Source organism: Providencia sp., from assembly GCF_040396775.1.
In the GTDB taxonomy this organism is placed as follows: domain Bacteria; phylum Pseudomonadota; class Gammaproteobacteria; order Enterobacterales; family Enterobacteriaceae; genus Providencia.
In genome coordinates, this window is record NZ_JBEBNT010000013.1 from 1 (window position 1) to 57,671 (window position 57,671).

General features: G+C 44.0%; 57 protein-coding genes, 1 tRNA gene and 1 pseudogene (1 of these 59 running past the window's edge). 29 read left to right on the forward strand and 30 right to left on the reverse strand.

What is annotated here, in order from left to right:
- The 9 genes and pseudogenes from ABWP91_RS13785 to ABWP91_RS13825 form a co-directional block, all read right to left on the reverse strand.
- Nucleotides 1–424 (reverse strand): annotated as a pseudogene (locus ABWP91_RS13785) (ImcF-related family protein); the annotation flags it as partial.
- 1 nt (nt 425) lies between these two features.
- On the reverse strand, nt 426–1,508 hold the full coding sequence (locus ABWP91_RS13790; RefSeq protein WP_353243718.1) for a KPHS_23130 family T6SS system protein: 1,083 nt from the start codon (nt 1,506–1,508) through the stop codon (nt 426–428).
- 21 nt (nt 1,509–1,529) lie between these two features.
- Nucleotides 1,530–1,787 carry a PAAR domain-containing protein gene (locus tag ABWP91_RS13795; RefSeq protein WP_219248521.1) on the reverse strand — a complete coding sequence of 86 codons (258 nt, stop codon included), beginning with the start codon at nt 1,785–1,787 and terminating at the stop codon, nt 1,530–1,532.
- A gap of 87 nt (nt 1,788–1,874) precedes the next feature.
- Nucleotides 1,875–2,171, reverse strand: coding sequence for a hypothetical protein (locus ABWP91_RS13800; protein ID WP_353243719.1), 297 nt, complete (start codon nt 2,169–2,171; stop codon nt 1,875–1,877).
- A gap of 194 nt (nt 2,172–2,365) precedes the next feature.
- Nucleotides 2,366–3,433, reverse strand: coding sequence for a Tli4 family immunity protein (locus ABWP91_RS13805; RefSeq protein WP_502935814.1), 1,068 nt, complete (start codon nt 3,431–3,433; stop codon nt 2,366–2,368).
- 40 nt (nt 3,434–3,473) lie between these two features.
- Nucleotides 3,474–4,985: a lipase family alpha/beta hydrolase gene (locus tag ABWP91_RS13810; RefSeq protein ID WP_353243720.1), complete on the reverse strand. Its 1,512-nt coding sequence runs from the start codon at nt 4,983–4,985 to the stop codon at nt 3,474–3,476.
- Nucleotides 4,907–5,215 (reverse strand): hypothetical protein, encoded by a 309-nt coding sequence (locus ABWP91_RS13815; RefSeq protein ID WP_353243721.1) that lies wholly within the window; start codon nt 5,213–5,215, stop codon nt 4,907–4,909. The genes ABWP91_RS13810 and ABWP91_RS13815 overlap by 79 nt, the downstream gene beginning before the upstream one ends.
- Before the next feature lie 49 nt (nt 5,216–5,264).
- Nucleotides 5,265–7,778, reverse strand: a complete 2,514-nt coding sequence (locus tag ABWP91_RS13820) for a type VI secretion system Vgr family protein (RefSeq protein ID WP_353243722.1) — start codon at nt 7,776–7,778, stop codon at nt 5,265–5,267.
- A 622-nt stretch (nt 7,779–8,400) separates the two neighbouring features.
- Nucleotides 8,401–9,471: an NAD(P)H-dependent amine dehydrogenase family protein gene (locus ABWP91_RS13825; RefSeq protein ID WP_353243723.1), complete on the reverse strand. Its 1,071-nt coding sequence runs from the start codon at nt 9,469–9,471 to the stop codon at nt 8,401–8,403.
- Nucleotides 9,472–9,832: 361 nt separating this feature from the next.
- Here ABWP91_RS13825 and ABWP91_RS13830 point away from each other — a divergent pair.
- From ABWP91_RS13830 to ABWP91_RS13915, 17 genes are all read left to right on the forward strand, one after another.
- Nucleotides 9,833–9,909: transfer RNA gene (locus ABWP91_RS13830), tRNA-Ile, on the forward strand.
- A 1,311-nt stretch (nt 9,910–11,220) separates the two neighbouring features.
- Nucleotides 11,221–11,562, forward strand: coding sequence for a helix-turn-helix domain-containing protein (locus ABWP91_RS13840; RefSeq protein WP_353243724.1), 342 nt, complete (start codon nt 11,221–11,223; stop codon nt 11,560–11,562).
- A 67-nt stretch (nt 11,563–11,629) separates the two neighbouring features.
- Nucleotides 11,630–12,160 (forward strand): fimbrial protein, encoded by a 531-nt coding sequence (locus tag ABWP91_RS13845; protein WP_353243725.1) that lies wholly within the window; start codon nt 11,630–11,632, stop codon nt 12,158–12,160.
- 74 nt (nt 12,161–12,234) lie between these two features.
- Nucleotides 12,235–12,771 (forward strand): fimbrial protein, encoded by a 537-nt coding sequence (locus tag ABWP91_RS13850; protein WP_353243726.1) that lies wholly within the window; start codon nt 12,235–12,237, stop codon nt 12,769–12,771.
- Between the two features lie 46 nt (nt 12,772–12,817).
- Complete coding sequence (locus ABWP91_RS13855) at nt 12,818–15,487, forward strand: outer membrane usher protein (RefSeq protein ID WP_353243727.1); 2,670 nt, start codon at nt 12,818–12,820, stop codon at nt 15,485–15,487.
- 53 nt (nt 15,488–15,540) lie between these two features.
- Nucleotides 15,541–16,317: a fimbria/pilus periplasmic chaperone gene (locus ABWP91_RS13860; protein ID WP_353243728.1), complete on the forward strand. Its 777-nt coding sequence runs from the start codon at nt 15,541–15,543 to the stop codon at nt 16,315–16,317.
- A 47-nt stretch (nt 16,318–16,364) separates the two neighbouring features.
- Nucleotides 16,365–16,973 (forward strand): fimbrial protein, encoded by a 609-nt coding sequence (locus tag ABWP91_RS13865; protein ID WP_353243729.1) that lies wholly within the window; start codon nt 16,365–16,367, stop codon nt 16,971–16,973.
- 9 nt (nt 16,974–16,982) lie between these two features.
- Nucleotides 16,983–17,519, forward strand: coding sequence for a fimbrial protein (locus tag ABWP91_RS13870; RefSeq protein ID WP_353243730.1), 537 nt, complete (start codon nt 16,983–16,985; stop codon nt 17,517–17,519).
- 15 nt (nt 17,520–17,534) lie between these two features.
- A complete protein-coding gene (locus tag ABWP91_RS13875) occupies nt 17,535–18,032 on the forward strand; it encodes a fimbrial protein (RefSeq protein WP_353243731.1) in 498 nt (165 codons plus the stop codon).
- Nucleotides 18,033–18,042: 10 nt separating this feature from the next.
- Nucleotides 18,043–18,540, forward strand: a complete 498-nt coding sequence (locus tag ABWP91_RS13880; RefSeq protein WP_353243732.1) for a fimbrial protein — start codon at nt 18,043–18,045, stop codon at nt 18,538–18,540.
- Nucleotides 18,537–19,061, forward strand: coding sequence for a fimbrial protein (locus ABWP91_RS13885; RefSeq protein WP_353243733.1), 525 nt, complete (start codon nt 18,537–18,539; stop codon nt 19,059–19,061). The genes ABWP91_RS13880 and ABWP91_RS13885 overlap by 4 nt, the downstream gene beginning before the upstream one ends.
- A gap of 24 nt (nt 19,062–19,085) precedes the next feature.
- Nucleotides 19,086–19,622, forward strand: a complete 537-nt coding sequence (locus ABWP91_RS13890) for a fimbrial protein (protein ID WP_353243734.1) — start codon at nt 19,086–19,088, stop codon at nt 19,620–19,622.
- A 237-nt stretch (nt 19,623–19,859) separates the two neighbouring features.
- On the forward strand, nt 19,860–20,756 hold the full coding sequence (locus ABWP91_RS13895; protein ID WP_353243735.1) for a hypothetical protein: 897 nt from the start codon (nt 19,860–19,862) through the stop codon (nt 20,754–20,756).
- 257 nt (nt 20,757–21,013) lie between these two features.
- Nucleotides 21,014–21,778 (forward strand): DUF1120 domain-containing protein, encoded by a 765-nt coding sequence (locus tag ABWP91_RS13900; protein WP_353243736.1) that lies wholly within the window; start codon nt 21,014–21,016, stop codon nt 21,776–21,778.
- A gap of 101 nt (nt 21,779–21,879) precedes the next feature.
- Nucleotides 21,880–22,584, forward strand: coding sequence for a fimbria/pilus chaperone family protein (locus ABWP91_RS13905; RefSeq protein WP_353243737.1), 705 nt, complete (start codon nt 21,880–21,882; stop codon nt 22,582–22,584).
- Between the two features lie 49 nt (nt 22,585–22,633).
- Nucleotides 22,634–24,991 carry a fimbria/pilus outer membrane usher protein gene (locus ABWP91_RS13910; protein ID WP_353243738.1) on the forward strand — a complete coding sequence of 786 codons (2,358 nt, stop codon included), beginning with the start codon at nt 22,634–22,636 and terminating at the stop codon, nt 24,989–24,991.
- A complete protein-coding gene (locus ABWP91_RS13915; protein WP_353243739.1) occupies nt 24,982–26,238 on the forward strand; it encodes a DUF1120 domain-containing protein in 1,257 nt (418 codons plus the stop codon). Before ABWP91_RS13910 ends, ABWP91_RS13915 begins: the two co-directional genes overlap by 10 nt.
- 89 nt (nt 26,239–26,327) lie before the next feature.
- Here the strand turns inward: ABWP91_RS13915 and ABWP91_RS13920 are convergent, their stop codons facing one another.
- The 15 genes from ABWP91_RS13920 to ABWP91_RS13990 all read right to left on the reverse strand — a co-directional run bounded on the left by ABWP91_RS13920 (nt 26,328) and on the right by ABWP91_RS13990 (nt 40,520).
- Nucleotides 26,328–27,971 carry a thiamine pyrophosphate-binding protein gene (locus ABWP91_RS13920; RefSeq protein ID WP_353243740.1) on the reverse strand — a complete coding sequence of 548 codons (1,644 nt, stop codon included), beginning with the start codon at nt 27,969–27,971 and terminating at the stop codon, nt 26,328–26,330.
- A gap of 41 nt (nt 27,972–28,012) precedes the next feature.
- Complete coding sequence (locus tag ABWP91_RS13925; protein WP_353243741.1) at nt 28,013–29,482, reverse strand: aldehyde dehydrogenase; 1,470 nt, start codon at nt 29,480–29,482, stop codon at nt 28,013–28,015.
- A gap of 11 nt (nt 29,483–29,493) precedes the next feature.
- Nucleotides 29,494–30,285: an aspartate dehydrogenase gene (locus ABWP91_RS13930; protein WP_353243742.1), complete on the reverse strand. Its 792-nt coding sequence runs from the start codon at nt 30,283–30,285 to the stop codon at nt 29,494–29,496.
- Between the two features lie 11 nt (nt 30,286–30,296).
- Entirely contained in the window at nt 30,297–31,091 is a 795-nt protein-coding gene (locus ABWP91_RS13935) for an SDR family oxidoreductase (RefSeq protein ID WP_353243743.1), read from the reverse strand.
- Nucleotides 31,088–31,930, reverse strand: a complete 843-nt coding sequence (locus tag ABWP91_RS13940) for an alpha/beta fold hydrolase (protein ID WP_353243744.1) — start codon at nt 31,928–31,930, stop codon at nt 31,088–31,090. The genes ABWP91_RS13935 and ABWP91_RS13940 overlap by 4 nt, the downstream gene beginning before the upstream one ends.
- A 15-nt stretch (nt 31,931–31,945) precedes the next feature.
- Nucleotides 31,946–32,458 carry a cupin domain-containing protein gene (locus ABWP91_RS13945; protein ID WP_206083618.1) on the reverse strand — a complete coding sequence of 171 codons (513 nt, stop codon included), beginning with the start codon at nt 32,456–32,458 and terminating at the stop codon, nt 31,946–31,948.
- 26 nt (nt 32,459–32,484) lie between these two features.
- Entirely contained in the window at nt 32,485–33,765 is a 1,281-nt protein-coding gene (locus ABWP91_RS13950) for an MFS transporter (protein WP_353243745.1), read from the reverse strand.
- A gap of 18 nt (nt 33,766–33,783) precedes the next feature.
- The gene (locus tag ABWP91_RS13955) at nt 33,784–34,998 is read right to left on the reverse strand and encodes an NAD(P)/FAD-dependent oxidoreductase (protein WP_353243746.1); all 1,215 of its coding nucleotides are present in this window, start codon (nt 34,996–34,998) and stop codon (nt 33,784–33,786) included.
- Between the two features lies 1 nt (nt 34,999).
- Nucleotides 35,000–35,929: a VOC family protein gene (locus tag ABWP91_RS13960; protein WP_353243747.1), complete on the reverse strand. Its 930-nt coding sequence runs from the start codon at nt 35,927–35,929 to the stop codon at nt 35,000–35,002.
- Between the two features lie 107 nt (nt 35,930–36,036).
- A complete protein-coding gene (locus tag ABWP91_RS13965; RefSeq protein ID WP_353243748.1) occupies nt 36,037–36,813 on the reverse strand; it encodes an IclR family transcriptional regulator in 777 nt (258 codons plus the stop codon).
- Between the two features lie 32 nt (nt 36,814–36,845).
- Nucleotides 36,846–37,601 (reverse strand): SDR family oxidoreductase, encoded by a 756-nt coding sequence (locus ABWP91_RS13970; protein ID WP_353243749.1) that lies wholly within the window; start codon nt 37,599–37,601, stop codon nt 36,846–36,848.
- The gene (locus ABWP91_RS13975) at nt 37,594–38,634 is read right to left on the reverse strand and encodes a Rieske 2Fe-2S domain-containing protein (RefSeq protein ID WP_353243750.1); all 1,041 of its coding nucleotides are present in this window, start codon (nt 38,632–38,634) and stop codon (nt 37,594–37,596) included. Before ABWP91_RS13975 ends, ABWP91_RS13970 begins: the two co-directional genes overlap by 8 nt.
- A gap of 55 nt (nt 38,635–38,689) precedes the next feature.
- On the reverse strand, nt 38,690–38,998 hold the full coding sequence (locus tag ABWP91_RS13980) for a recombinase-like helix-turn-helix domain-containing protein (protein WP_353243751.1): 309 nt from the start codon (nt 38,996–38,998) through the stop codon (nt 38,690–38,692).
- Between the two features lie 2 nt (nt 38,999–39,000).
- Nucleotides 39,001–39,315, reverse strand: a complete 315-nt coding sequence (locus ABWP91_RS13985) for a Rieske (2Fe-2S) protein (protein ID WP_225818478.1) — start codon at nt 39,313–39,315, stop codon at nt 39,001–39,003.
- A gap of 275 nt (nt 39,316–39,590) precedes the next feature.
- Complete coding sequence (locus ABWP91_RS13990; RefSeq protein WP_353243752.1) at nt 39,591–40,520, reverse strand: MBL fold metallo-hydrolase; 930 nt, start codon at nt 40,518–40,520, stop codon at nt 39,591–39,593.
- A 462-nt stretch (nt 40,521–40,982) separates the two neighbouring features.
- Here ABWP91_RS13990 and hypF point away from each other — a divergent pair, with 462 nt between their 5' ends.
- The 12 genes from hypF (at nt 40,983) to hypE (ending at nt 53,736) form a co-directional block, all read left to right on the forward strand.
- The gene (hypF, locus tag ABWP91_RS13995; RefSeq protein ID WP_353243753.1) at nt 40,983–43,259 is read left to right on the forward strand and encodes a carbamoyltransferase HypF; all 2,277 of its coding nucleotides are present in this window, start codon (nt 40,983–40,985) and stop codon (nt 43,257–43,259) included.
- Between the two features lie 607 nt (nt 43,260–43,866).
- A complete protein-coding gene (hybO, locus tag ABWP91_RS14000; RefSeq protein ID WP_219244498.1) occupies nt 43,867–44,985 on the forward strand; it encodes a hydrogenase 2 small subunit in 1,119 nt (372 codons plus the stop codon).
- 2 nt (nt 44,986–44,987) lie between these two features.
- Nucleotides 44,988–45,974 (forward strand): hydrogenase 2 operon protein HybA, encoded by a 987-nt coding sequence (hybA, locus tag ABWP91_RS14005; RefSeq protein ID WP_353243754.1) that lies wholly within the window; start codon nt 44,988–44,990, stop codon nt 45,972–45,974.
- Nucleotides 45,958–47,145, forward strand: coding sequence for a Ni/Fe-hydrogenase cytochrome b subunit (gene hybB / locus ABWP91_RS14010; RefSeq protein WP_353243755.1), 1,188 nt, complete (start codon nt 45,958–45,960; stop codon nt 47,143–47,145). The genes hybA and hybB overlap by 17 nt, the downstream gene beginning before the upstream one ends.
- Nucleotides 47,142–48,845: a hydrogenase 2 large subunit gene (gene hybC, locus ABWP91_RS14015; RefSeq protein ID WP_353243756.1), complete on the forward strand. Its 1,704-nt coding sequence runs from the start codon at nt 47,142–47,144 to the stop codon at nt 48,843–48,845. The genes hybB and hybC overlap by 4 nt, the downstream gene beginning before the upstream one ends.
- Complete coding sequence (locus ABWP91_RS14020; RefSeq protein WP_219244494.1) at nt 48,845–49,339, forward strand: HyaD/HybD family hydrogenase maturation endopeptidase; 495 nt, start codon at nt 48,845–48,847, stop codon at nt 49,337–49,339. The genes hybC and ABWP91_RS14020 overlap by 1 nt, the downstream gene beginning before the upstream one ends.
- Nucleotides 49,332–49,817: a hydrogenase-2 assembly chaperone gene (gene hybE / locus ABWP91_RS14025; protein WP_353243757.1), complete on the forward strand. Its 486-nt coding sequence runs from the start codon at nt 49,332–49,334 to the stop codon at nt 49,815–49,817. The genes ABWP91_RS14020 and hybE overlap by 8 nt, the downstream gene beginning before the upstream one ends.
- Nucleotides 49,817–50,158 carry a hydrogenase maturation nickel metallochaperone HypA gene (gene hypA, locus ABWP91_RS14030; protein ID WP_353243758.1) on the forward strand — a complete coding sequence of 114 codons (342 nt, stop codon included), beginning with the start codon at nt 49,817–49,819 and terminating at the stop codon, nt 50,156–50,158. Before hybE ends, hypA begins: the two co-directional genes overlap by 1 nt.
- Before the next feature lie 89 nt (nt 50,159–50,247).
- A complete protein-coding gene (gene hypB / locus ABWP91_RS14035) occupies nt 50,248–51,327 on the forward strand; it encodes a hydrogenase nickel incorporation protein HypB (RefSeq protein WP_353243759.1) in 1,080 nt (359 codons plus the stop codon).
- Nucleotides 51,318–51,614, forward strand: coding sequence for a hydrogenase maturation factor HybG (hybG, locus tag ABWP91_RS14040; RefSeq protein ID WP_219249507.1), 297 nt, complete (start codon nt 51,318–51,320; stop codon nt 51,612–51,614). The genes hypB and hybG overlap by 10 nt, the downstream gene beginning before the upstream one ends.
- On the forward strand, nt 51,598–52,710 hold the full coding sequence (gene hypD, locus ABWP91_RS14045; RefSeq protein ID WP_353243760.1) for a hydrogenase formation protein HypD: 1,113 nt from the start codon (nt 51,598–51,600) through the stop codon (nt 52,708–52,710). Before hybG ends, hypD begins: the two co-directional genes overlap by 17 nt.
- Nucleotides 52,711–53,736: a hydrogenase expression/formation protein HypE gene (gene hypE, locus ABWP91_RS14050; protein WP_353243761.1), complete on the forward strand. Its 1,026-nt coding sequence runs from the start codon at nt 52,711–52,713 to the stop codon at nt 53,734–53,736. It abuts the gene before it with no gap.
- Between the two features lie 43 nt (nt 53,737–53,779).
- Here hypE and ureG read toward each other — a convergent pair whose 3' ends face one another.
- The 6 genes in view from ureG to ABWP91_RS14080 are tightly spaced (at most 21 nt apart) and all read right to left on the reverse strand, a layout consistent with a single transcriptional unit that may run on beyond the window.
- Nucleotides 53,780–54,397 (reverse strand): urease accessory protein UreG, encoded by a 618-nt coding sequence (gene ureG, locus ABWP91_RS14055; RefSeq protein ID WP_004908472.1) that lies wholly within the window; start codon nt 54,395–54,397, stop codon nt 53,780–53,782.
- Nucleotides 54,398–54,408: 11 nt separating this feature from the next.
- Complete coding sequence (locus tag ABWP91_RS14060; RefSeq protein WP_353243762.1) at nt 54,409–55,074, reverse strand: urease accessory protein UreF; 666 nt, start codon at nt 55,072–55,074, stop codon at nt 54,409–54,411.
- Nucleotides 55,075–55,095: 21 nt separating this feature from the next.
- Nucleotides 55,096–55,572 carry an urease accessory protein UreE gene (ureE, locus tag ABWP91_RS14065; protein ID WP_353243763.1) on the reverse strand — a complete coding sequence of 159 codons (477 nt, stop codon included), beginning with the start codon at nt 55,570–55,572 and terminating at the stop codon, nt 55,096–55,098.
- Nucleotides 55,573–55,592: 20 nt separating this feature from the next.
- Nucleotides 55,593–57,296 carry an urease subunit alpha gene (gene ureC, locus ABWP91_RS14070; RefSeq protein ID WP_353243764.1) on the reverse strand — a complete coding sequence of 568 codons (1,704 nt, stop codon included), beginning with the start codon at nt 57,294–57,296 and terminating at the stop codon, nt 55,593–55,595.
- Nucleotides 57,297–57,298: 2 nt separating this feature from the next.
- Nucleotides 57,299–57,622, reverse strand: a complete 324-nt coding sequence (locus tag ABWP91_RS14075; protein ID WP_353243765.1) for an urease subunit beta — start codon at nt 57,620–57,622, stop codon at nt 57,299–57,301.
- An 8-nt stretch (nt 57,623–57,630) separates the two neighbouring features.
- On the reverse strand, nt 57,631–57,671 hold the final stretch of the coding sequence (locus tag ABWP91_RS14080; RefSeq protein ID WP_353243766.1) for an urease subunit gamma. Its footprint extends 262 nt past the window's final position; the window shows 41 of its 303 coding nt (coding positions 263–303); the start codon falls outside the window, past its right edge; it ends in the stop codon at nt 57,631–57,633.

Genomic DNA, 57,671 nt, shown 5'->3' on the forward strand with positions numbered 1-57,671 from the left:
TTTCCTGCCAAATTTCGTGGGACAACCGCGGCGCCAGTTTATCAACGGCGGAGGGGGAGCCGATAAGCAGTTGGATGGAGACTTTTCTACGCCAAAAAAGGCCGTAGTGGGATTGGAGGTAGCCTTTTACCTCTAAGGGGATTGTTGCTCGGTTATCAATCACCTTAGTTGATTTATTGATTGACTGATTCAGCGGTTTATAGCCAATTTGCTGTATCTTTTGCTTGAGTCTATTTAGGTTGGGATAAAACATAATACCCACTAAAGCCACGGCAAAGAAAACAGATAAAATAGTCAGAAAGTAATTAATATTAAAAGCGTAGGATTGATGAATTATAAATGCGATAACCAATATTAACGCCATAAAACCAAATAGGAGTAAAAATAATGTCCATCGTGATAAATGATTAGATGATTGTTCCATATTAAGACCTATCGCTAATATAAACAGCATATCCCGTATTATCGGGGGTTATGTGGACTAAAACTTGATCAGTTTTTGTTTTCTGAGCAATGTCAGAGACAAGGGATAAATAGGTAAAAAAGGCATTAGGGTGTGCTTTAGCATAAGATAAATTGATAGAGTTAATGGGGCGAGCCCTATTAAAATCAATTTGGTTTTCGGCATAACCCAGTAAAACTATTTCTGTTTGTGGCTGGCTTATATTAGAAAGCCAAGTCTGAAAAAAGTTTTTTCGTGATATTCCGCTGTAATTAACAAATTTATTAAATTCAGTACCAAAGGCGTTGCTATCGAAAGTCATGACACGTTCTATCGCGATAAGCTGATTTGCCGATTGGCATATTTTATTGTCTTGGCTAAATAACTGAGCAGAAACAAAATGGCTATATGCGTCATCTTGCTGAATAGTGACCACTAAAAATGTATTTCTATTCTCATTATCATAATTTAAAAAAAGAGGCTCAAATGAAGATAATAGAATAGGTTTTAGGTGCCATTGATTGAAAACTAAGACATCAGGTGAGTTGATGCCAGAATGGCAGATTAAATAAATGACAGATAATGTATTTCGGTAATTCTTACACTGTTTTTCAATTTTTTGATGTATTTCACTAAATAACTCTTCATCTATTTCCTGTAATAAAGGCCGGGGCTTTTCTGGAAACATAGGGATGTCTCCTGAATGTGTTAAAAAAACGTCAGTACCTTGTTTGTCAGGTGTATAAATCACATTAGCAATCGACATAATAGAAGACTGGCTCCATGATTGCCATTGTGATTTCGTGAGATCCTTTTCATTTTCCCAATTATCATGGGTCATTAATGAATGTTGATAGCGTATATATAAAAAAGCGAGAAGAATAAAACCAATCAGTAAAATAGCGGGAACAGTCAATAAAAGTAAGTGTGCTTTTTGTTCTGCTGAAAGCGTTAAACTGTATGTATAAATACCCCCTATAAGAAGCGTGAATGCGGCAATAATTGGCTTATATTTAGGTGGGGTTAATTTTGTTTTATTTGGAATAACGGGGATTTCCCAGCGCATAGCGTAATAACCTTTGATAAGTTAGACAATATTGGCAGTGGGCTCTGAACTGATAACATGGCAACCACAGGCACAAAGGCACTGGTCAACAACAATTGCGATATTATTTTCAAACGCAGAATCAGACCCTTGTATAATGGTATTATTACCGTGCTTTGAGCATGATATTAAGTCACCAACCAATGCAACTTGTTTGCCGTTAATAAATAGGGTTGATGAAGCAGAAATAACGTAGCCACCATGTGTGTTTCTATCACCAAGACAGACCATTCCTTTCATAGTAAACCAACTTAAATTAAATAGTTATGATTAATAAATATAAATTAATGACTATTCTATAAGCATTAAAATAGTCATCAGATAATTTTAAAGCCCCTGTTCTTTACAATCATTGTCTGTTAATAAAGATAAACGAATAGAAATATCTTTGTCAGCAATTTCAGGTATGACTAAAGGGTGCCCATCTTTATCTAAACGGCCATAATAATCTTTACCTTCCGCAGTGATTTTATAGCATTGTCCTTCATTAGAGTCGCCAAAAGGGCTTGCTATCGTAATGTTTTTATTTCGCTCGGTGGTCGCTGTTTTTGTCGCACAACCTGAAATGGCGGCGATGCTGATAATTAAAGAGGACAGTGTAAATAACTTTAAATAATTGTGCATAATAGCTCCTTGAAATAAAATAAGAAATAATTAAGGTGGTTTTAATTGTTGCTCTAGCCATAAAGCAGAGCAGGGGTTAGCGATTTAAATTATGTAATATAAAAATCATATTATTAAAATGGCCGATATAATATATTAGTGAGTTGCAGTATGATTGCTTGGGTGATAACGGTCTAATTATTATGTGGTAAAGACTAAAATGCATTGGGTTTATAACGCAGTGACCCAATAATACGATCCCAAATTTCGACCATTTGCGCTTCGCTGTATGAGGTGAATTGCTCTTGATTATGCATAAGAATATGTAATTTAGGGATAGTCAAAGAACCCGTTGCTTCATTCGCGTGAAACATAAAGAAATAATACGGCAAATTGGTGAGCCTTTTGTTTTCTGTGTCTGAGTAAACGTCTTGTTCACCTTTTACCAACCATTGTTGTGATGGAATATCACTGGGGGATAAATTTCCTTTTTTAATTGTTTCTCTGTTTTGTTGGCGTATGGCTGCATTTATTTCAGTACTTCGACTAAGTAAGGTATCATCAGAGCCTGCAAAGCGGTTATCCGATTCAACCGAGAAAATAAATTCACCTGTATCGTAAACAAAAGAAACTTGCTGCTTAGTTTTTTCATTGTCATCTAAAATAAAACCATTTGGAATGCAAACGCCTTTTTCCATCGGAATTTCGTGATCTAAACGGCCACTTAACCGCGAAATTAATGACTGCATAGCGATTAGTTGAGATGGTCTAGTATTAGTTTTTGCCTCTGTAAATCCAGAGATCTCAATATATGATTTTTTTTCTTTAGCATATTTAGGGGCAGATAAGTCTAAAATATCCGTAGTAATGATAAAAGCGATATGATTAATATATACATGCGCTTCTAGAGTTCTATAAGCATCATCGGAGCTAGGTTGATTTCTATCAAAAATAACCCCTTTGCCATTGGGTAGCTGAATAACTTGTTTCAGCATAGGGGCATTTCCAGCGCTGGTTTTCCATTCTCGTAATTCTGTTTCACGCAACGCAATACGTTGTCGAAATGCTGGGGGATAAATAAACTGACTTTCAATTTTAAAATCACCAATATACACACTGTCATGTAGTCGATTACTGAATGAATCAGGAACATCAATAACATAACGGCCAATACATTGGGGTTTGGTTTCTTCAAATAAATTTTCTATCACCACTTTTTCCTTGTCAGTCAGTTGAATGCGGGCTTGCTGTTCTGTAAAAAGAATAAGCCCCACCAGTATCATTATTACGGTAAGTGTTATTGCACCCCAATAGAGGTTTTTTTTAGTTAGCTGCACGGATATCTACCTCTTGTACCATCTTCACGATAGCTCTTAATGTAAACTGGATAGCATATCGATTTTTAATATCATTAAGGTTATCTACGGCATAGGCATTTTGATGATCCACATCAGTGGCAAAACTACTTTTTATACAAGCACTTTTTGTTATATCAGCTAAGGATTCTATTGGCACAGTGCCATCACCAGACCCTTTAGATGATTCCAAAATAAATTGCTTATATGACAGACCACTTTCAGCCCCCATGGTTAGTGCATTATTTGAATCTATTTCACCATAACGTACCACATAGCGATTATTTTCCTTTGGTTCTGGAAAATAGGGGCGGCCAGAGTACGGGTTCATATAAGATTTTCCCTCAACTTCTTTTTTCCATGTAAGAAAATTGTCTGACTCAATTTCTGTTCCGTAAAAAATATAAGTATTTGGATGATATTTGCCTTTCTCTTGATGTATCATAAATTTCTCTACTTTATTTCTCATTAAAATAGAGTAGTTCTCCCAATTACTATCAATATCAATTTGTTGTTTATCAAGAATATCTGGCTCATATAATCTCCACCACACATCTTCACGTAAATAAATTTCATCAAAAGGGTTAAATTTTCCGGTGGTTAAATTGTCTTTTGTGGGATAACTACCTTCATCTTCAATGGTTAACCATGATGCTTTATATTTAGGGTAAGGAAGAAGTCGTAGAGGGGCGGGGGCAAATGCAAGGACAGACATCAGTTCTTTCGCAGTAGAACCTAAGACTGCACCCGCGATACCCTCCTGCCCAGCTCCAACCTTCATTCTTCTGTAGGCGGCAGGTGAGCCTAAGTCTGGAATAACACCATGTACAACACCTAATACTTTATCTTGGCACCCTTGAAATGAACCCTCTGGTGGGTTCATGGCATAACGTGCAATGAGTCCCCCCATTGAATGGGTCAAAATAATGACTTTTTCTATGGCTAAACCATATCCATGTTCCTTTCTATAAGTACCTAAAACCTCATCAACATAGATTGCCAGATTTTTAGCGGAAATCGCATTATCTTCAAGCCAGTTATAGCCAAAGACATGAACAGAAAATAAGAAGTGTTTAAAATGTTCCAGCTCTTCCTTTGTTAATACAGTTTCATTTGTTCCACCAATAGGGCAGTCAACGAGTTGGCTTAACACACCTTTAGTATTAAAGTAATTTCGTATTTTTTCAGCGTCATCATTTTTTACCATGTTTAATACATCTTTTTGCCAATCATCCATTAACGAAGATTGCAATACTTCAAGAAAAGAACCGTAACTTAAAAATAGCGCTTCTCCCCAACGTCGCACTTTTCTTTTAGGTAACATCTTTCCATCATCACCAAAAGGTGTTGATACATTCAGCAGATATCGGCCCCTATTATCAACAAGAGTAGATTTAACATTTAATAACTCCCTCTTTTTTTTCCATCTAAATTGGTAAGGTAGAGCGTGTCCATCCCCATAAGCATATCCGCTCGCCAAACTGAAACTCCATCTTTATCTTTAAGATTCGTCCCCATTATCCCCGGAATAAAAATCACGGGGATCACTTTTGTTGGGGGTTTAATACAGTGAGCTTCAGCATTAAGGGATTTATGTTGTGCAGTGGCATCATCCCAAATAACTTCGCCATTTTCTGTCCATTTGGGTAAATGGTAGGAAATATTTTGACATTCACCTTGAGGGGAGGTGCCATCAGAATTGTTATTCATCTCTATTCCTTTTAAATTATCACGCATTAAATAGGGTAATACCTGCTATTTACTTAAGCTTAATGAAAACGTTGTCAGGCCCTAAATTGTCTTGTGAGGGAATGTTCCCCGAGGTGTCAGAGGTTTTGCGTTCAGTTGTTTCGTTGGTCGTCATATCAACTGAATGTGAATTTTGTGAAACGTCATCAGGGTAACAAGTAACAACTTTCGGTTTAATAGCAAACTCAGAGCTTTCCCATGATTGCATTGCGACATTCATACTTTGCCCTCCGAATTTCTGCCAGACGGCACTGCGCTGGATGATTTTATCGGGTGCCGCACACTCCACGGTGCCATCTGCAATGCGAATATAACCGCCGCCACTGGTTAAAATAATTTCCTTTTTGGCTTTAATAATCACTTTGCCATCATGGCTGCTAATGCTTAAATCCTTTAGCGCATCTAAGGACATTTCATCGTGCTGCGCTTCAATGGCGATTTTGCCTTGATTCGCAAAAATTTTGATCCCAAGCCTTTGGGCAAACAGGCTAATAATTTCCCCTGCGGCAACGGTGAATTTTTTGGCAATACTAAAATCTGCGCTATTACGGGCGGTATTGATGATATTTTCCCCTGCGGAGGTTTGAATACTCTTAGGGGAGGTGTGTGCAATGCCCTCAGGGGATGAAATCAGCAGGGCGGCTTGCTTAAGTTCGTTAAGCGTTTCAGATAAAAGGTCTTTTTGTGTTTGCAAATCAGCAAGCTCAGCCTTTGCAACGTTAGCGGCTTCTTTTAATGACTCGGTAAGTTGTTGGGCTTGTTTTAACTGGGCAATGGCCTCTTCCATCGCCAGCACATCGCCGCCAGCTTTCTCTTGCTTATCGGTGGAGATAAACAACCCTTTACCTGCCCGAATTGCGCCCCAGCTGTCGGTGCGCAGCTCAAAGCCATCGCCACGTTTTTTCCGCTCACTATCCACCAAATGCCCCAAATTGAGCTGGGTTTTACCGCCGTATTCGGTGCTGACTTTAATGTGCTCTTCGTCGCGGCGGTCTTCCATGCGCAGTTTGTTATTGGCAGGGGTGCGAATAACGTTGCGGGTGCGATTGAGCTCCGTAATATGGTCGGGGTGGACGGAATCGTGCAGGGCGTGGGCGATATACGGCCTGTCGGGGTCACCCTCGTGGAAGGCAATCGCCACTTCGGTGCCTTGAATTAACGGAAAATGCATCCCATAAGTTCTGCCCGCGTAAGGCTTGGCAAGGCGCACGGGCATGCTCTCAAACCCCGCGGGTTTGTCGTCACGGTCGGCGTCAAACTTAACCCAATAATGGCCGTTTTCGTTTTGGCGGGCGTAGATGTCGCTCTCAATCGGGCTGGTGACACGAGCGGTTAAGGTGCCTGAAATCACTGGGCGGGGTTTTAGCTCAGGGCGCCAGCAGATGGCTTCCGTGTACGGCACGCCATCAAATGTCACGATGAGCGCATTGGCGCGGCTGGCAGCAAAGTGCAAACGGGTTAATAACACGGGGGATTGAAATACCGTCGGCAGGGTGGAAATCGGCGAATTATCAGTGATTTCTAACACCATCAACGGTACCACATCGGGGGCGGTGGTTTTCCCGTTCAATAAGGTTTGGCATGCCAGAAAGCGCTCGAGGTCTAAGTGTGCCCAAAAGTTCGCGGTTTCAGGCTCGGGCTGATATTTGTCCCCGCGAGTGAGGTGGCGCGCTTTGTAGTGGTAGACGTCACCGTATCTCGGCGTCTCATTTTCCCCGTGGCTTCTATCCACCACTCTGGAAACCAGTGGGTCATCGGCAATCAGCGGGTTGTAATCTTTGGTAAAAACACTGTTTTCAACCACTTGGTGGCGCAATGCTAAGCCCCAAACGCTGTCGGCGTGGTTATCACTGAGCCCCGATGGGCTGTTTAATGGCAGGGATTTGCCGTAAATATAGCCGCGCTGGCTGTCGGTAAAGTTAATCACCTCGGTTTGGGTGTCGGGTTGCAACGTAAAGTGATAAAAAATCCCCACCTCGCTAAGCAAACGCTCAATAAACTGCTTGTCATTTTCGTTAATTTGGTTGATTTGCAGGCGCTTGGGGTATTTTTGTTTCAGGGTAAATTCAAATTGCCAGCCTTTAAAGTTGTGATCACGCAGGACTTGCTCTACCACTTGGGGGATTGATTGGTTGATAAAAAAGCGGTGGGTGCGAAATTGGTGGCGCAGCAGGGCGAAAAATGGCTCGATAACCAGTTGGTAGCGCGCTTCGTCCGCAGAGCCCGATAAGCGCTGGAAATCCGTTACGGTGCCGTGCACCCGCTTGGTGACGGTGCGCGTTGGCACACCCAGCATGGTGGTGGCGGGGGCGTTAAAGGTCAACGTGGTATAGCGTCGCAGCAGTTGCTCGGGTTGCAGGTCTTTATCGGTACTGGTAAAGGTGATTTCGTAGCGGTAGGTGTCGCTAACGGCTTCATCCCCAGTGAAGTGCTCCACATCCAACAAGCCTTGGTAGCCTTGCACGTCAAGCTGGTAGCGGTTTTGCCCGGGTAACAGGGCTTCGGCGATTTCGGGTGCTCGCATGTTTTGGCTCCATTTATTCAGTTGTCGTTAAGTACGCTACCGCCCATCACCACTCGCTTAGGTGCATTAGCATTTGTTTTCTGCGTCTTCTACGTATATCGATTGGGGAGAATATAAATCAGTTTATTTAATCAGTCATGATATGCGAATAATATGTGGTTATTTGTTTTTGGTTGGGCTTTTTTGTCACAGTTGTATTATATATCAAATAATTGAGTGGTTATTTTGAAGTGTTAATGGCGGTTTTTAGATAAGAGATATAAAGTGTAACACAACGTTTCAGTACGTTTTTTTAAGAGAATATATAAATAAAATTACTTATAAATTGTGATGTGTGCATTTATTAGTCTATTCGTGATGATGTTGTGAAAATGACTGTAATACAGGCGTAATGCAATCAGGCTAGAAACCCGTTTTGCTGCTTAGAGGGCAATTTTGTATTTTACTGGGCGAACCCCAAAAGAAATCAGTCGCATTTTTGTTTTGGCGGAAAACGTTATTTGATGAGTAAGCACAGAGTCACAACCTGCGTTGTAAATAAAAAGGCCGCAATGGTATGCATTGCGGCACTGTTGAACACTGAACTAAACGGTATTACACCTTAAGGTATGTTTCTCTCTGTTTATAAGTATTCGTGCATCGGTTTAGTCATATAGACATTGTTTGGCATTTTTTCCGTGGTGGTATAGCCTGCCGGGCTATTAATTAGTGCTGGAATACGGTTAACCAAGTTTGCACAGGTGAGCTCAACCGTTGCTGGGTTATTCACCTCGATGGCGGTGTCAGGCTCACCGATTAACTGCCAGCTATTTTTATCACATTCATCAGCGGTTAAAATTTTCCCAATACATTCGGTTTCGAGGGTCACACCTTCAGCTGTTTCGGTGATGACAACGGCGGATAATCCAAGCACATCGCCTTTTTTCACCGTCATTTTCAGTGTGTCAGAGTAAATATCGGCTTGTGCAATTTGTGGAACGCAGCGTTGTGTTTGACTGGTGATGGTTAAACCTAGGCGACTGCATAACCAACCATTTTGTGTCCACATATAAGGCGGTGCATATTCGCCACTTTCAATTTTTTGGGAGATAACGTCATAAGGTAAGTCATTGTAATTGCCAATTTGCTGGTTAAATTCATCAACGGTAAGCCCCGCACCATGGCCGATTGCTAAGGCAATCCCGTAGTCTTCCACGTTATAGCAGCTTGAGCCTTTGATTTTTACCAGTTTGTGCATTGACCCTGCTAAGGTATCGATGAGCACACCCCAATACATATCGGGGTAGCCGCTGCCTGCTAAGGTACAGTTATTAGCTTTCGCTAATGCATCAAGCTTTTGGGTAATTTCGGGGGATGAATTCCAAGGGTAAAGGGCTTCTTCACCAGTTGAGATTGCATTAACGCCATGGCGAGCGAACAGTGAGAATGCGTCTTCTAAGTCAGCCATGGTACTAAGGGTCGCAATAATCCCGACATCAGGTTTTAAAGTTTCGAGGGTTGCATCCGCTTCATGGAGAGGCTGCACTTTTACGCCTGTCGGTTTAGTACCCGCGATTTCGCCGATATCTTTACCAATGACCGCATCGTTGATATCAAAAGCCGCCACAACTTCAGCGCCATGTTCTTGCAAGTAACGGATTAAAAATTTGCCCATTTTTCCGCAACCATATTGAACTGCACGTACTTTTTTCATCGTTTTTGTCCTATATGCGAATTATCTATGAGTCATATTGGAAGATCTAAGTTATAAAATTATTGTTCTATATCAATCATTTGAATAAAGGATGTTTAATAAAATTGATTGCCTTTATGGGGCCATTTACAGGGCAAATTTGATATAAAACAGTGCTAAATATAAATAAAGTATATGAAAGCTTATCTAACAAAAATTGGCAGTCACTCGCAAAAAGGGAATATCGTGGTGTGATTGATGGATTTGGGGAATGCTATTGCATTGAAATATAAGTGCGATAACGGTTTTGCACACAATTTCACCATACGGTTTTGAAACACTAGACCTACGATAAAACTGCACGTATAATCCATCCCACTTTGGCCCCTTAGCTCAGTTGGTTAGAGCAGTCGACTCATAATCGATTGGTCACTGGTTCAAGTCCAGTAGGGGCCACCAAATTTTAGCTGTTAAATCAGCGCATTAAGCCACTTTTAACGAAGTGGCTTTTTTGTATCTATCAGAAATTGTTCCCTTTTTGTCCCCCTAATATTTTTTACTGCCCCTGATTATTTCGTGACATGCCATGACAACCTTTATTTTTTCAAAAGTATGTCACGTTAATTCCCCTAATATTTTTGTAGTTCATTTCAGTTTTTCAATTTGCTCTAGTGTGATGGGCGATGTTTTTGGCGTTTTTTCTGCTCGTTCATCCCGTAACGGCTTAACCCACCGAGACATAGTGAAAAGATCAATATTCATGCTATTAGTTGCTTTATTGGGTAGTTAATAAACGCAGGGAGATATTGGGAGTTTATTTTGATGAAAATATATTATTTTTATCAATCTAAATGGTTATTCATAATTTTAAAATTATGAGGTTGAGTGGGCTAGGTTTTATTTTAAATTAAAAACCATTTTTTTGGACTCGCTTTATTTTATTGTGGGTTTTATCCGTTTTTATAAACTCATGTTTTTATGGAATTTGAGTGTTGCTTTAATGACAGTATTATTCCCTGATGAATAAATATTTATATTTCAAAATGAAATTCTCATCTTTATTTGATGCTCATTATAAGCGTATATAGCATTAATGATACCGTTTACTGTATTACTTTATGTATTTTTAGTTAAGTATAAAAAGTGCTCTTTTTTAATTTATTCACTTTATTTGTATTTTTTTGTGGGTTTTAATTCTTTCCTGTATTATTTTTTTGGGTTTATATGTCGTTAGCTTTTAGGGGAATGCGTGGCTTTTAAAGATGAAAACATGAATGTATTTTATTTTGTTAGTGTTTATTTCTATTTACTCGTATTTGGTGTTCTTATAACTCATTGAATTTAAGTAGTATATGTGTATTTTTTTGTTTTATGGCTAAAATTGATACCCGTAAAATGAGTTTTAGCGTGGTTTTTGTCGTTTTTTCATTACGACTTTATTCTAAGTATTGCAATTTATTAATTTTGGTTTAAAAAGTTTTTTTTCTTGGTGTTTTTAGATTATATCTCTAGTTGTTGGTTTTCATTTTTTGAGTTATCAAAAAATGATGTTACATGAGGTTTTATTTAACCGATTGATAATGATGGTTATTTTGTCATTGTTAAAAAATGTAACGTATTTGTTGTTGTTAAGAAAATCAATGTTAGTGATTTGATTTCAGTAATCTACTCCTTATAATTGTGAGTATTCGAATGGCTATTTCTATATATCTATGTAAGAGCTTCTAATATTAAAATTGAGTGATTTTAATTCTCAGGTAAATAATTAATATGGGTATTAATAAAGATTTCTTTAATGACCAGTTAGAGAATCATGATAATTTCTTTTCAAAATTTTGTGGAGCTGTTATCAAGAAATTACGAAAAGAGGTTGGAGTGACTGGTGCTGAGTTAGCAATGAAATTAAATGTATCGCAGCAGCAAATGTCTCGATATGAACGTGGTATTAATAAGTTTTCAGTGGGTATGTTATTTAAAATGTCAATTGTTTTAGATGTTCCATTCGAAAGATTAATTAAATATATATTATCGGAGATGGAAGAATCTAATTCTGATGAGATTGCGATGTTGAAAAAAACAATTTCAGCATCTGATACGACCTACTTTTATTAATTTTAGTAGATGGAATGTTTTGTAGTAATAAAAAATATCTAGTTATTTATAATTTATTGAGGAATATATGAAAAAGTTATTTTTATTAGCATTAGTTTCTGGTGCTATGAGCACTTCTGTATTTGCTGCTGATATGGGACACGGAAAAGTCACTTTTAAAGGCTCTATTATTGATGCGCCATGTTCTATTTCACCCGATTCAATTGATCAAACTGTTGAGCTTGGGCAAATATCAAATATAGCGTTAGTTGGTGGGGGCAAATCTAACCCACGAGCTTTTGATATCGCTTTAGAAAATTGCGATGTAACAGCCTTAAAGACAGGTGTGCAATTAACATTTAGTGGTGCAGCTGCTTCATTTGATAATACAAATAAAACGTTAGGCATTGTTGGTACTGGCTCAGGAGCAGGCATACAAATTACGAATGGCAGCGGAAATGTAGTTATTTTAGGAAAACCAACGCCATTCCAAAATATTCAAGATGGTAATAATACTCTGCGCTTTTCTGCATATTTAATGGGTAATGGTGGCGATATTAAAACGATTACGGCGGGTGAATTTAGCTCCGTAGCTGACTTTACGTTGTCATACGAATAACTGCTTAGTAACCAGCAAAAAAGGATATTTTGCTGGTTTATTTCAAGTGTAAGCAAGTGTAGGAGGAGGAAGCAATGGGATATTCAACGGTCGGGAGGCTGCTTTCATTGAGCCTTAGTATCTGTGCTCTCATAAATATTTCCCCTGCCAATGCGCTAGGCTCGGTAAAGATGAGTGGCAGTATCATTGAAACAGCCTGTGCTATTGATGTTGGTAGCCGTGATCAAACCATTAATATGGGCAGCCTCTCTCTAAGTGATATCCGTCGAGATGGGCAGGGGCCAGTACATCCATTTGTTATTAAGTTAGTTAATTGCGTTCTTGAACGCCAAAACCCGAATAAACCGAATTGGCAATACTTTCGAGTCACCTTTGATGGTGCACATCAACGTGGATTATTTAGTGTGAACGGACAAGCCAAAGGTGTCGGACTACAAATCCAGCGTAATGACGACGGAGAAATTATTGTTCCAGGACAGGCTCTGCCTGCCCAAACCTTGATGCAAGGCTCCCGTGATTTAGCTTACGAATTAAGGTTAGTAGCTAATCATACTCCATTAGCATCAGGACAGTACTACAGCCAATTACGCTTTAAATTGGATTATGAATAATCCAATTATTGATTTTATTAATAAAAAAAGAAATAAGAAGGTCGAGATGATGGCCCTAGGTTTTATTCATATGCCGTTGTTGCGGATAAGCAGTTCTCGGTTGATGGGACTACTTGTTGCTTTGTCCCTAAGTTGTAACAGCTACGCTGAGCAAATTGAATTTAATACGGATATTTTAGATGTCAATGACCGAGCAAATATTGATTTAGCCCAGTTTTCACGTCCAGGCTTTTTAATGCCAGGTGAATATCGTTTTTCTATTTTTATAAATAAGCATCAATTACCTGAACAAACCGTATTTTATTATGTACCTGATGGTCAGCCAGATGAGAGTGTCGCCTGTTTAAGCCCTACATTAGTAGAGCAACTTGCGCTTAAACCTGATTTATTACCAACCTTAGAATGGTGGCATGATGGGCAGTGTTTATCATTAGAAAGCTTACCAGGTACTGAAATCAAAGGGGATTTAGCTGCTTCTGCTTTATATATCAGTTTACCTCAAGCGTATTTGGAATATACAGCTGAAAACTGGGATCCACCTGCACGTTGGGAAGATGGATTACCTGGTGCACTTTTTGATTATAACCTCAATGCACAGGTTGGTCAGCAAACTCGAGGCGGACAGCGAACAAATGCCAGTGCCAGCGGTAATGGTGTTGCGGGTGTTAATTTAGGAGTGTGGCGTATGCGTGCTGATTGGCAAATGCGTTTAGACAAACAGCAAGGGCAAGGCACTTCTAGTTCATTAGATTGGACTCGATATTATGTCTATCGTGCAATTAAATCTCTCGGGGCAAAACTCACCTTAGGCGAAGATTATTTAGTCTCAGATATTTTTGACAGTTTTCGATTTACGGGGCTCAGTCTGATTACAGATATCAATATGCTCCCGCCTAATTTACGGGGATATGCTCCCGAAATAACGGGGGTAGCTAAAAGTAATGCCACCGTTATCGTGAGCCAGCAAGGTCGTATTATTTATCAAACACAAGTTGCTGCTGGTCCTTTTCGTATTCAAGATTTAAATGATGCGTTATCTGGTGAGATTAATGTTGAAGTTAAAGAACAAGATGGAACGATTCAAACGTTTACGGTGAATACAGCCAGTGTGCCTTACCTTACTCGTCCTGGGCAATTACGTTATAAGCTTGCGGCTGGGCGGCCAACAGACTGGCGCCATCGCGTGAGTGGTGAAACATTTGCGAGTGGCGAGTTTTCGTGGGGAGTGAATAACGGCTGGTCATTGTATGGTGGCGGTGTTGCAGCTGAGAATTATGCTTCTGCTGCGGTCGGTATCGGTCGAGATCTGATGATGTTTGGCGCGCTGTCTTTTGATATCACCCATGCGCGTTCGCGACTAAAAGGGTTAACTGAAGTCGGTGATAAAACGTATCAAGGTAATTCATATCGTTTGAGCTATTCGAAGCGATTTGATGCCTACAATAGCCAGGTGACATTTGCGGGATATCGTTTTGCTGAGCAAGGTTTTATGAGTATGTCGGAGTACTTAAATGCGCAGTCTACGGGGGTCCGTCAGTATAACAGTAAGGAAATGTATACCGTTTCCTATAACCAACAATTTCCTGAATTTGGGCTCAGTGCTTATGTAAATTATTACCATCAAACCTACTGGGATCAGCCTGACAATGACCGTTATAGCCTGTCTTTAGCGCGTTACTTTGATATAGGAAAATGGAAAAATTTAAGTGTTAACTTGACCGCTTATCGAAATCGCTATCAGCAGACTAATGATGATGGCGCCTACCTTTCCCTTTCATTGCCTTGGGGAGAGAGTGGCTCGCTTAGTATGAACAGTAGTTGGGATGAGCGTGATAATTCTCAACGAGTCAGTTATTACGACCGATTGGATGAACGTACTAATTATCAATTAAGTACAGGATGGTCTCGTTCTGGTGGGTTAGTGAGTGGTTACTACACATATCAAGCGGATTTAGCTCAAATTAATGCAAATGCTACTTATCAGCAAGATAGATATCGTTCTGCTGGTTTATCACTCCAAGGTGGTTTTACCGCGATTAAGCAAGGAGTGGTGATGCATCGTAGTAATCAGCTCGGTGGGACTCGAATTTTTGTCGATACCGATGGAGTACCTGATATTCCATTACGAGGTTATGGCTCAACCATCCGAACAAACTATTTTGGGCAGGCTGTATTAACAGACGTGAACAGTTATTACCGTAATCAGGTCAGTGTCGATTTAAATACATTACCTGAAGATGCTCAAGTATCTCAATCGGTTAAGCAAGGTACCTTAACAGAAGGCGCTATCGGTTATCGTCAGTTCGACGTTGTTGCTGGACACAGCGCAATGGCCTTGTTGCGTTTATCTGATAGTCGTGTTCCCCCATTTGGCGCGCAAGTTTTCAATATAAAAGGCCAACAAGTGGGAATGGTGGGGGATGATGGAAGTACGTATTTAACTGGGCTCAATCCTAACGATAGGTTACAGGTTCGTTGGGATGATAAAGCACAATGCGAAATCACCCTACCTAAAATATTACCGAAGAGCGACTCGTTATTAACGAACTGGTTATTACCGTGCCATACGACAGGTATCTTACCACTCGAGCAGACACAGACGGTCGTTGAACCGAACGCAGTAAGTTTACCGTCATTATCTACGCCTCATTTATTAACTTCTGAGGCATCGGATAAGTCAGGTTTGCTCAGTTCACCGAGCGGGTTAAGAAAATAAAAAATGACATGATTGAAGAGGGGTATTCTTTCTTCATATTAAGGTAAAAGAATATGTTACAGAGTAATAAAATCAATAAAAGAAATCATCATCCTATTGCTGCTTTTTTGGTTGGGACTGTGTTGATATTCACGACACTGTCGTCTGCGCAAGCTGCGGTGGCTTTAGATCGCACTCGTGCAATTATGACGGGTGAAGATAAATCCATTAGTTTAAATATCAGTAATGAAAATAAGCAATTACCTTATCTAGCGCAAGGCTGGATTGAAAATGCCCAAGGTGAAAAAATCACGGAGCCCTTTACGGTATTACCTCCCGTTCAGCGTATTGAGCCTGGCGCTAAAAGCCAAGTGAAAATTCAAGCACTACCGAGTGTCGCGTCACTGCCGCAAGATAGGGAGTCCGTTTATTATTTCAATTTGCGTGAAATTCCGCCTAAGAGTGATAAACCCAACACACTTCAGCTGGCGTTGCAAACTCGAATTAAGCTGTTTTATCGTCCAAAAGCGATTATTCCAACTCGCCAACAGATGGAGAATCCATGGCAAGAAAAAATTACCCTCACTCGTCAAGGTGATCAATATAGTGTTGAGAATCCAACGCCGTATTTTGTGACTCTTGTTGATGCAGCTTCAGTAAAAGACGGAAAAACAGTTGCGGGATTTGAACCGTTGATGGTTGCTCCTAAAAGCAGTTTGCTCATGGGCGGAAGTGCAAAAGCTTTAGGCAGTAAGCCTGTACTCACTTATATCAATGACTACGGTGGACGACCAATGTTGACGTTTACTTGTCAAGATAATCGCTGTCACGTGGTATCAGATAAACAGTAACTTCAAACAAGATGACGTTAAAGCAGATTTCAACGCAGGAGGGCATCATGAAAGAAGCCAATAAGATACCTCATAATATGATGGCGTGCGGTTTAGGATTGTGTTTACTCAGTAGCACCGCGTTCAGTACTGAACTCGACAAAGTGGATAACTGGGATGTCGATGGGGCTAATGGCACATTGTATGTACACGGGGCTTTAACGGAAAGTGCTTGCCGATTAGCGATGTCTTCAGCATACCAAACGGTTGAATTGGGGACATTAGGGACAGGGCAATTACAGAAAGTCGGCCAAACAGGTACGCCTGTCGCGGTGCAACTACGTTTAGAAGATTGTTTAAGTGGTGAAAGTCGTAATCGTAATAAACTCGGCAACTTATTGTGGAGCCCTGATATGCCAACGATGAAAATTCGTTTTTTGGCCACAGCGGACAATCAAAATCCACAATTAGCGGCCGTTACGGGAGCAAAAGGGGTTGCATTACAATTGAGTAATGCGTCTTCTCATCCTATTACAATAGGGCAATACAGTACGCCTGAGCTAGTTTCTCCTGGGCAGAATCAATTAACTTATTATATTACGCCGATCCGTACTACAGCAGGATTAAGTTCGGGAGCTTATCAGGCAATTATTCGCTTTCAGGTAAGTTATGATTAGGAGTCAACGATGTTATTGATACAGCATGTGACCGTAGGAATTAAATCTCTTATTGTCTTTAGCGTTCTTTTTTTTAGCTCGCTATTATTTGGAAGTCTATTCCATGTCGTACGTGCTGATACCGCAAATCTAAATTTAACGTTGACCATTACGATGCCTCCACAGTGTTCGTTTAGTAGTGGTAGTTCAATACAAATTGTGCGTTTTGAAGAGGTACAACAAGGATTAATTGATGGGGTGAGTTATAAGCGAACCCCTATTAATACTGGTTTATCTTGCAAAGCCTTAGAAAAAAATGCGTTGAATATGAGGCTATCATGGGATCCAGTAACCTTTAACGGCGTTTCTGCTGTCAGTACAAACCGAACAAATTTAGGTATTGCCATTTATCGGGATTCGACTCGCTTAAGTAACGGCGCATCAATTAACTTTACCTATGGTAATCCCCCAAACTTGTATGCGGTACCGATAAAGCCTAGTGGTGTAATGCTCACTGATGCGGGGGCCTTCTCTGGCACAATGACTGTGACGTTAAATTATCAATAAAAGCGGGAATATCTTATGAATAACACTCTTTTTGTTCGGTATTTTATCGGCCTACTTTGTTTATTAAGTCCCGCATTATCACGAGCATTGGATGTTTATTTTACAGGAACACTGGTTGTCACTCCGCCAGAATGTACCGTGAATAGCGGTACGGTGGCGAATGTCAATTTTGGCGATATCCATGAAACACTTATTGACAATAGTAGCTATAAACGCACACGCATTGATTACACCTTAAATTGTACGAATGTCTATAGCAATGCATTAAAAATGACAGTGAGTTGGGACCCGATCACGCTCAATGGGCAAAATGTCATTCGTACAGGTCGGACGAATCTCGGGATAGCTGTTTATCAGGATTCATCACGATTGAGTAATGGTGATGTTGTTAATTTTACTTATGGTAGTGGTCAGCCTGCGCTTTATGCGGTGCCAGTAAAACCCTCGGGAACGGTATTAACTGATGGCGGGAATTTCAATGGGACATTAACTTTTGTGGTGGATTACCGTTAAGGAGAGCAAGATGAAATTTATTCACCGACAACAAGTGGCACTCTATTTTTTCTGTGTCATAAGCAGTCCATTGGCACTGGGATTAGGGGCAAATCTTTACGGTAATTTAATTGTGACGCCACCAGAATGTATTCTAAATAACAATAATCAAGCGGCGATTCACTTTGGAGATATTTTGTTAACGCGCATTGACGGTAATAACTACGTACAAACATTGCCATTGAGTCTATCGTGTACAGGATTAGCAAAAAATAATCTGACATTAACCTTAGAAGGTGACTCTACATTGTTTAATAGCAATGGCGCATTAAAAACAAGCAATAATAAATTAGGCGTTGTTTTTTATGTCAATAATGTTCGGCAAGCAATTAATCAGCCAGTAAATATTAATTACACCTCTTTGCCTTCTTTAAAAGCTGCGCCGATTAAAAATATAGCTGCGGGCTTTAATGATACAGATGGCGGTAGCTTTACTGCGTTGGCGACATTAAAGGTGAACTATCAATGAAAAAGTTACTGATAAGCGCAAGCCAACGTTATTGCTATTTATGCAGTTTAGGGGGGCTCTTTATGATGATGTCCTCAGCGGTAGAAGCTAATTGGCGTTTTGATGGCACGCTAGTCCTGCCCCCTGTTTGTGAGTTAGGACAAACTAACCCTATACGTGTTTCTTTTGGAAAGGTGGGGGTGCGCAAAGTGGATGGGAATCTATTTAAACAAGACATTCCGTACCAATTGAATTGCCAAGGTGACTTAAGTCAACCGTGGAATGTGACATTGACGTTCAGTGGAACGCTGGCTGGTGCGGGATTTGATAATGCGACATTACGCGCCAGCAGCCCTTTAAATAACGGAAAATTAGGCATTCAAATTCAAAAAGACGGGATACCGTTAGAGCTGAACAAGGCGTTTGCCATTGATAGTTCAAATCCACCAAGATTATCAGCAGTTCCAATTAAACGTGCAGCAACGGAACTGGTTGGTGATAATTTTACGGCGACTGGGACATTGACCATCGATTTTCAATGACACGGCAAAAGGGAAATAAGAAAAATGCAAATATCATTACGTCAATTATGGCCTTTAGTCTTGTCGCTAAGTTTAGTTGGAACCCCGCTTTGTGCGCAGTCGGAAACCGTACAATTTGATGGAACGTTAGTTGAGGATGCATGTGAAGTATATCCTGGAGATGAAAATATCGAATTGGATTTTGGCACTATTGTAGATAAATATTTGTACTTGAACACTCGAACACACAGTCAGCCATTTACAATTCGGTTAATTAATTGCGATTTAGTACTGGGGAAAGAAGTTCAAGTGACCTTCATGGGAACTGAAAGCTTGGCATTACCGGGATTATTAGCGCTTAATGGTGGGAGTCAAGCGAGTGGCATTGCGATTGGATTAGAGACTATGCATGGTAACCCAGTCAAAATAAATAATACCAAAATTATAGCGCCATTATCTTCAGGAAATAATAATTTAAATTTCAAGGCTTATGTACAAGGTGAGCCAAATGCCTTATCCACCAAAACGGTAGGACGAGGCGCCTTTGAGGCGACAACAACCTTTATATTGGAATATGAATAACGTTAATGTGAGCTAAAAATAATTTAATGAATTATTTTTATTAAGAAAGATTATCTCAATATTTTTTTATTGAGTACGCTTTTTATTTAATGTTGGATAATAAAAACCTAGTTTTTAACTAGGAAATAAATGTTATTAAAGGAATCTTAAATGAATGTTTATTCTAATGGCTAGAATAAGCCAAGTTATAGCATGAGCCAGCGATAAGCAATTTTATTTAATTACGAGATTATTAAAATGAAAAAAAACATGATAAAATTAATATATGGAATTTTGTTATTCATATGGGCTTTACCTACAATAAGTGCAAATCTATATTATCAAAATGGTATAAGGTCGTCAGCCAATGTACGACCTTATATAGTACCCTATGGTTCTATTTCATCTTCTGATGTTGACTGGACTCAAGTTTTGCTCCATAGCTCAACATATATTGGTGGGTATACGATGTCAGCTGCATCTATAACAAATGATTTTGTTTACTTTTATTCATATAATCTTAGAAACCAGTGGTGCCCAGTAGGAACAAAATTCTCTTGTGCAGGGGCATCTTCATCTTGTACAGAGAATGAGCGTTTAACAGCACAGAATCAAGCTGTTACTTGGATTAACTCTATTATCTCTTCAAGCCCTCATTTAGGCGACTCTATTTCGTCAGATATTCCAGCTACCCGGGTAGAAAAGACTTCATGGGAATGTCGAGATCGTACAACCCCTAATAATTGGGTATACTTTATTATGCCAATATCTGTTGAGGTTTTACCTGAAGAACCAACGGATAAGTCTGTTTGTTCTCTTGGGTCTGATATAAGCTTTAATTTTTCATCTACAACTCTTGAAGTCACTGGTATCTCTTCAATAAAAACTTTACCTATAATCTGTACTAGCGGAGATACCCAAAATTATCAATTAAAGTTAACGAGTAATAATGCAACTAATGGGCGTCTTAATTTTGGAAATGGTGTTTCTGCTCAAGTCTCTTTGAATGGTACTCAAGTACAAGCTAATGGCCCAGGAATTCAACTAAACAAATTAATAAGCCAAACTATTCCTGTCAGTGCGACATTGACGGGTAATGCATCGGTATCTGGTGTGAGTCAAGCGACAGGAATATTAATATTAGAAGCATTATAAATAAATATTTTAAAAACTAATATACTAATTGTGTTTGTTAATATCATGTGGTTATTAATTGTGTTTTTATTTTTTAATAAATAAAATTATTATTCTTACACATCTAAATATTAAATTAATTGATAATAGGTTTTTATCATAAGGTTAGTTACGCCATTAATATATAAAAATATAGGAGTATCTATTTTTAAAAATATAGGTAGGTTCAATTTACAGAGATTCAATTGTTGTGTGATTACATTTAAATGAGAATATATATGAAAAAAGTATTATTAGCATCATTACTCAGTACTGCTGCCATTCCTGCATTATCTGCAGATTCGGTGGATATTTCTGTTGTCGGAACGATTAGCTCTGCGTCTTGTACGCCTAGCGCGGGCGGTGGTGGAGTCGTTGACTATGGTTTTATCAAACCTGAAGCCTTGGCTGCAAAGGGGCCGACAGTCTTATCGGTAAAAACTATCGGATTTACCATTAGTTGTGATGCATCTGCTAATGTGGCTCTACGCGCATCCAGTAATCGAATGGGGACAGCAACCGATATCTCGGGACCTGAAAGCCAGGTGGGAAGTGGGCTCGCTGATAGTGGTTTAGTGAAAGCTGGGCTAGGAGCCAAACAGCCTTATGGGCAGCCTACAGTAAGCACCCCAACTGTCGTTGGACTCGGGGCATCGAATGGAAAAAATATTGGGGGGTATATGATGAATTTACCCCCTTCACTTGTCACCCTTGATGGTGTTGCCGCAACCGATAAATTTTGGACCTTTGCCGCACCCACACAGGCAACAAAATGGAATAAACAAGTATCGTCTGTAATCACTAACAATGGGCATACCATTTTTACTGTTGATAATGCTTTTTTTGGCTACGGTACTGATAGCGAAGCCACATCACCGACCCCATTTACTGAATTGGCTGGGACACTTGTAATTCAAGCCTATATTACGGATAAAACTAATTTAGATTTAAGTGCCCCGGTCAATTTAGACGGCTCATCGACTATTGAGCTTTATTATTTCTAACGTAATGAGATAACAGATTTAACATTATTTTATTCAAGGAAAGAAACGTTTAGGTAATACCGATTTTTCTTTCCTTATTTACACATTGTTATTAAGGTTCTATGAAAATTTATTTAAATCATTTCATCTGTTTAAGTTTATTCTTTTTTTCTGCTGGCAGTTTGGCGGCAGGGATGGTGCCTCAAAATCCCATTGTTATGATCGAGGAAAGTGATGGCGAAGGTAATATTGATATTAAAAACACCGATAAATACCCGAGTTTGTTGATCACTAAAATTGAAGATCTCGAAGATGATAAAGAGGAACTCATTACAGTTTATCCGCCCGTTACACGTGTAGAAGGCAATGAAACTCAGACGGTACGGTTTCTGATCACCACCAAAATGCCACTTAAAACTGAACGATTAAAACGCGTAACCTTTGAAGGCGTTCCTCCGAAAAATGGTGAGTTGGAAAAAGAAATCAACGTCACTTTCAAACAAAACCTACCCGTGATTATCCGTCCAGCGGGGCTAGCACAAAACCTCGCACCTTGGGAAGGCTTAACGTGGGAATATAAAAATAACCAATTCACGGTGACTAACCCTTCTCCGTATGTTGTGCGTTTTATCTCACCCAACATTACTGTATTGCCTTCAGGCCAAAAATTCATTTTGCCTAAAACCTATATTTTACCTCACCAATCATTTGATTTATCGGTGAGTCAAAATATCAATATCAAAAATGCCGATAAAGTGCGTTTTTACCCTGCCACGACTTGGGGATTTTCGACGAATAAATATTACGATGCCCCATTAACGGATTAATTCAACGCGTTTAAAAAATAATAAAGGCACCAACACGAGTGTAATAAAAATGACAAAACTGACGCCGATAGCGTTCCTTTTTTGGGTTTGTCTTCACTCAGCACTGGCAACCGAATCGGTCACCTTTGATGAAGAATTTTTAATGTCACGTGGTATTGATACCTCGATTGCTAAGCAATTTGAGCAAGCCCCCACTTTTTTACCAGGTAAACAAGAACTCAAGGTTTATGTTAATAATCAATATCGTGTGAGTGTTGATGTTGAGTTCAATCAGAGTGGACAGCCCTGTATTAATGCCGAGCTATTAGCGGCGATTGGCATTAATGACCCGCGTACTTTACAGGGAACGAAAGAGTGCGTCGCACTTCAGCAACTATGGGAAAACAGTGAGATTATCCCCAAACCTGCGAAACAAGAACTGTGGTTTTTTGTGCCTGAGCGCGCCGTTTCAGTGAATTTTAATCAACAAAAGCGCTATGTGTACGGGGGCATGGGCGCTATTGTGAATTATGCTGCGAACTATATGGGGAGCTCAGGTGTTGGCAACCGTGATATGTATTATGTGAATACGGAGGCAGGGTTTAACTATCAAAACTGGTTATTTCGTAGTTATCAGATTTATAACCATTTCACTGATTCGGAATTTATTCATCAATATGCCTACGCGCAAACGACATTAGAAAAGCAGCAAAAAGTGCTGCAACTGGGGCAAATTAATTTAAATAACAGTGTCATTGGTGCATCTCGCGTTATTGGTTTGCAAGTGTTCCCTGAAAACCAATTAGAAAATCATCGTGGTGGTGGGGCTCTGGTTTCGGGGGTCGCCCCAGAGCCTTCGATGGTGGAAATCTATCAGGCTGGGCGGTTATTGTACAATACTGCTGTCCCCGCAGGGGCTTTTGAGCTATCCCAATTTTCATTAGTCAATCAAACCGCAGATTTACTCGTGAAATTAAAAGGGGTCAATGGGCAAGAGCAAGAGTTTATTGTGCCAGCGTCTATGTTTTCGAATGATAGCCAGTTTAGTCATACGGGGTACTCAATGGGGATTGGTCGTTATGATGAAAACAATACCCGACATAAACCATTAGTGGCGTCTTTGTCAAAAGGCTGGAGTGTGAACCGCTTTTTAGGGCTACAAAGCGGTGCAGTCGTCTCTCCCGATTATTATGGGTTGGGTTTGAATAGTACGGTGCGTTTGAACGAGTCATGGAGACTTTCGACCAGCACTGATGTAGCGCGTGATGAAAAACATCATAAAACCGGTGGGCTTATCACAGGTACAGTGGCTTATTTAGCCTCAGACAGGTTGTCTATTGGCATTAATGGGTTGATACAAAGCCCTGATTACCACTATTTGAGCGATGCTGTGAGAGATGAACCTCGTGTTAATAATAAGCAAAAACAGTTTGGTGGTGACATGAGTTTATCTACAGACTGGGGAACATTGGGGTCTTCAATAGGGAGAACGTATACGCAGGACAATCAGTCTCAAGACTATATTAGTTTTTCATGGAGCCAAATGCTCTACAAGAATACCATTTTAAATGCGAGTTATCAGCGTACTTATAATATCGACAATGTATATGAAGATACCTTTTATGTACGACTGAATATTCCGCTGGAACGAGCCAATATTTCGTCGTGGCTAACGCGTAGCGATAACAGTAATCGCTGGGGCGCACGTTATAGTAACTATGAGAGTCACGATAGAAACTGGGGAGTTGCATATGATTACAACGACCAAAAACACTATCAATCTATTTCTGCTAATGCGCATACTGTCACACCGTATAGTCAGCTAGGTGCCAACATTCGCCGAGATAATCAAAACCAAACCAGTTGGGGGGCCTCTTTAAATGGGGGAGTTGCTCTGGTCAATGAAGGTTTGTTGCTGTCACCGTATGAAATCAAAGACACCTTTGGTATCGCCAAGGTAGGAGACAAACGCGATATTCGTTTAGACTCGGGGGCAGGCCCAACTTGGACCAATGGCAATGGCTATGCAGTGATCCCCAACCTAAATGCCTATCAACAGAATGCGGTGAAAGTCGATCCGAGAAGCCTATCTCGTCAAAGTGATATTCTCAATGCTTATAAAACGACGCTACCTGCAAAAGGCTCGATTGTACCGATGATTTTCACGGTGGTTGAATCACGCCGTGTACAGGTAAATACACGATTAGCTGGGAGACCGCTACCCGTTGATAGTGTGATCCGCGATGAGGCGGGTAATTTTTTAACACTGGCGACTCAATCAGGGCAGTTTTTCTTAGGGCAAGCGACACCAGCGATGAAGTTGAAGATTGAAACACCAGAAAAAAAGTCCTGCGTTGTCCAACTTAATTTACCCAGTGAACCAGAATCACAAGTCTTATATGAAGAGGTGAATGCGTTATGTCAATAATATTGTCAGTGAAACGACCTGTAGCGGGGCTTTGTCTCACACTCAGTCTGTTTACCTATTCACCCTATCTGTTTGCTGATAATACAGTGGAGGAGGATTGCCAGTGGATAATCTCTCAACCTCATATTGATTACGGTGCTGTCTCGCGTGATCAGATAAAACAACTACCGAGCGGAGATGGGGAGCTACAGAACCGTCAGGTGGTGGTTAAACTGATATGCCCACAAGAGATTGACCCCGTGATTAAAATCCAAGATCTTTTTGGCAGTCACCCAAGTGAATTCCAATATGGCCAAAAAGGCGAATTGCAAGTAAGTTTAGTCAGTTTCGGTGTCGATGGACAGAGTACAAAGGCAATGGTCGTACGACATCAGGTGAACCACGCCACGGCCTTATTAAAGCCCAATGATGAAATTCGCCCACAATCGGCAATCAGAGGAAAACGTGTTGAAATGGTGTTAAATATCACCCCAAAGGTATCAGCCACTGAGGTGACCCATCCGATGGTTTTAACACAATCAGGGCAATTTTCATTAAATGTTGCCACTTTTTCACCAAGTACGGTCAGGGTATCCTCTGAATTACGTGCGATAGCTTGTATACCTTCGGTTTCGAACAATGGCACGGTGGATTATCACACTCTCCATGCTAACGATTTGGCCAATAACGCCGTGACCGTTTTACCTGCACATACACTGAATTTTACCCTTAGTTGTGATGCGGCCACAAACATTGCCATTCGAGCCCGCAGTAATCGACCGCAATCGACGACAAATGCAGGGAGTGAAAATGAAATTGGCAGTGCGCTCGCTAAAACGGAGGTATTATCGGCTGGTTTAGGAAAGAATTTACCGATGGGGTTACCTAATGTGACACAAGCGTTTGTTGCGGGGCTAGGGACAAGCAATGGCCAAAAATTGGGGGGATACCTTTTGAATATGCCATTTACCCAAATGAGGCTAGATGGACAAGCAGTAACAGTGAAATATTGGACGCCTACGTTACCCAATAAGGCAACGAGTTGGAATAAAGAAACAGATCTTAAAGGGAATGGAGGGAGCCTATTTACGAATACAGCCTCGTATTTTTCATTTAGTACAGATACGAATTCTGTAGCACCTATGCCATTTAAGCAGTTAAATGGACTGTTAATCATTCAAGCCTATATTACTCAAAAACAAAATTTGAATTTGTCATCTCCTGTCCACCTTAATGGTTCTTCAACAATTGAATTATATTACTATTAATTTAATTGTTAGCTTAATGACATCATTTTTCATGATGGGCCAATACAAACAAAAAGAGCAGCCTTTAGCTGCTCTAGTCTAAACATCAATTAAAACAACTTTTTCTGCGGTGGGCCTGAGAAATTCATTTTGCCGATTTTATTCATCAGCACTTCGACCACGACAGGTTTTTTTAAATCAATGGCTTGCTGGAGAGTGGATTTAAAATCCGTGGCTTTGTCGATGGTAAATGCGGTAATCCCCATTGATTGAGCTAATTGGTTAAATGAAGGCGTTAGTAATTCATTATAATACTGCCGGCCTGCGAAATATTTTTCCTGAATGCCTCGCATCACGCCATAGCCATTATCATTCATAATAATCAATACGATAGGGAGTTGCTCTTGTGCCATCGTGGCCAGTTCACCAATCCCTAGCATCAAACCGCCATCACCAACAAGGCCAATGACAGGAGTGTCTGGATTGGCTTTTGCACTGCCGATGGACATCGCGAGACCCAAACCAATTGCGCCAGCAAGGGAGTGAATATTGTGCATCGGCTCGGTAGCTTTTAATAACCGACTACCCCACAAGCTCCCTGACACCGTAATGTCCCGCACAAAAATACCTTCTTTGGGTAGCGTTTGTTCAACGGCATCACTGAGGTCGCTATAAGCACCGCATTGTTCGCGTAGTTGTTGCTCTGCTTGCTGAACAGCTTCTTGCACCTGTTTTTTCCAAGCGTCAGACACAGGGCGGCTGGCGAGTTCCATTTTATCTGCCAGTGCTTCCAGTAATGCCTTCGCATCGCCAGTTATATTGATATCAACAATGTAGTTTCGGTTGGCAGCTTGCGGGTCAATATCAAGTTGAATTAGCGGGCGCGGCAAGGGCAATGACCATGTTTTGGTTTCATTGCTGCGCAAACGGGAGCCAACCACCAAGGATAAATCGCAGCTGCGCATTAAGACATCGATGGAATCTGCATTATGAAAGGCGCGTAAGCTAAAAGGGTGGTCATCGGGCAGAATTCCGCGCCCATGGGTACTGCTAATCACGGCAATACCCTGATCAGCAAGGCGTTTTATGGCAGAAGCTGCCTGTAATGCCCCTGCGCCAATCCATAATAAAGGCTGTTTGGCTTGCTGAAGTTTATCCCAAATAGTGTCGACGTCAGTTGCGTTGTATGCAGGCAATGCCGAGGGAACAACGGGGGTGCTTAATACAGAAACAGGCACTTGAGCACTTTGAATGTCGATTGGAATTTCAATGGATACGGGGCCGCAAGGCACGGTTTGGGCGACTTGGATGGCTTTGTGCAAGACAGCGACCGCTTGCTCTGCACTGTGTACGCGAAAAGCTTGTTTGGAACTTGCCCGCAAAAATCCGAGCTGATCAGGGGTTTCATGGATAAACCCTGCGTCCATATCTAAATAGGCTTTTTCCACCTGGCCCGTAATATGGATCATTGGTGAACAAGCATTCATGGCTTCAATCATTGAACCAACGGCATTCCCTGCGCCTGCACCTGTACTGGTTAATGCCACACCGAGCCCACGAAAACGGCTATGAGCATCGGCCATGGTCACCGCGCCTGCTTCGCCACGGCTTGGGGTAAAGTCGATGATCCCGCGGCGGCCAATGGCATCTGCAATGGGTAAATTATGAATCGAAATGACACCGTAAACCGTGGTGACTTGGTATTGCTCTAATGTTCTGGCGACGGCTTCGCCAACCGTAATCATGTCAGACATTATATTCTCCTTAATGCTTGAATAATCCTTTGACGGATTGGTTATTCACACCAACGGTTTGGTTGTGGGTTAAGTGCCAGAAACAGACTTTTTTGTTGCATGTAGGCCTTGAGGCTTTCAAGGCCTTTTTCGCGACCCAGACCGCTTTCTTTAAAGCCGCCAAATGGGGTGGAAATAGAAAAAACTTTGTAGGTGTTGATCCACACGGTGCCCGTTTCAAGGGCATCCGCCAGTTTAAAGGCGCGGGTATAATCACGCGTCCAAATCCCTGCCGCGAGTCCGTACACGGAATCATTGGCTTGTTGAATGAGTTCATCTTCGTTATCAAAGGGGATGACCACTAAGACGGGACCAAAGATTTCTTCTTGGCAAACACGCGCTTGGTTATTTAAGCCTTCAATAATTGTGGGGCAATAATAGTTCCCCGATTGCAGGCCAGAATCTGAAGGGATTTTCCCGCCAAGGCGAATTTTCCCGCCTTCTTGAATGGCCAGATCAACGTAGGCCTGCACGCTATCGCGGTGAGCTGGGGAAATTAATGGGCCAATGTGTACGCGTTCTTGGCGGGGGTCACCGATAATTAAGTTTTGGGTTAATGTGGTAAGTTTTTCCATAAATTTGTCGTATATCTCGCGGGCGACAAATAAACGGGAACCTGCGATGCACGCTTGCCCCATCGAACTAAAAATGCCGTAGCAAACGCCGTGAGCAGCAAGGTCAAGGTCAGCATCGGATAACACGACTGTTGGGGATTTCCCGCCTAACTCTAACGAGGTGGTGATCAGTTTATCTGCCGCAATATGGGCCAGTTGTCGCCCTGTATTGGTGCCCCCTGTGAAGGATATTTTTCGCACTAAAGGATGGCGAACGAGGGCATCGCCGATAATTGAACCTTTACCCGGCAGTACGCTTAACAAGCCGCTAGGTAAGCCCGCTTGCTCAAAGATTTCAGCGAGTTTTAGCGAGATAAGTGGCGTTGCTTCCGCAGGTTTCAATATGACTGCGTTCCCTGCGGCAATGGCTGGGGCAATTTTTTGCATATCACTAGCAATCGGCGAGTTCCACGGAGTGATCGCCGCAATAACGCCAATAGGTTGGTAAGTGCTTATTGTCATGATATCCGTTTGGCGGCGAGGGGGAAGTTCGCCACCCGACACTTCACAGACCGCAGCAAAATAACGAGCGGTAGCCGCGGCACTCATCACTAGGCCACGGGCTTCAGCCCAAGGTTTGCCGTTATCCAAGGTTTGTAAGCGAGTGAGTTCTTCGCGCTGTTCGTCAATTAAGGTACTGACTTTATACAAAATAGCTGCACGCTGGTGGGTGGGCATATTCCGCCATGAGGGCTCCCGCCATGCAGCTTCTGCGGCAATCACTGAGTCTTCGACATCGTCAAGGCTAGCGCTATTTAGGGTCGCAATAATCTGGTTGTCGCCAGGAAAACGCGATTGCATCTCTTTTCCGCGGCCCAATTGCCATTTTCCGCCGACAAAAATATCCATTTTATTCATGATGTTCTCCGTCAAATGGCATCCTGTTCAGCAACACGGCGGCAAATTTCCACCGCACTTAGGGCTGACAACATGGATGTTTTCGGGTTAGAGGGAAGTGGATTGCCATTGAGTTCGATGCAAAACTGCCCAAAATCACCTTGTACTTCAATGCGATGGGTGTTTTTTTTCGTATTGGGGTCAACAATCAGCTGTACTTGAGTGTCATCCATACCAATTCCGTAAAGGGCAACGGTTGCGGCAACATTGGCATTCGCAGGGAAATTAAGTGCAGCTTCCCGCGCACTCCCCGTAAAAAATACCGTTGCTTCAGTTACTTGGGATAAGTCGATAAATTGCTCGGCAGGGCCATTACGCCAGCTCGTTGGACTTTTGCGTGATTGATAAGTTACTTGCGTAATATTGGCTTCTTTTGCCGCACGTAACCCATCAAGCCCTGCAACGGCACCGGTTAACGGGATTAACTGCCCATGATGTTGTTTGGCTAATGTAGTTAAATGCTGTGCCGTCGCAGTATCCGCCAGTGCCCCCGTTGAAATAATTGCGAGCCGCCAGCCCTTTTGTAAAACAAGGGGGGCGTACTGTTTAACGGCTTGATGGCTGGCACATTCCAACACAAGAGAGGGGCTCTCATTGATTTGGTTGATATCCTCAATCGGGGTGACTTCCCCATGAAAGCGCTTAAGAATGGCGTCGTGGTGATGGGCACGAGCAACAATCCAGCGCAGTGTTATCCCTCGAGGTAAGCGAGTAATCACCTCTTCTGCCATCGCGCCATAGCCAATAAGCATTAACGTTTTCATATCTCAATCCTTTAAATTTGATGGGCAAAGCCACCAGAAACATCCAAAGCCGCACCCGAAGTAAACGACGCCATTGGGGACGCTAGGAAAACCAGTGCGCGAGCCGGCTCTTCAGGTTTACCTAAGCGTTGCATGGGAATGCCACGGTTTTTGGCGATATTGCTTATCCATTGTTCCCATGTCAGGTCGGTATCACTGCGGCTTTCGAAGCGGCGGTGCCATTGCTCAGACTCCACCATGCCCAGTAAGATAGAATTGACGCGTATACCTTTGGGTAACAATGTTTTAGATAAATTCAGGGTCATGTTTAATAATGCGGCTCTTGCCGCAGATGTGGCGACCATATGGGGTTCAGGTTGCAATGCCAGCAGTGAATTCACGCAGGTAATTGAGGCAATATTTGATTGCTCTAAGAGTGGTAAGAATGCATTTACTGGGTTTATCACTCCAAATAATTTCAATTGGGCTTCATGCAGCCAAGCGTCTTCTGGCGTATCTGAAAAGTTGGCGACGTAACCTTGACCTGCGTTGTTGATCAGTAAATCTGTTTGCCCATATTGCTGGCGAACTTGCTCGGCAAAGGCTTCGATTTGGGTTTTATCTAACACATCGCAGTTCACAGCGATAAAATTTCCCTGTGGGTATAATGCCGTTAATTGGGTTGTTACGGCTTGTAATTTATCGTTATTTCGGCCACAAAAGGCCACTTTACACCCTTCATCGAGTAACAATTTTACGGTGGCAAAACCAATGCCAGAGCTTCCGCCAGTCACGACAGCGACTCGGTTATTTAACTGTAAATTCATGCGTTTTTCCTTTGCAAAGCTGTCGATAAAAAGTGAGTGAGGTGCTGGTTAAATTCAGTGGGTTGGTCTAGGTAGCTCGCATGCCCTGCCTGTGGAAGATAAACCAGTGGGCACGCTTTTTGTTGCGCTAATTGGCTGACTTGCGAAGGCGGCGTGATGGTATCTTCTTCCCCAACCAGCATTTCGAGTGCGCCAGTATAAGCCTTTAAATACAGGCTGATATCGTCATGCGCCAGCATCCAAGCAGCGGATAAAAAACCCGTTGGGTTGAGTTTTCTCATATTTTGCTGCACCCACGCGATTTTTTCTTGTGAAGCCGTGGGTGACAGTAAGGCTGCCGCACGGTTTTGTGCATAGGCCTCGATACCTGAGTTAAACACAATATCGTGCCTTTGGTCATACACGCGGTTGCGCTCTTCAAGGCTTTTTGTTCCGTAACCTTGTGCGGGGTTAGCGAGGAATAAGCCATTGACACGTTGAGGGTGCAAAGAGGCAAAGGCACAAGCCATTAAAGCGCCCAACGAGTGGCCGACGAGGGTCACTTGCTGTAAACCCAGCCCATCAAGAAAGGCTTCTAACGCATCGGCGTAATCGAGAGCCACCGGCGTTTTTGTCGCCAATTCAAGGCTATTCATATAACCGGGTGCATCCCAACAATAGAGATGATAGTGATGAGTCAGTGATGATGCCGTCAGTTGAGAAATCCATGAGGCCGAGCCTGAGCTGATGCCATGGAGGAGGATCACGGGCTCCCCTTGGCCCGCTTCTCGCCAATTAAGGCGGTATTGACCAAAGTTTGCGAGCTGTAACTCGGGTAAATTTTCAATTGGCAGACTCATCACTGGTTGCTCCTGTTATCCGCGTTTAACTTTTGATAATGGGTGGTCTTCTGGGTAAGTTGGGATAGCGGGTTTTTGTGTCCCAATCATCACACACATTAAAGCCTCTTCTTCCCCGTGATTGAATAAACCGCGATAAATCCCCGCAGGAACAGAAATCAAATCACGCTCTTTTAATACCGTTTCATACTCTTCGTCACCGTCTTTGATAAACAACGTAATAGTGCCTTTGAGCATGAAAAAAACCTCTTCAACATCAGGGTGTAAGTGCAGTGGCCCTTCACATTTAGCCGGCAACACCATGGTTGAAAAAGTGAAGTTTTCCGCAGGAACCGTATTCACGTCACTGGCGACACCTGTAGCCCCTGTGCCGATATAACGCATTTGGGCACGGCGGTATTTTGGGTCGTAATCGGCTTGGAATTTCAGTGCGTTCCAATCGTATTTGCGCCCTTCAAGGCGGGCAACTCGGGACTCAATCCATTGTGCCATTGGGATCCCTTGAGGTTTAATTTGAGGTTGTGACATAGCGTTATCTCCTAAAGAGGCAGTGTTTAGTATTTTTTTAGTAAGGGGAGCAACAACAAACTGCCCACTAAACCAATAATGACGATAAATAACAGCCCACTATCCATAGTGTGGGTAACGGTAATCAATACGCCCATTAACAGCGGAGCGGCAGCGCCGGCAAGGTTTCCGAGGCCGTTGAAAATTCCACCCGCAAGGGCACTGACTTGTTTTTGTGTCGCTTTAGCCAGTAATGCGAAGATATTAGGGGCACCGGCTCCCCACATAAACATGCTGAATGCCATCATTAAAATGATGCTGTAGGTCTCGGTGAGGAACAGCACGCCCGCCAAGCCAAGCACGGCACCTAGCAATGAGATGAAACATACAAGGGCTCTACGATCGTATCGGTCAGAAAGCCACGCACCAATCGCTTCACCAAACAACATGGCAATAAATGGGAGGGAAGAGAGGATCCCTGCGTGTTCCAAGTGAATGGATTTCCCTTTAATTAAGTAGCTTGGTAACCAGCCATTCATCCCCCAGAGGTAGACTAAAAACGCGATGTTAAACATGCAGATAATCCAAAAATGGCTATTTTGAAATAGGCGCTTTTTGTGCGCTTTCATTTCTGCAATCTGTTCTTCAGGCAGTTTTTCCCCTGACGATGTTTTTAGCTGAGCACTGCGGTTGACTAAATTTGGGTGGCGAATTCCAAAGACCACTAGCCACCACACTGGTACAGTAAAGGCTGCCATGACAAAAAAGGTACTTTGCCAGCCAAAATTATTTAACAGATACAAAGCGATAGGGAAACCTAGTGCTGCACCTAGCGGAGTACCCAGCAACCAGAGCATCGTGGCGCGTGCCTGCATTTTAGGCGGAAAGGTGCGGCGGATAATGGCATAGGCGATGGCTAACAATGGCCCTTCGGCTATGCCGAGCAATACGCGTAGGAAAACCATGGTGCCGTAATGGTGGGTGAACCCCATAAAGATCATTAAGAAGCACCAGCTACTGATCATGAAGAGCAGCATTTTTGTGGGGTGAAAGCGGTCACCAATCCCACTGAGTAGCATGGATGAAATGCCATAGGCGAATAAAAAGGCACTCATTAATAAGCCTAAGCGAGTCGGATCAAAATCAATACCTAGCGCTTGTTGGAATTTTTCGTCGGAAAACAGTGCAGCGATGCTAATTTTGTCAAAAAATGCCAGTAAAACACAGGAAAATAGGCCGATTGGGATCAACCAGTTCACTTTTTCTGGCACGTCCTGCGTACTTTGCTCATTTTCATTGGCGGATATCGTGATACTTTGATTTGCCATGTTTTTTCCTCGCTGGCACTATTTTAGTGACATTAGTGAAAATGTGGGGTCGGCAAGTTCTGAGGGAACCAATTTGCGCTGGCTTTGCAGCCAACGTTTACCCAGTTTGATCGCGCGAGCATCATTAAACGCTACCATTTGAACCAATTCGTTGGCTTCATTTAAGGCAAAATGAACCTCGGAGTTTTCACTGTGGCGCTGGACGTGTTGTAGGGACTGTGTGCTCGGGACGCCTAAGATCTGTATGTTGTCTTGGTATTGATCAGACCAAAGCCAAGCGGGCTCATTAAACCCTGCGGATTGCGGGTTAAGCATCGCTTTTGCCGTGGTGATGGCTTGGTTTTGTGCGTAAGCCCAAGATTGCAAACATAGAGAAAGCGTCGGGTGGCATGCAACATCCCCTGCGGCGTAGATGTCAGGGTGGGAGGTTTGCCCTTGCTCGTTGATTACGATGCCATGGGTGACGGCTAACCCCGCGCCTTTTGCGAGCTCGAGGTTGAGCTCAACACCAATCCCCATCACGGCAAGGTCAAAGGATTGAGCGGGGCATTTTTGGCAGCCGATTTGTAAGGTGTCATTGTCGTCAACTAATTGAATATCGCCACAATCTGTAATGACCTGCACGCCAGCGTGATGATGGCGTAGCGCTAATGCATCAGAAACACTTTGCGGAACACTGCGCTCGCACAGGCGGTTTTGACGTTCAAAAACCGTCACATCAAGGCCCATTTTCCGTGCAGATGCTGCGACTTCTAATCCAATCCACCCGCCGCCAATGATGGCGATTTTTTGGGCGGATAAGAGCCTGGAACGTAGCGCTTGGGCATCATCCCATGAGCGTAAGGCAAACACGTGTGGGTGCTGTTGCCATGCTGTTGAGAGGTAACGAGGGCGGCCGCCTGTTGCGATAAGCAGTTTATCGAAGTTAACTAACCGCCCATCATTGAGGTAGACGCATTTAGCCTGTGCATCAATTCGCTCGGCGCGTACGGGGCGAAACCATTGCAAATTCAATGCACGCGTGTCCTCTTCACTAAATAAACGTGATAAAACCGCGCCTTCTTGCGTGAGAACGGCTTTTGATAGTGGTGGACGTTCGTAAAAATCGTGGTTTTCATCGCTGATCACTGAAATGGTGTCTTGGTAACCCTCTTCTCTGAGGGTTTTTGCGGCCCAGCCACCCGCCTGACCTCCACCAATAATGACAATACCGCCTTCAATTAAGGTGCGCATTTTATGACTCCTTAGTTGGCTTGACTTGGCGGCGTGTTTCGTAATCTAAACCACCTTCAACCGCCCATTCAGTAAATGAAACCAGTGAGTGTTCCAGTTCCCTTGGTTGCCATTTTTCGGTGAGGTAGTCATCGTTGGTGTAGTATTCGAATGCACCACCTGTTGGGCTATTGACGTACCAAAAGTAGGCGGATGAGATTGGGTGGCGACCGGGGCCAATAAAGGTGCTCCAATTATGGCGGTTCATGGCTAAGCCCCCACCAATCACTTCATGAATATCTCGAACCGTAAAGGCGACGTGGTTCAAGCCACTGCCCCGATGCGGCAATTTCAGTAAAAATACATTATGGTGGCAGCCGTTAATTTGGGCGCGTAAGAAAACGGCGCGGTCGATGTAGCGATCAGACACTTGGAAACCCAGTTTTTGGCAATAAAACGCTTCTGTCGTTGGGAGGTCATCAACAAAGAAAACAACATGACCCACGTTGATTGGATTAGCTTTTTCATAAATAGGGCTTGGTTCATCAATGCGGCGAATATCTCCCCATTGATTGATACCTGTGACGCTGAGCTGGACGTCTTTTTGTTGTGAAAGACAAAAAGCGACGGTCATGCCATTTGGGTCGCGGCATTGTGCGCCAGTAGCTGTTCGCTCAAACCCATCACACCCTTGAATGTTATCGATAATTTGATTTAGATTATCGATGTTTTCAACGCCCCATGTAATGCGCCTTAGGGTTGAGCCCGTTTCAAAAGGTGCGGGGAGAGTGGCATCGTCAAGGGGAAATAATGCCAGTTCAGCCCCCGATAGCGTGGTAAACACACTGGGATTATTGTCCGAAACGTGTAAGCCGAAGTCATGTAAAAATTTTTGGCAAGCCTTGAGGTCTTCGACGCCAAATTCTAATTTTTCTATTCCAATCACCGACATAGCTTAATCCTCTATAGAGTGGTGTTATTGCCTAGCGCGTTTTTTGGGCAAAGGAGAGCCGAGGCTTATGGCAATAAACCGAAAAATGGGTAAGTTTTTCGTTAACGCTAAATCACTTTGGCTGGGCTGATACCGCCAATAAATTCAGTCAGCTTTTGTGCCGCACTGCGCACTTCATTTTGCAAATGTTGGCGTTCCTGCACAGGGATACTGTCCATGGGAACCATGATGCTGATCGCGGCCTCGACCCCGTTGTCTTGGTTGTAAACGGGATAAACAATGGAGGAGATGCCCCGGCGATAAAATGACTCGCCGATGACATAACCGCGCAGTTTGTCAGCTTGGATCATGTTCCAGAATTCGTGTTTGCTGCCCGCGTTATCTGGTAGTTCTTCATCAGGGTAAAGGGCGTCAAATTCCGCAGAAGACAGCCCACTTAATAGCATTCGTCCTAAAGAGGTTCGATGAGCAGATAAGCGTGTACCGACGCTGACATGGTTAATTTTCGATTCTGCACCGCTGACGCGAGCGATATAAATAATGTCTCTGCCATCTCGGATCACTAGATGGCTGTTGCACTGGCTGCGATCACGTAAATGTTCAATAATCGGCTGGCCTAACTGGGTTAAATCGAGTGAGGCGATATAACCGAGGCCAAGGCTAAGCACTTTGCGACCGAGTGAAAATGCCCCAGTTCGCGGGTGTTGCACGAGGAAATCCAAATGAACCAAGGTCTGGATCGCACGATAAGCGGTAGCTTTAGGCATATCGACTAAGCGTAGGATTTCGGCAAACGTGAGCTCACGGTGCTGCTGTGCGAGTAGGAGAAGAAGCTGCAATCCTTTTTCCAGACCGGGTATCAAGTACTTACATGTTGAATTCAATGCGTTAACCTCGCCGCCAACGCGGTCATCAATTAGTTAAAAACAAAGCCGCCGTTGACGGGGATAAGCTGCCCTGTCACAAAATTCGCCATATCAGAAAGCAAATACAGTGCGGTGCCAGTAACATCTTCAGGTAGCTGCTCCCCTTGCAGTGCACGGCCGTTTTCATAAAGCTGGTGGCGTTCTTCAGGGACATATTCAGTGGCTTCAACCTTGGTCAGCCCCGGTGCAATTGCATTAACGCAAATGCGGTACTGGCCTAACTCTCGCGCCATCGAGCGAGTCATACTGATAATCGCCCCTTTACTGGCGACATAGGCCATTAACCTTGGTGCTCCCCAAAGGGCGGTATCAGACGCAATATTGACGATTTTTCCATGTTGGCTTTGCTTTAGTAGCGGTAACGCCGCTTTTGTTACCAGCCAAGTTCCTTTGACATTCACGGTCATAACGCGATCCCAAAGCTCAAGATCGTATTCATCTAAGGTTTTGCCCCCCACGCCAGTCGCGAGAGCCGCATTGTTGATCAACCCATCAATAGAACCTTGCTTAGCGATATGCTCAAAGGCTTGGCGAATAGAGGCGGGATCAGCAAGATCGATACAGTAACTTTGTGCATCAAACCCTTGGCGGCGTAATGTTTCGGTACTTTCTTGTAAACGTTCTTCAAGAATGTCACACAGAATGACTTTAGCGCCTTGTTCTGCGACGGCTTGGGCAAAGCTAAAACCGAGCCCTCTAGCTGCGCCAGTGACCACAATACGTTTTCCCGCCAATAGGTTATGCATTTTCAGTTTCCTTACCGTAAATCAGTTCAAACTGTTTTTTGGCTTCACGCTGCATAATGCGGCGAAGGCGCGATAAACCGACATCGTGTTGGTAGAGAAACTCGTGGTTACGTGCATTTGGTGCGAGGTTTTCTAAAATAATGCGGTCTTGCTCTAATACATCCCAATGCAGCCCTTCTAAGCGGTTGCGGTACATAAAGCGCCAGAGATCGCGTTGCCAGTCTTTGACTTTACGAATTCGCCAGAAGAATACGCGGCAGTGATCTTTATCTTCTGGAACGACCATGCCGATGATCCAAAAGTGCCCGCCTGGTCCAAAACGTTTTTGATATGGGATGGATAAACGAAGCCAGTTTGCGCCTGTACTGGCAAATTCTACCCAGTCGAAGTTGACGCCAATTTGATCATTTTTACGGAAAATAAACCCCGTTTGAGTCGCTTCAAGGATCATCTCAGATTGTTTATCCCCTTCAGCCATGGAGTGTGAAGAAGAGTGCAAATAGGTGCCATGCATCGGATCCATCACGTTTTCAAGGGCATACTGATAGTTGCATTTCCACGATGCAGTGCAGAGGAAGTGGCTATGGTTTTCGCCATCGGCTAATTCTTCAGGGAATTCCAGTGCTGGTGGTGTTTCCCCTTCAATCACAGCAAAATAGAGAAAAATAGCACCGTGAACTTCTTGAACGGGGTAGGTTTTTAAGCATTTTTGGCCTTCAAGAGGGCATTGGCTAACCGCTGGAACGTCCTTGACAATACCATCTCCGCCCACTTCAACACCGTGGTACCAACAAGCAATACGTTCACCAAGGTTCCAGCCCATGGATAAACGTGCGCCGCGGTGGGGGCATCTATCTTCTAAGGCATGAATTTGGCCTTTATCATCGCGCCATAAAACAATTTGCTCTTCAAGGCGGGTGATGCCGATTGGGTTACTGCTGACTTCCCAGCTTGATAATACGGGGTACCATTGCCCTCGTAGCCCCACATCTAAATATGCTTGATAGTTTTGAGGTTGTGTATTCGTTGTCATAATTTGCTTCCGATTATCAAAGGTTATTTTTATTTTTTGTATAAGTTACAAAGCATTAATACCCATTAACGAGCAAAAATTCGCGAAAACTGCTTGGTGTCCATGAGTGACCTTGGCGGTCAAATAAGAGCTGTTGATTTAAGGCTTCAACAAGGGCTTCTAGGGTGTCAGTACCCGCGGCAAATAAGTTTTCTAATGCTCCAATCAGCGCTGCTTCGTATTCATCGGGAAGGCGTGAACGTGTTTGCCAGACAATATTAGGGGCGCTCCCCGGCGCTTGGATGCTCCCTTTTCCACCTTCTCGTGCAGGGATAATTTGGTTATTTGCGGGTAGGTAAGGGTTAATATTTTGAATCGGTTCCATGGCTACTCCTCAATTAAACTAATTTCGATTTGGTTTTCATGAATGCGGGTTTGGTAGGTTTTTAAATCTCGACCGCCAGGTTCCCGTAAGCATTTGCCTGTTTTGATATCAAAAATGGCTTCGTGTAGAGGGCACTCGACCTTGCCATCTTCCACAAACCCTTGACTGAGTAGGGCATAAGCGTGAGGACAAACATCTTCCAAAGCGTAATATTGGTCTTCAACCAAAAAAATGCCGATTTCGTTGTCATTCACTTTGGCGGAAAAGGGAAATTCTTCTTGAACTTGAGAAACATCGCACACAGCAATCCAGCTCATTATTTTCTCCTTTTAATATGTAGTAACATTTTGTTTCATATACGAAACGTTGTTTATTATTTAAAACCAGATTAAATGTATGGGTGATTAACAGTCAATCAAATGTTGACTATATGTAAAATATTCGTTTCAAAGTGTGGGGTATGTCGAGCTTATGGTGCAGTTTGGTTTCATATAAGAAACTAAGGTGAGGAAGTGAGCAGTGGATCAGGCGTGAGCTACTTTTTGAGTTAATAATAGCCACAAAATAGTTTGTGGCTATTTTATTGTTTAGATTATTTTAATTCAAACCGTTGTAAGTCTTTACTTACGGTAACTGAGCCAGCGTATTGTTTTCTGACTTCCTCTATCCAAATATCATCAGTAATTGATGGGTCATCAGCGGGAACTAGGTGGGTGAGCACCAAGTGTTTTACATTGGCTTCTTTGGCAATTTTACCGACATCTTCTGCGGTAGTGTGGTGGGAGATAATCGCTTTTGCGAGGGTTGAACCATTGCCAATTCGGTTGGCTAATTTCTCAACACCCGAAACCAGCACGACTTCACTAACTAAAAGGTCGGCATCTTTAGCGAATTCAATAATTTGTTTATTATCAATCATATCACCCGTGATAACGACGGTTTTACCCTCTGATTGAATTTTATAGGCAAGGGCTTCATCGGAGTTAAAAGGGGGATGTGGCACAAATAACGCGCTGATTTTGACGCCGTCTTTATCCATCACGACCCCCTCAGAAATATCTTTGGCGGTGACCATATTACGTAAATCAGGCTTGCCTTCATCTTTAATACGTAAATCAATATCGCGCTTAAAGGTGTCCCAAACACCTTTGGTCATGCTTTCTGTGCCCACTGGGCCATAGACCGTCACAGTGTGGTTGAGCCCGCTGTTCCATGCATTTAGTAATAACGCTGGGTAATCGGCAACATGGTCACTGTGCAGGTGAGTAATAAAGATGGAGTCAATATTTTTAAGTGGAGCTTTGGATTGCACTAACCGTAAAGTTGCGCCGTACCCTGCGTCAAAAAGATAGGTTTTATCCCCTTTAATAAAAGCCGTGGATTGCGGCAAGCGGGCTTCATTTAATATGGATGGCCCACCTTTTGTGCCAAGGGTAATAATTTCATCCGCATTTGCGAAAGAACTTGAACCAAATAATGCGGCTGTAAGGGATAGGGAGATTAACAGTGGTTTGATTTTCAAAATAGCACCTCTTTTTATTATTAATGAATTTATATTGGTATTGATTAATTATTATCAAAATCGATATGTTGCTAGATTGTTAACATATGAATGAGCTTACTTTTGTTTGCGTATCGTGACTATCGTCCTTTAGGATTAAGCATGGATATTTTTAATTTAATTCATTAATAACAGTTGGTTAGGTTATTTCTTTAACTCTGCATTTATATAAACTGTCTTTATTGTTTAATTAAGGAGGAGAATTTATTTAATAATGCAATTTAAATTAGATTTAAAAACTAAGCGGTGTGGTTTTATTAAATTTTACTAATTGTATTTATTGAAAATATAATTAATAAGCCAATTTGGTGATTTAATTCCGCATATTTTCTTATGTATATCCCACCTTTTTTTGATCTCAGGTGAAGTTTTTTGATGTTGTTAGCGGGAAAATACCTTTCATTGAAATAAGAGGGTGTGCAAGTGAGCAACGGAATACAGCTTCGGGTTAAAGGTAAAGTGCAAGGGGTTGGCTTTCGTCCCTATGTTTGGCAGTTGGCACATCAGCAGCAATTGCATGGGGATGTTTGCAATGATGGCGAAGGGGTGCTTATCCGCCTGCTTGCAGATGCCGATATCACTGAGTTTAGCCAATTATTGCAACAACATTGTCCCCCATTAGCGCATATTGAAAGTGTTCAAGCCAAACCCTTTCAATGGGATGTTTTACCCGCTGAATTTACCATTCGCCGTAGTGGCGAAGGGAAGATGGATACACAAGTGATCCCCGATGCGGCAACTTGTGATGCTTGTCAGCAAGAGATTTTTGACCCTACTAATCGCCGTTTTCATTATCCATTTGCCAATTGTACTCATTGCGGGCCGCGCTTTACGATTATTCGCCATATGCCCTATGACCGCCCAAACACGGCGATGGCTGATTTTCCGTTATGTCTGGAATGTTTAGCAGAATATCAATCCCCCGCAGATAGGCGTTTTCATGCGCAGCCCAATGCGTGTGCTGTGTGTGGACCCGACATTAAGTTGTGTGATGCCTTCGGGCAGACGGTGGCGGAAAAGGAACTGGCACTAATATCGGCATCGCAATATTTACTCGCAGGTAAAATTATTGCTATCAAAGGGTTAGGTGGCTTTCACCTTGCTTGTGATGCAACGGATGACCATGCAGTACAAGCACTGCGCATGCGTAAACATCGCCCAACAAAACCGTTTGCGGTGATGATCCCGTCTTTAGATTGGCTAAAAAACCAAGGGATGAGTGTAAGTGATGGGCTAGCCTCGTTGTTAAAAAGCCCTGCTGCGCCAATCGTTTTAATTAAGCAATGGAAAAACAGTGGTTTAAGTCAGTTTGTTGCGCCATATTTAACTGAGGTAGGGGTGATGCTGCCCTCAAATCCGTTACAGCACTTACTGATGGCGGAAGTAAAAAGGCCGTTAATCATGACCTCAGGGAATGCATCAGGGAAGCCCCCTGTGCTCACGGAGCAAAGGGCGTTCAATGACTTGGCCAATATCGCCGATTTTTACCTGACTCATAACCGCGATATCGTACAACGCGCTGATGATTCTTTAGTTCGTTATCACCAAGGTGAGGCTGAAATGTTACGCCGTGCCCGTGGGTATGTACCTGATTGCGTGGATTTACCTGAAGGTTTTGAAAACTCACCCGCGATATTAGGGTTAGGGGCTGACTTGAAAAATACGTTTTGCTTATTACGTGATAAAAGCGCGGTATTAAGTCAGCACCTTGGGGACTTGGACGACTTAGATATTTTTGAGCAATACCAAAATGCGATTGATTTGTTTGAGTCTATTTATCGTTTTACCCCAACCGCATTGGTTGGGGATATGCACCCGAACTATGTCAGTCATCGCTTTGCTCAGCAGTTATCTGCGCAGTTGGACATTCCATTTGTGCAAGTTCAGCACCATCATGCCCATATTGCGACCGTTATGGTGGAGCATGGCTTGCCAAAAAATACAGGTAAAGTCATTGGGTTAGCCCTTGATGGATTAGGTTATGGCGATGACCAACGTCTCTGGGGCGGAGAATGTTTGTTGGTAGATTATGCATCTAGTCAATATTTAGGAGGGCTGCCTGCGGTTGCTTTGCCCGGTGGTGAAATGGCGGCAAGGCAGCCTTGGCGTAACTTATTGGCTCACTGGTTGCAGTTTGTTCCTAAGTGGCAGCAGCTGCCAGATGCAACTCAACTCCTCGAATTTCCTTGGCAGGGGCTCAAAAAGGCTATCGAACGGGGGCTCAATTGCCCAACGGCGTCTTCCACGGGGCGGTTATTTGATGCTGTCGCCGCTACCCTTGGTATTTGTACGGCGCAAACCAGTTGGGAAGGGGAAGCGGCGTGCCAACTTGAAGCGTTGGCGATGCGCTCTGAAATTCTGATACACCCGGTGACGATGCCAGTAGTCGGCCAACACCTTGACTTAACCACATTTTGGCGTGAATGGTGCGCTTATCAGGCTCCTAAAGCGCAGCGTGCCCATGCGTTTCATGTCGCATTAGCAAACGGGTTTGCGCAGCTCGCTAGAATATCTGCTCAGCGAAACGAGATTAAGCAAATCGTGTTATCAGGAGGTGTTATGCACAATAAATTATTACGAAATTTATTAATTAATAATTTAAATGAATTTGAGGTATTAACGGCAAGGCAGTTCCCGATGGGGGATGGTGGGTTGGCATTAGGGCAGGTAGCGATAGCCTCAGCAAAATTAAAGGGTTAGACTCTTACTCATTTTGAATATGATTTAGAATGCACCTCAAGTAGAATTTTGTATATTGAGTATTTTATTAAATATTCTTTTTTTGATATTGATTCTTATTTAGATATTTAATTTTTATATTAACGGATTGATTATTAATAATACACTAATTCCGTTTAATTAAATTATAAGTAAATAATGAATTTGTATATCTCAATGATAATTAATGAAATTTATATTTAAATTAATGTGATATATAGCGCATTATTGAATAATAAATAGTTTGATTTTATTTGAGTGAACATTTTTTCCCTCTATCGACTGAATCGATTTTTCTAACAAATATATAAAAAAGATAAACTTTCTTATTTCCTCTTGATGAAGATCAAGTGATGAAAAATCGGTAGGAATAGGATCTTATTTTATATATATGCACCAGGTTACTTAAATAAGAATTTATTTCATTAGGCTCAGTTTTGTTGTCAATTTGAATTGCATCGAATGATACAAGCGTAAGGCGTAAGTGTATTCAGTACGTCGGGTTTTGTGGCATCTCTAACGCAAGGGTAATCAACAAAATTTGTTTAATGAATAGGTTCTAAGCCACCCATAATAATAGGAAAAAAGAATGATAGGAGATAACTCTATTAATTCTCCTCACGGTATTAACCGCCGTGATTTTATGAAGTTATGTACAGCGTTGGCAGCGACGATGGGGCTAAGCGGGAAAGCCGCGGCCCAAATTGCTGAATCTATTAGTGACCCAGCTCGTCCGCCTGTCATCTGGATTGGCGCCCAAGAGTGTACGGGTTGTACTGAGTCCTTGCTGTGTTCAACTCACCCAACTCTCGAAAACTTAATTCTGGATACAATTTCACTGGAATACCATGAGGTGTTATCTGCCGCTTTTGGTGAGCAAGTTGAACAGAATAAGCACAATGCGATGGAGAAATATAAAGGAAAATATGTTCTTGTCGTTGATGGTTCTATTCCACTGAAAGATAACGGTATTTACTGCATGGTCGCAGGAAAACCGATTGTTGAGCATATCCGCGAAGTGGCTGAACACGCTGCTGCCGTGATTGCAATTGGTTCCTGTGCCTCTTGGGGCGGTGTTGCGGCGGCGGGTGACAACCCAACGGGCGCGGTTGGCTTAAACCAAGTCATCAAAGATAAACCGGTGATCAACATCCCGGGTTGCCCACCAAACCCACATAACTTCCTTGCGACCGTTGCCCACTTAATTACCTTTAATCGCCCACCCGCACTGGACAGCAAAAACCGTCCAATGTTTGCTTATGGCCGATTAATTCACGAGCATTGCGAGCGCCGCCCACACTTTGATGCAGGGCGTTTTGCTAAAGAGTTTGGCGATGATGGTCACCGTGAAGGCTGGTGTTTATATCACCTAGGCTGTAAAGGCCCTGAAACTTACGGTAACTGCTCAACATTGCAGTTCTGCGATGTTGGCGGTGTATGGCCTGTGGCGATAGGTCATCCGTGTTATGGCTGTAATGAAGAAAATGTCGGCTTCCATAAAGCCATCCACCAACTTGCCAGTGTGGAAAACCCAACGCCCCGCGCTGACAAGCCAGATTTAAATAACCGTGAAGGCGGCCAAATTTCATCAACTGCCGTTGGGTTAATCGGTGGTGTTGTGGGGTTAGTGGCTGGGGTGAGTGTGATGGCGGTACGTGAATTAGGTCGCCAAAAACGCCAGCAAGACACTGACTCACGGGGAGAATAACCGTGAATAGACGAAATTTCCTTAAACTCTCCGCTGGGGGAGCGCTCCTTGCGAGCAGCTCACCGAGCTTGGCGGGAGCGGAAAACCGACCGCCAATTCCGAACTCCCTTGGCATGCTGTATGACTCAACGTTGTGTGTTGGGTGCCAAGCCTGCGTGACAAAATGCCAAGATATCAACCACCCAGAGCGTAATCCTGTGGGGGAACAAACATGGTCGAACAACGACAAGCTTACCCCATACACCAATAACATTATTCAGGTCTGGAGCAGTGGCACTGGCGTGAATAAAGATCAGGAAAAAGACGGTTACGCTTACATCAAAAAACAGTGTATGCACTGTGTTGACCCGAACTGCGTCTCTGTTTGCCCTGTTCAAGCACTGAAAAAAGACCCGAAAACGGGCATCGTTCATTACGATGCGAGCGTGTGTACGGGTTGCCGTTACTGCATGGTGGCGTGCCCGTTCAATATTCCAAAATATGCTTACGATGATAAGTTTGGGGCGATTCATAAGTGCGAGCTATGTAACCAAAAAGGTGTTGAGCGTCTAGATAAAGGCGGCTTACCCGGTTGCGTGGAAGTGTGCCCAACTGGTGCTGTGATTTTCGGTACGAGAGAAGAGTTGCTAGCCGAAGCAAAAAAACGCTTAACACTCCAAGTGGGGGATGAATATGGTTTCCCACGCCAAACCCTGCATAGCAATGACCCGAATGTCATTAAAGTACCGAAATATGAAAAACATGTATATGGGGAGCTTGAAGGCGGCGGAACGCAGGTCATTGTACTTTCGGGTGTCCCATATCAACACCTTGGCTTGCCTGAATTAGATCAGCTTTCGACAGGTGCGCGCTCTGAGCATGTTCAGCACACACTGTACAAAGGCATGGTGTTGCCGTTAGCGGCACTGGCTGGGTTGAGCTTCTTGGTGTACCGCAATACCAAGAATGACAAACACGAAGGAGATGACTCAAATGACGACGCATCATAAAGAAAAGCCGTTAGGCGGGCGTTTAGTCAGTTGGCCAATTATGGTATTTGGGCCATTGGTGATGCTTTGCGTCATTCTGATTATCAAACGTCTGGTTTTCGGCCTAGGTTCAGTTTCTGACCTTAACGGGGGTTATCCGTGGGGAATTTGGATTGCCTTTGACTTGCTGATAGGAACGGGATTTGCCTGTGGTGGCTGGGCGCTGGCTTGGGCGGTGTATGTGTTTAACCGTGGGGAATATCACCCGCTGGTTCGCCCTGCATTGCTGGCCAGTTTATTCGGTTATTCCCTCGGTGGTTTATCCATCACTATCGACGTGGGGCGTTACTGGAACTTGCCGTATTTCTATATTCCAGGCTTCTTCAATACCAACTCTGTACTGTTCGAAACCGCCGTATGTATGACGATTTACATCGGTGTGATGGCATTAGAATTTGCTCCAGCTTTGTGTGAACGCTTTGGCTGGAAAGTCTCGCTAAAACGCTTGAATAAAGTGATGTTTTTTATCATCGCTTTAGGCGCATTGCTGCCAATGATGCACCAATCCTCAATGGGATCGTTAATGATTTCAGCAGGATACAAGGTACATCCAATTTGGCAAAGTTATGAAATGTTGCCGCTGCTCTCGCTGTTGACCGCATTTATTATGGGTTTCTCTATAGTCATTTTCGAAGGCTCATTACTGCAAGCTGCCTTAAAGGGGCAAGGGGCGGATGAGCGGCCACTGTTTGTGCGGCTCACGCAAATTCTGCAAGTGCTTCTGGTGTTGTTCCTCGTATGCCGATTTGGAGAGTTGATTTATCGCGAAAAACTGCACCACATCTTCAATGGCGACTTCTACGCCATGATGTTTTGGATAGAAACCGTGTTAATGGTGATCCCATTAATTATCTTCCGCATGCCATCGCTGCGAAATGATTCGCGTTGGTTATACATCAGCGGGTTAAGCATGTTAATCGGGGCGGCAATGTGGCGGATGAGCTACTCCCTTGTCGCGTTCAATCCGGGGGGCGGTTATGACTACTTCCCAACATCAGAAGAACTTTTAATTTCAATGGGTTTTGTGGCAATTGAGGTCTGCGCGTACATTTTGCTGATCCGCCTACTACCCGTTATTCCAGCATTGAAAAAAACAAAGATGAGCCATTCAGAGGCCCGAGGTAAAGCATGAGCCAACGTATAACAATAGATCCAGTCACTCGTATCGAAGGTCACTTACGCATTGATTGTGAAATTGAAGATGGAAAAGTCACCAAGGCTTGGGCTTCAGGCACCATGTGGCGCGGTATGGAAGAAATCGTCAAAGGGAAAGACCCGCGTGATGCATGGATGATCATGCAGCGTATTTGTGGGGTTTGTACCACTGTTCACGGCATTGTGTCTGTGCGTACCATTGAAAGCGCGTTGAATATTGATGTGCCCGTTAACGCACAATACATCCGTAATATGATTTTAGCGGCGCATACCATTCAAGACCATATTGTTCATTTTTATCAATTATCGGCGCTTGATTGGGTGGATATCACCTCCGCGTTAAATGCAGACCCAAGTAAAGCCGCAGAAATCCTCAAAGGGGTTTCTACATGGCCACTGAATAGCGCAGAGGAATTTACCCGCGTACAAGACAAAATCAAAAAACTGGTGGCAAGTGGTCAGTTAGGGATTTTTGCGAACGGCTATTGGGGTCACCCAGCGATGAAATTGTCGCCTGAAGTTAACCTGATTGCGGTCGCGCACTATTTGCAAGCCCTCGAATGCCAACGGGATGCAAACCGCATTGTGGCACTGCTTGGGGGGAAAACACCACACATCCAAAACCTTGCGGTGGGCGGTGTCGCGAACCCGATTAACCTTGATGGAGTCGGTGTTCTTAACCTTGAGCGCTTAATGTATGTGAAATCCTTTATCGACCGTTTAGGGGATTTTATCGAGCAAGTATACAAAATTGACGCAGCGGTGATTGCTGCGGGCTACCCAGAATGGTTAGAAGTTGGCCAAGGGGCGAAACACTACATGTGTATGCCTGAGATGCCGATGGACGGCAAAAATGGCAGTTTCTTATTACCGGGTGGCTACCTCGAAAACAGCGATTTTAGTACCTATCGCCCAATTACCAGCCACATGGATGAGTATTTGATCAATGGTATCAAAGAAAGTAGCAAACACGCGTGGTACAAAGAAAATGAGCCACAAGCACCGTGGGAAGGTACCACTAACCCTGACTACACCGGTTGGGACGATGACGGTAAATATTCATGGGTGAAAGCGCCAACCTTCTACGACAAAACCGTCGAAGTGGGGCCATTAGCGGACTTACTGTGCAAACTGGCGGCAAAACACGAGCCAACGGAAAAACACTTTAACGATGTGGTGAGCCTGTATCAAACACTGACGGGCAATAGCATTAGTATTGATCAACTGCACTCTACATTAGGCCGCATTATCGGTCGTAGCGTGCGTTGCTGTGTGCTGAATGAAACCTTGTCAATTCAGTGGCAAGCGCTGGTGGATAATATCGGTAAAGGCGACTTTACCACTTTTGTAAAACCCAACTTCCCAGAAAACGCAACGATTAAAGGCGTCGGTTTTGGGGAGGTGCCACGTGGCCTGCTTTCACACTGGGTGGTTATCAAAGACGGTAAAATTGAAAACTACCAAGCGGTTGTACCATCTACATGGAACTCTGGCCCACGTAATTTCAATGATGAACCGGGCCCTTATGAGCAAGCGTTGGTAGGAACGCCTGTTGCTGACCCAACTAAGCCGCTGGAAGTAGTCAGAACCATTCATTCCTTTGACCCATGTATGTCTTGTGCGGTGCACATTGTGGATCCTGAAGGTGGGGAAGTCACTAAGGTTAAGGTGCTGTAATGCGGATTTTAGTCTTAGGCGTTGGCAATATTTTGTTGAGCGACGAAGGGATTGGCGTACGCATTGTCGAAGCATTGGAGGAACGTTATCACCTGCCTGAATGCGTGGAAGTGCTCGATGGCGGTACCGCAGGAATGGAATTGATCGGCCCAATGGCAGATCGTGACCACTTAATCATTGCGGATGTAGTGCTATCGAGCCAGCAACCCGGTTCGTTATTAGTGCTCCGTGATGACGAAGTACCTGCGTTGTTCACCCGTAAAATTTCACCTCATCAATTAGGGTTATCTGATGTGTTATCCGCGTTGCATTTAACGGATGAATTTCCGCAGCGTTTGACCTTAGTCGGCGTCGTGCCTGAGTCTTTAGAGCCGCACATCGGTTTAACCGCTACAGGGCAGGCTGCATTAGAGCCTGCGTTGCAAAAAGTGATTGATGTGCTGCGCAGTGAAGGTTTGGAAATTACGGCAAAAGAAGAGAGTTTACATGCCTGATGACATTAAAGGTTATCAAAGCAACCCACGAGCTCGGGTAGAGGCTGCATTCCAAAAGGTGGCGGAGCAATCGATGCACGATTTGTCTTTCCTCCACCTCTCGATGCCAGTTTATGCCAGTGAGTTTGCTTTGTTTGAAAATCAATGGGTTGGTGCGGTTATCACTCCGTGGATGCTTAGTGCTCTCATTTTACCGGGGCCTGAACAGTATTGGGAGCGCCGTACTGTCGGCGATAAAGTGGGCTTGATTTTACCTTATGGGGAAATGACCTATACCGTTGGGGAACTTGACGGGCTGACGCAATATTTTGCCTGTTCCTTGATGTCACCATTGGATAAAAGCTTAAGCACTGAGCAGGGTATTCACCTTGCGGATGATTGCCGCCGTATTTTGTTGTCCCTGCCAGTGAGTGACCCAAATGTGCCGCAATCGCCAGCGCGCCGTGCGTTATTTGCGCGCCACTTGAAGGAGGCATAATGCATGAAGTTTCATTGTGCCAAAGCACACTCGAAATAATTGAGCAGCAAGCCAAGCAAAATGCCGTGAAAAAAGTCACGGCAGTTTGGTTAGAAATTGGTGCGCTTTCCTGCGTTGAAGAAAGCGCATTTCGCTTTTGTTTTGATATCGCCTGTCGCGGCACTGTCGCACAAGGTTGCCAATTGCATATGGTGCACCGCCCAGCGCAGGCGTGGTGCTGGGATTGCAGTGAAATGGTGGAAATTAATAGCCATCAATCCGTTTGCCCACAATGCCAAAGTTTGAATTTAAAAGTGGAAAGTGGCGATAGCTTGCGCATCAAAGAATTAGAGGTCGAATAGTTTTCAAAGTGACTTTGAGGTGCATCAACCTTGCGATTTTGATTATGTATTAATCTAATTTAACTATTTAGCGGTTGGGAGTGAAACTTATGTGTAGTACATGTGGATGCGCATCGGGAGAGCGCAGAATCGAAGGGGGTGAGCACAGTCATCATCACCATGACCATCATCACGACCATGACCACCACCACGGCCATGATCATCATCATGATCATGAAAATGCCCATGACCATCATCATGGACACGATCGCCACCACGACCATGACCATCATGACCATGAAAGCCAAGGCCAAACCGTCATTATTCACCACCATTATTACCACCAAGGGGATGTGCATAACCACTATCACCAATACGAGCCCGCACCTGTTGACGACAAAGCCAAAAAACAGAAACACAAACATAAGCATAAACACGTTTACGCCATGGCAGAAAACAGCTTTAAACCTGCGGGCGAACACCATGACTTGGATTATGGGCAGGGGGAAGCTGGTACACACGCGCCGGGGATCAGCCAAAAGCGCATGCTGCAAATTGAGATGGACGTTTTAGATAAAAACAATCACTTAGCAGAACATAACCGCGAGGCATTTGCAGAAAAGAATATTTTAGCGTTAAACCTGGTTTCCAGCCCGGGTTCTGGGAAAACCACCTTACTAACGGAAACCTTGCTACGACTGCGCGACAAAATTAATTGTGCGGTGGTAGAGGGCGACCAACAAACCACCAACGATGCTCAGCGCATTCGTGAAACGGGCGTTCCTGCTATCCAAGTGAACACAGGTAAAGGCTGCCACTTAGATGCGCAGATGATCCACGATGCGGTTTCACGCTTAGGTTTGGATGATAACAGCTTGTTATTTATTGAAAATGTGGGGAACTTAGTATGCCCTGCAAGCTTTGATTTAGGCGAGCGCCATAAAGTGGCTGTTTTGTCTGTGACCGAAGGGGAAGATAAACCCTTAAAATACCCGCATATGTTTGCTGCGGCAGACATTATGTTGCTTAATAAAATCGACTTACTGCCGTACCTGCATTTTGATGTGGACGCCTGCATTGCTAATGCTAAACAAGTCAATCCAAACATCCAAGTGATTAAAGTCTCTGCGACACAAGGGGATGGCATAGATGCATGGCTTGCATGGCTGGAGACTCAGCTATGTGCTTAGGCATTCCCGGAAAAATCGTGGCGGTGGGTGAAGATATTCACCAACTGGCACAAGTGGATGTCTGCGGCGTGAAGCGGGACGTTAACATTGGCCTGATTTGTGAGGGGGAAACCCACGAATTATTGGGGCAATGGGTACTGGTTCACGTGGGCTTCGCTATGAGTATCATCAACGAAGAAGAAGCACAGTCGACATTAGATGCCTTAGCGGCGATGAGCCAGCTTGACCATGAGGTCGGCGACTTCAGTGGCTTAAATGCGGGAGCAACAGATGCAGTACGTCGATGAGTTTCGCGACCCTGCTTTAGCAAAAGTTTTATTGGCGAATATCCGCCAACGTGTGAATGAAATTCCACGGGCTAAGCAGCGCCCATTGCAGTTAATGGAAGTGTGCGGCGGGCACACCCATGCGATTTTTAAATTTGGTATCGACCAACTTTTACCGCCAGAAATCGAATTTGTCCATGGGCCAGGCTGCCCCGTTTGTGTGTTACCGATGGGGCGTATTGACGGCTGCATTGAAATTGCCGAGCAGCCAAATGTGATTTTTTGTACCTATGGGGATGCGATGCGTGTCCCGGGTAAAAATGGCTCTTTGCTTGATGCCAAACGCCGTGGGGCAGATGTACGGATTGTCTACTCCCCTTTGGATGCCCTCGGGATAGCAGAGCAACACCCTGACAAACAAATCGTTTTCTTTGGCTTGGGCTTTGAAACCACCATGCCAAGCACGGCGATTACCTTGCAACAAGCCAAACGCCGTCAGCTGAACAATTTCACCGTATTTTGCCAGCACATCACTATCATCCCAACGTTAAAAAGCCTATTAGAACAGCCAGATGTGCGTATCGATGGCTTTTTAGCGCCGGGGCATGTCAGCATGGTGATTGGAGCGCTCCCTTACCAGTTTATTACCGAAGATTTTCATAAACCGCTGGTGGTAACGGGGTTCGAACCGTTGGATATTTTGCAGTCTTTGTCCATGCTAGTTAGCCAGATAGCAGAGGGGCGTTGCGAGGTGGAAAACCAATATAAACGCATTGTTGCTGATCAAGGCAACACCTTAGCACTCAAGGCGTTAGATGAAGTGTTTGAGTTAAAAGAAACCAGCGAATGGCGTGGTTTAGGGGAAATTGCAGGCTCGGGGGTGCAGCTCAGCGTCGCTTACCAATCTTTTGATGCCGAACGCCGTTTTCAGGTACAACCACATCAAGTGGCGGATGACCCGCTAGCACGGTGTGGCGATGTGTTAACGGGGCGATGCAAACCCAATGAATGCCCATTATTTGGCACGCGTTGTACACCACAAACCGCTTTTGGTGCCTTAATGGTATCATCGGAAGGGGCTTGTGCGGCTTATTATCAATATCGTCGGGAGGCATAAATGAGTCATGATGCGAACAAAGTGGTATTGATGGCCCACGGTAGTGGTGGGCAAGCCATGCAACAGTTAATTGAACAACTCTTTTTAAAAGCATTTGCCAATCAAGCATTGAATGAGCGTGAAGACCAAGCACGGCTTTCGCTGGCGGAACTCACCACGTTAGGGGATCGCCTTGCATTCAGTACCGACAGCTATGTGATTGACCCGATTTTTTTCCCCGGTGGAAATATCGGTAAATTAGCGGTTTGCGGTACGGTGAATGACGTCGCCGTCAGTGGTGCAGTCCCTAAATATCTGTCTTGCGGGTTTATTTTAGAAGAAGGCTTTCCGTTAGCCGAACTCGCCACTATCGTCGAATCAATGGCAGCAACGGCCGCAGCAGCTGGGGTGCAGATAGTTACAGGGGACACCAAAGTAGTGCAGCGCGGTGCTGCGGACAAAGTGTTTATCAACACGGCAGGTATCGGTGTGATCCCAAGCGAAATCCAGTGGGGCGCTCAGCAAATTCAAGCGGGTGACAAGGTGATCGTCAGTGGTACGTTAGGTGACCACGGAGCGACCATCTTAAACCTGCGCGAGCAGCTTGGTTTAGAGGCACAGCTTAGCAGCGATTGTGCGGTATTGACGCCATTAATTGAACCACTGCGTAATATTGAAGGCGTACGTGCATTGCGGGATGCCACACGCGGCGGAGTGACGGCGATTTTGCATGAGTTTGCGCAGGCAAGCGGCTGTGGAATGGCGATTAACGAGGCGGACTTACCCGTTACCTCTGCGGTTAGAGGCGTATGTGAATTGCTCGGTCTTGAGCCACTGAATTTTGCCAATGAAGGTAAGCTAGTGATTGTGGTAAAACCCGAAGTGGAAAGTGCAGTGTTAGCCGCATTACGCAGCCATCCATTAGGCCAAAATGCCGCCACGATTGGTTGTGTGACAGACAATAAACAGGTGAAACTGGTCGGAATTTTTGGCACCTCAAGGTTGTTGGATTTACCGCACAGCGAACCATTACCACGAATTTGTTGATGTTATCCCCTATAGATTAAAACCTATAGGGGAAATTAATTTATTAACGCCTTAACATGCCTTTATCAATAATAAACTCGATAATGGTTTCTAAGCCGACTTTTTTCTTTAAGTTAGTGAAAACATACGGTTTCACGGGGCGCATTCTGGCAGTATCTGCTTCCATCACTTCTAAAGAGGCGCCGACATACGGGGCAAGGTCGATTTTATTGATCACCAGTAAATCGGAGTGGGTGATCCCCGGGCCGCCTTTACGTGGGATTTTTTCGCCTTCCGCGACGTCGATAACATAAATGGTTAAGTCCGCCAGCTCTGGGCTGAATGTGGCGCTCAGGTTATCACCACCGCTTTCCACAAACACGATATCCAGATTTTTGTGGCGCATTGCCAGCTCTTCAACCGCCGCAAGGTTCATGGAGGCATCTTCACGAATAGCAGTGTGCGGGCAGCCACCTGTTTCCACACCAATAATGCGGTCGGCGTCTAACGCTTCAGCGCGGGTGAGAATTTTGGCATCTTCTTGGGTATAGATATCATTGGTCACGACGGCAATTTGGTAGGTATCGCGCATCGCTTTACATAACACTTCTAATAGGGCGGTTTTCCCTGAACCAACAGGGCCTCCGACACCAATTCGTAGGGGTTGGTTATATTCTTGCATTGTGTGTTTTCTCATGAACGAAAAAGTCGAGTGTATTGGGTTTCATGCCGACTGCTGGCAATGATTTGTGCAGGGGTAAAACTGCCGATATCGTCAACTGACCATGTGGCAGATTGCGCCACAATCTCAGGGATACGTTCGGCAAGGGTAAACAAAATATGTTGCCCCGCACTTTGACCCAGTGGAATTAATTTCACGCCAGACATCACGGTGTTTTCTAGCCAGCCCCACGCGTAGGCGGTACACAGCTTTTCAACGTCAATATCCCAATGCGTGGCGGCAAGGGCAAAAGCCATTAATTGCGTTTTTTTCACGCACGCCAATGCCGTGGCATCAAGTTCTATCGCCAATTGTGGGAGCAAGCGGGCAAAGGCAATGCCTCGCTGGCGTTCTTCTTGGCGAAGTTCCTTGGTCTCGCGGCTGGCAATAATAAAGTCACACCAATAAGTCACTTGCTGCCAATCAGAGCGTGAAAGATTGGCGTGAATTTGCCGTAGGACAGGGAGTTCCAATGTCGCGATTGCGTGCGTCATTTGTGCCGTTAGCCAACTGGCGAGGGTGTCAGGCGTTGTTACCCAGCCTTTTTCAATCGCCCATTCTAACCCTTGGGAATAGGTAAATGACCCCACAGGTAAGGACGGGCTGACTAATTGGTATAAACGCAAATCCGCTAGCATCGAGACACTCCCTGAACCTGATTAGTGGTGATGATCATCGTGGTTATGATGGTGGTGATGACCGCCTGATGAACCGCCGTAAGCGCCCGGCTCAGGTTGGTATTTTTCCAGACCCACGCTAACCGTTGCACCTAATCCACGCGCCATATCGTCTAAAACATGGTCGTGAAAATAACGGCACCAGCCCGCTTCAATTTGCAGGGGAACATGGCGGTTACCTAAGTGGTAGCAAACCCGTGCCAGTAGCAGAGGGTCATCGCTGTAAACGGTGGAAACTTGCTCTTTTGCTGCGATAACGGTGACCTGTTCGCCGTCTTCTGTCGCTAAAATATCCCCTTCTTTTAAAATGGTGCCACGGGGTAAAAATAACCCTGCATCTTGCCCATCACTTAAGGTGACTTTTAAGCGGCTTTTAGTGCGCTCGTCCATGGTTAAGCACAGGGACAATTCAGTGTCTGTCTGTTGTTCTTGTGGAACGATTTTAATAAATTTTTTCATTTTCTGGCTCTTAATGGGGGTCAGAATAAAAAGTAACGTTGTGCCATTGGCAACTCAGTGGCGGGCTCACACACCAGCGGTATGCCATCGGCTTTCACAATATAGGTTTGAGGGTCGAGCTCAATGTGTGGCACATAGCTGTTGTGTACCATGGAGGCCTTGCTGATATTGCGGCAGCCCTCAACGCGACCAATTAAGCTTTGTAAGCCAAGTTTTTCGGGCACACCCGCCTCAATCCCCGCTTTTGACATAAAAATCATCGAGGTTTGGTACTTCGCTTTACCGAGAGCGCCATACATTGGGCGGTAATGCACAGGTTGCGGCGTTGGAATGGCGGCATTGATATCCCCCATTGGCGCATACGCCACGAGGCCACCTTTCATAATAAGCGCAGGTTTGATGCCAAAAAAGGCCGGATCCCACAGGATGATATCGGCTAATTTGCCTTTCTCTATTGAACCCACTTCATGAGCGATACCATGGGCTAACGCAGGGTTGATAGTGTATTTCGCCACGTAACGCTTAATACGGTTATTGTCACTGTCTGGGGTATCGCCTTCCATCGTGCCGCGCTGTAATTTCATTTTGTGGGCACATTGCCATGTGCGCATAATCACTTCGCCAACGCGCCCCATGGCTTGGGAATCGGAGGACATCACGGAGATAGCGCCCATATCATGCAAAATATCTTCTGCGGCAATGGTTTCGCGGCGAATACGTGACTCAGCAAACGCCACATCTTCAGGAATTGATGGGTCAAGGTGATGGCATACCATCAACATATCCAGATGCTCGTCCACCGTATTGATGGTGTATGGCATTGTCGGGTTGGTCGAGGCGGGTAAAATATTTGGTTCCCCAACAGATTTGATCACGTCAGGGGCATGGCCACCCCCTGCGCCTTCTGTGTGGAACACGTGGATCACTCGCCCGCCGATGGCTTTTACCGTTTCTTCGTAGAAACCGCCTTCGTTTAAGGTGTCGGAGTGAATCGCCACTTGCACGTCCATTTCATCGGCGACATTTAAGCAGTTGTGAATTGCCATCGGAGTTGCGCCCCAGTCTTCGTGAATTTTCAGGCCGATTGCACCTGCGGTAACTTGTTCACGAATGGCTTCAGGCTGGCTCACGCATCCTTTACCAAATAGCCCCACGTTAATTGGCAGTTCATCTACGGCCTCTAACATGCGGTACATATTCCAAATGCCCGGTGTGACTGTCGTGGCGTTCGTGCCCGCGACGGGGCCTGTTCCACCACCTATAAAGGTCGTAACACCAGAAACTAAGCCTTCTTCGGCTTGCTGCGGGCAGATAAAGTGAATGTGGGTATCGACGCCGCCTGCGGTGACAATTTTGCCTTCACCCGCGACCACTTCTGTACCAGGGCCAACCACAATATCCACATTTGGCTGTATATCAGGGTTACCCGCTTTACCAATACCGGCAATACGACCATTTTTGATGCCGATATCGGCTTTAACGATACCCCAATGGTCTAAAATGATGGCGTTGGTGATCAGCACATCGACACATTTATCGCTAGTGACTTGGCTTTGTCCCATACCGTCACGAATGACTTTGCCACCACCAAATTTGACCTCTTCACCGTAGGTGGTGAAATCTTTTTCAATTTCTAAAAACAGTTCTGTATCCGCTAAACGCACACGGTCGCCTTGGGTTGGGCCAAACATATCCGCATACGCTTGTCGTGAGATGGTTTTCATGGTTATTTCTCACACTCTAATTTACCCATGACTTTGCCATGGAAGCCGTAAATTTCTCGTTTACCGCTAAATGCCACCAATTCCACCGTGCGGCTTTGGCCGGGTTCAAAACGGACCGCCATACCCGCAGGGATGTTTAAACGAAAACCCAGCGTGCCGTCTCGTTCAAATTTCAGGAAGTCATTCACTTCATAAAAATGGTAATGGGAGCCGACTTGAATCGGCCTATCACCATGATTCGCCACTTGAATGGTTTTGGTTTCACGACCCGCGTTCAGTTCGATGTCGCCTAAAGCCTGATTTACTTTAATTTCACCGGGGATCATATTGCTACCTATACAATTGGGTCGTGAATGGACACAAGTTTTGTGCCAT

Bases quoted from the DNA above. Each gene is read 5' to 3' on its own strand.
- ABWP91_RS13795 (WP_219248521.1), bottom strand. From the start codon at position 1,787: ATGAAAGGAATGGTCTGTCTTGGTGATAGAAACACACATGGTGGCTAC.
- ABWP91_RS13900 (WP_353243736.1), top strand. From the start codon at position 21,014: ATGAAAAAAGTATTATTAGCATCATTACTCAGTACTGCTGCCATTCCT.
- ABWP91_RS13885 (WP_353243733.1), top strand. From the start codon at position 18,537: ATGAAAAAGTTACTGATAAGCGCAAGCCAACGTTATTGCTATTTATGC.
- ABWP91_RS14075 (WP_353243765.1), bottom strand. From the start codon at position 57,622: ATGATCCCCGGTGAAATTAAAGTAAATCAGGCTTTAGGCGACATCGAA.
- ureE (WP_353243763.1), bottom strand. From the start codon at position 55,572: ATGAAAAAATTTATTAAAATCGTTCCACAAGAACAACAGACAGACACT.
- ABWP91_RS13910 (WP_353243738.1), top strand. From the start codon at position 22,634: ATGACAAAACTGACGCCGATAGCGTTCCTTTTTTGGGTTTGTCTTCAC.
- ABWP91_RS13925 (WP_353243741.1), bottom strand. From the start codon at position 29,482: ATGAATAAAATGGATATTTTTGTCGGCGGAAAATGGCAATTGGGCCGC.
- ABWP91_RS13940 (WP_353243744.1), bottom strand. From the start codon at position 31,930: ATGAGTCTGCCAATTGAAAATTTACCCGAGTTACAGCTCGCAAACTTT.
- hybO (WP_219244498.1), top strand. From the start codon at position 43,867: ATGATAGGAGATAACTCTATTAATTCTCCTCACGGTATTAACCGCCGT.
- ABWP91_RS13915 (WP_353243739.1), top strand. From the start codon at position 24,982: ATGTCAATAATATTGTCAGTGAAACGACCTGTAGCGGGGCTTTGTCTC.
- ABWP91_RS13875 (WP_353243731.1), top strand. From the start codon at position 17,535: ATGAATAACACTCTTTTTGTTCGGTATTTTATCGGCCTACTTTGTTTA.
- ABWP91_RS13890 (WP_353243734.1), top strand. From the start codon at position 19,086: ATGCAAATATCATTACGTCAATTATGGCCTTTAGTCTTGTCGCTAAGT.
- ABWP91_RS13855 (WP_353243727.1), top strand. From the start codon at position 12,818: ATGATGGCCCTAGGTTTTATTCATATGCCGTTGTTGCGGATAAGCAGT.
- ABWP91_RS13985 (WP_225818478.1), bottom strand. From the start codon at position 39,315: ATGAGCTGGATTGCTGTGTGCGATGTTTCTCAAGTTCAAGAAGAATTT.
- ABWP91_RS13840 (WP_353243724.1), top strand. From the start codon at position 11,221: ATGGGTATTAATAAAGATTTCTTTAATGACCAGTTAGAGAATCATGAT.
- ABWP91_RS13960 (WP_353243747.1), bottom strand. From the start codon at position 35,929: ATGTCGGTGATTGGAATAGAAAAATTAGAATTTGGCGTCGAAGACCTC.
- ABWP91_RS13805 (WP_502935814.1), bottom strand. From the start codon at position 3,433: ATGATACTGGTGGGGCTTATTCTTTTTACAGAACAGCAAGCCCGCATT.
- ABWP91_RS13850 (WP_353243726.1), top strand. From the start codon at position 12,235: ATGGGATATTCAACGGTCGGGAGGCTGCTTTCATTGAGCCTTAGTATC.
- ABWP91_RS13790 (WP_353243718.1), bottom strand. From the start codon at position 1,508: ATGCGCTGGGAAATCCCCGTTATTCCAAATAAAACAAAATTAACCCCA.
- ABWP91_RS13880 (WP_353243732.1), top strand. From the start codon at position 18,043: ATGAAATTTATTCACCGACAACAAGTGGCACTCTATTTTTTCTGTGTC.
- ABWP91_RS13955 (WP_353243746.1), bottom strand. From the start codon at position 34,998: ATGCGCACCTTAATTGAAGGCGGTATTGTCATTATTGGTGGAGGTCAG.
- hypD (WP_353243760.1), top strand. From the start codon at position 51,598: ATGCAGTACGTCGATGAGTTTCGCGACCCTGCTTTAGCAAAAGTTTTA.
- ABWP91_RS13950 (WP_353243745.1), bottom strand. From the start codon at position 33,765: ATGGCAAATCAAAGTATCACGATATCCGCCAATGAAAATGAGCAAAGT.
- ABWP91_RS13895 (WP_353243735.1), top strand. From the start codon at position 19,860: ATGAAAAAAAACATGATAAAATTAATATATGGAATTTTGTTATTCATA.
- ABWP91_RS13870 (WP_353243730.1), top strand. From the start codon at position 16,983: ATGTTATTGATACAGCATGTGACCGTAGGAATTAAATCTCTTATTGTC.
- ABWP91_RS13825 (WP_353243723.1), bottom strand. From the start codon at position 9,471: ATGAAAAAAGTACGTGCAGTTCAATATGGTTGCGGAAAAATGGGCAAA.
- ABWP91_RS13975 (WP_353243750.1), bottom strand. From the start codon at position 38,634: ATGACAACGAATACACAACCTCAAAACTATCAAGCATATTTAGATGTG.
- ureG (WP_004908472.1), bottom strand. From the start codon at position 54,397: ATGCAAGAATATAACCAACCCCTACGAATTGGTGTCGGAGGCCCTGTT.
- hybE (WP_353243757.1), top strand. From the start codon at position 49,332: ATGCCTGATGACATTAAAGGTTATCAAAGCAACCCACGAGCTCGGGTA.
- ureC (WP_353243764.1), bottom strand. From the start codon at position 57,296: ATGAAAACCATCTCACGACAAGCGTATGCGGATATGTTTGGCCCAACC.
- hypE (WP_353243761.1), top strand. From the start codon at position 52,711: ATGAGTCATGATGCGAACAAAGTGGTATTGATGGCCCACGGTAGTGGT.
- ABWP91_RS13905 (WP_353243737.1), top strand. From the start codon at position 21,880: ATGAAAATTTATTTAAATCATTTCATCTGTTTAAGTTTATTCTTTTTT.
- ABWP91_RS13845 (WP_353243725.1), top strand. From the start codon at position 11,630: ATGAAAAAGTTATTTTTATTAGCATTAGTTTCTGGTGCTATGAGCACT.
- hybG (WP_219249507.1), top strand. From the start codon at position 51,318: ATGTGCTTAGGCATTCCCGGAAAAATCGTGGCGGTGGGTGAAGATATT.
- ABWP91_RS13945 (WP_206083618.1), bottom strand. From the start codon at position 32,458: ATGTCACAACCTCAAATTAAACCTCAAGGGATCCCAATGGCACAATGG.
- ABWP91_RS14060 (WP_353243762.1), bottom strand. From the start codon at position 55,074: ATGCTAGCGGATTTGCGTTTATACCAATTAGTCAGCCCGTCCTTACCT.
- ABWP91_RS13970 (WP_353243749.1), bottom strand. From the start codon at position 37,601: ATGCATAACCTATTGGCGGGAAAACGTATTGTGGTCACTGGCGCAGCT.
- hypB (WP_353243759.1), top strand. From the start codon at position 50,248: ATGTGTAGTACATGTGGATGCGCATCGGGAGAGCGCAGAATCGAAGGG.
- ABWP91_RS13865 (WP_353243729.1), top strand. From the start codon at position 16,365: ATGAAAGAAGCCAATAAGATACCTCATAATATGATGGCGTGCGGTTTA.
- ABWP91_RS13930 (WP_353243742.1), bottom strand. From the start codon at position 30,285: ATGAAAACGTTAATGCTTATTGGCTATGGCGCGATGGCAGAAGAGGTG.
- ABWP91_RS13800 (WP_353243719.1), bottom strand. From the start codon at position 2,171: ATGCACAATTATTTAAAGTTATTTACACTGTCCTCTTTAATTATCAGC.
- ABWP91_RS13980 (WP_353243751.1), bottom strand. From the start codon at position 38,998: ATGGAACCGATTCAAAATATTAACCCTTACCTACCCGCAAATAACCAA.
- ABWP91_RS13935 (WP_353243743.1), bottom strand. From the start codon at position 31,091: ATGAATTTACAGTTAAATAACCGAGTCGCTGTCGTGACTGGCGGAAGC.
- hypA (WP_353243758.1), top strand. From the start codon at position 49,817: ATGCATGAAGTTTCATTGTGCCAAAGCACACTCGAAATAATTGAGCAG.
- ABWP91_RS13920 (WP_353243740.1), bottom strand. From the start codon at position 27,971: ATGTCTGACATGATTACGGTTGGCGAAGCCGTCGCCAGAACATTAGAG.
- ABWP91_RS13820 (WP_353243722.1), bottom strand. From the start codon at position 7,778: ATGCGAGCACCCGAAATCGCCGAAGCCCTGTTACCCGGGCAAAACCGC.
- ABWP91_RS13815 (WP_353243721.1), bottom strand. From the start codon at position 5,215: ATGAATAACAATTCTGATGGCACCTCCCCTCAAGGTGAATGTCAAAAT.
- ABWP91_RS13860 (WP_353243728.1), top strand. From the start codon at position 15,541: ATGTTACAGAGTAATAAAATCAATAAAAGAAATCATCATCCTATTGCT.
- ABWP91_RS14020 (WP_219244494.1), top strand. From the start codon at position 48,845: ATGCGGATTTTAGTCTTAGGCGTTGGCAATATTTTGTTGAGCGACGAA.
- hybB (WP_353243755.1), top strand. From the start codon at position 45,958: ATGACGACGCATCATAAAGAAAAGCCGTTAGGCGGGCGTTTAGTCAGT.
- hybC (WP_353243756.1), top strand. From the start codon at position 47,142: ATGAGCCAACGTATAACAATAGATCCAGTCACTCGTATCGAAGGTCAC.